This is a genomic window from Parasphingorhabdus sp. (assembly GCF_036964565.1).
Lineage (GTDB): Bacteria > Pseudomonadota > Alphaproteobacteria > Sphingomonadales > Sphingomonadaceae > Parasphingorhabdus.
Window position 1 is genome coordinate 1 of the sequence record NZ_JBALTN010000002.1, and the last position, 56,643, is coordinate 56,643.

Annotated in this window: 55 protein-coding genes, 1 tRNA gene and 1 other RNA gene; 32 read left to right on the top strand and 25 right to left on the bottom strand. The window is 59.4% G+C overall.

Annotated features, from left to right (window positions below; all coding sequences use genetic code 11):
- Positions 1-112: 112 nt before the first annotated feature.
- The 3 genes from V7650_RS02000 to V7650_RS02010 all read right to left on the bottom strand — a co-directional run bounded on the left by V7650_RS02000 (position 113) and on the right by V7650_RS02010 (position 3,771).
- Complete coding sequence (locus V7650_RS02000) at positions 113-1,048, bottom strand: hypothetical protein (protein ID WP_335654571.1); 936 nt, start codon at positions 1,046-1,048, stop codon at positions 113-115.
- Between the two features lie 389 nt (positions 1,049-1,437).
- Complete coding sequence (locus tag V7650_RS02005) at positions 1,438-3,375, bottom strand: hypothetical protein (protein WP_335654572.1); 1,938 nt, start codon at positions 3,373-3,375, stop codon at positions 1,438-1,440.
- Positions 3,376-3,694: 319 nt separating this feature from the next.
- Positions 3,695-3,771: transfer RNA gene (locus V7650_RS02010), tRNA-Pro, on the bottom strand.
- Between the two features lie 202 nt (positions 3,772-3,973).
- On the opposite strand from V7650_RS02010, the gene yajC reads away from it, so the two are divergent.
- From yajC to V7650_RS02030, 4 genes are read left to right on the top strand one after another with little or no spacing between them, the layout of a single operon-like run.
- Positions 3,974-4,306 (top strand): preprotein translocase subunit YajC, encoded by a 333-nt coding sequence (yajC, locus tag V7650_RS02015; protein ID WP_335654573.1) that lies wholly within the window; start codon positions 3,974-3,976, stop codon positions 4,304-4,306.
- Positions 4,307-4,333: 27 nt separating this feature from the next.
- A complete protein-coding gene (secD, locus tag V7650_RS02020; protein ID WP_335654574.1) occupies positions 4,334-5,938 on the top strand; it encodes a protein translocase subunit SecD in 1,605 nt (534 codons plus the stop codon).
- On the top strand, positions 5,935-6,918 hold the full coding sequence (gene secF, locus V7650_RS02025; protein WP_335654575.1) for a protein translocase subunit SecF: 984 nt from the start codon (positions 5,935-5,937) through the stop codon (positions 6,916-6,918). Before secD ends, secF begins: the two co-directional genes overlap by 4 nt.
- A 3-nt stretch (positions 6,919-6,921) precedes the next feature.
- Positions 6,922-7,302, top strand: coding sequence for an Mth938-like domain-containing protein (locus tag V7650_RS02030; RefSeq protein ID WP_335654576.1), 381 nt, complete (start codon positions 6,922-6,924; stop codon positions 7,300-7,302).
- Here the strand turns inward: V7650_RS02030 and V7650_RS02035 are convergent.
- On the bottom strand, positions 7,299-8,477 hold the full coding sequence (locus V7650_RS02035) for a glycosyltransferase (RefSeq protein ID WP_335654577.1): 1,179 nt from the start codon (positions 8,475-8,477) through the stop codon (positions 7,299-7,301). The two genes, V7650_RS02030 and V7650_RS02035, sit on opposite strands and share 4 nt — an antisense overlap.
- Before the next feature lie 24 nt (positions 8,478-8,501).
- Positions 8,502-9,065 (bottom strand): helix-turn-helix domain-containing protein, encoded by a 564-nt coding sequence (locus V7650_RS02040; RefSeq protein ID WP_335654578.1) that lies wholly within the window; start codon positions 9,063-9,065, stop codon positions 8,502-8,504.
- Between the two features lie 86 nt (positions 9,066-9,151).
- On the opposite strand from V7650_RS02040, the gene V7650_RS02045 reads away from it, so the two are divergent.
- Positions 9,152-9,682: a DUF6456 domain-containing protein gene (locus tag V7650_RS02045; RefSeq protein WP_335654579.1), complete on the top strand. Its 531-nt coding sequence runs from the start codon at positions 9,152-9,154 to the stop codon at positions 9,680-9,682.
- Here V7650_RS02045 and V7650_RS02050 read toward each other — a convergent pair whose 3' ends face one another.
- Entirely contained in the window at positions 9,683-11,497 is a 1,815-nt protein-coding gene (locus V7650_RS02050; RefSeq protein ID WP_335654580.1) for an ABC-F family ATP-binding cassette domain-containing protein, read from the bottom strand.
- 128 nt (positions 11,498-11,625) lie between these two features.
- Between V7650_RS02050 and V7650_RS02055 the strand changes: the two genes are divergently transcribed.
- From V7650_RS02055 to V7650_RS02075, 5 genes are all read left to right on the top strand, one after another.
- Positions 11,626-12,483, top strand: coding sequence for an aminotransferase class IV (locus V7650_RS02055; RefSeq protein WP_335654581.1), 858 nt, complete (start codon positions 11,626-11,628; stop codon positions 12,481-12,483).
- A 16-nt stretch (positions 12,484-12,499) separates the two neighbouring features.
- The gene (locus V7650_RS02060; protein WP_335654582.1) at positions 12,500-13,213 is read left to right on the top strand and encodes an SIMPL domain-containing protein; all 714 of its coding nucleotides are present in this window, start codon (positions 12,500-12,502) and stop codon (positions 13,211-13,213) included.
- A 68-nt stretch (positions 13,214-13,281) separates the two neighbouring features.
- On the top strand, positions 13,282-13,590 hold the full coding sequence (locus V7650_RS02065; RefSeq protein ID WP_335654583.1) for a PepSY domain-containing protein: 309 nt from the start codon (positions 13,282-13,284) through the stop codon (positions 13,588-13,590).
- Between the two features lie 121 nt (positions 13,591-13,711).
- Positions 13,712-14,377 carry a response regulator transcription factor gene (locus tag V7650_RS02070; RefSeq protein ID WP_159640791.1) on the top strand — a complete coding sequence of 222 codons (666 nt, stop codon included), beginning with the start codon at positions 13,712-13,714 and terminating at the stop codon, positions 14,375-14,377.
- 95 nt (positions 14,378-14,472) lie between these two features.
- On the top strand, positions 14,473-15,792 hold the full coding sequence (locus tag V7650_RS02075) for a sensor histidine kinase (protein WP_335654584.1): 1,320 nt from the start codon (positions 14,473-14,475) through the stop codon (positions 15,790-15,792).
- Between the two features lie 111 nt (positions 15,793-15,903).
- On the opposite strand, the gene V7650_RS02080 is transcribed toward V7650_RS02075, so the two are convergent.
- Positions 15,904-16,188 (bottom strand): chorismate mutase, encoded by a 285-nt coding sequence (locus tag V7650_RS02080; protein ID WP_335654585.1) that lies wholly within the window; start codon positions 16,186-16,188, stop codon positions 15,904-15,906.
- Positions 16,189-16,304: 116 nt separating this feature from the next.
- Between V7650_RS02080 and V7650_RS02085 the strand changes: the two genes are divergently transcribed.
- Positions 16,305-17,318: a polyprenyl synthetase family protein gene (locus V7650_RS02085; protein ID WP_335654586.1), complete on the top strand. Its 1,014-nt coding sequence runs from the start codon at positions 16,305-16,307 to the stop codon at positions 17,316-17,318.
- 24 nt (positions 17,319-17,342) lie between these two features.
- Positions 17,343-17,621 (top strand): ETC complex I subunit, encoded by a 279-nt coding sequence (locus V7650_RS02090; RefSeq protein WP_335654587.1) that lies wholly within the window; start codon positions 17,343-17,345, stop codon positions 17,619-17,621.
- Positions 17,622-17,651: 30 nt separating this feature from the next.
- Here V7650_RS02090 and V7650_RS02095 read toward each other — a convergent pair whose 3' ends face one another.
- The 4 genes from V7650_RS02095 to V7650_RS02110 all read right to left on the bottom strand — a co-directional run bounded on the left by V7650_RS02095 (position 17,652) and on the right by V7650_RS02110 (position 20,246).
- Positions 17,652-18,143, bottom strand: a complete 492-nt coding sequence (locus V7650_RS02095; protein WP_335654933.1) for an NUDIX hydrolase — start codon at positions 18,141-18,143, stop codon at positions 17,652-17,654.
- A 29-nt stretch (positions 18,144-18,172) separates the two neighbouring features.
- Positions 18,173-18,850: a TPM domain-containing protein gene (locus V7650_RS02100; RefSeq protein ID WP_335654588.1), complete on the bottom strand. Its 678-nt coding sequence runs from the start codon at positions 18,848-18,850 to the stop codon at positions 18,173-18,175.
- Complete coding sequence (locus V7650_RS02105) at positions 18,850-19,584, bottom strand: TPM domain-containing protein (protein WP_335654934.1); 735 nt, start codon at positions 19,582-19,584, stop codon at positions 18,850-18,852. Before V7650_RS02105 ends, V7650_RS02100 begins: the two co-directional genes overlap by 1 nt.
- 71 nt (positions 19,585-19,655) lie before the next feature.
- Positions 19,656-20,246 carry a LemA family protein gene (locus tag V7650_RS02110; RefSeq protein ID WP_335654589.1) on the bottom strand — a complete coding sequence of 197 codons (591 nt, stop codon included), beginning with the start codon at positions 20,244-20,246 and terminating at the stop codon, positions 19,656-19,658.
- 143 nt (positions 20,247-20,389) lie between these two features.
- Here V7650_RS02110 and mscL point away from each other — a divergent pair, with 143 nt between their 5' ends.
- From mscL to ssrA, 4 genes are all read left to right on the top strand, one after another.
- A complete protein-coding gene (mscL, locus tag V7650_RS02115; protein ID WP_335654590.1) occupies positions 20,390-20,815 on the top strand; it encodes a large conductance mechanosensitive channel protein MscL in 426 nt (141 codons plus the stop codon).
- Positions 20,816-21,093: 278 nt separating this feature from the next.
- Entirely contained in the window at positions 21,094-21,324 is a 231-nt protein-coding gene (locus tag V7650_RS02120; protein ID WP_335654591.1) for a hypothetical protein, read from the top strand.
- 154 nt (positions 21,325-21,478) lie between these two features.
- Positions 21,479-21,745 (top strand): hypothetical protein, encoded by a 267-nt coding sequence (locus V7650_RS02125; protein WP_335654592.1) that lies wholly within the window; start codon positions 21,479-21,481, stop codon positions 21,743-21,745.
- Between the two features lie 69 nt (positions 21,746-21,814).
- Positions 21,815-22,167, top strand: a transfer-messenger RNA (tmRNA) gene (gene ssrA / locus V7650_RS02130).
- A gap of 85 nt (positions 22,168-22,252) precedes the next feature.
- Here the strand turns inward: ssrA and V7650_RS02135 are convergent.
- The 5 genes from V7650_RS02135 to V7650_RS02155 all read right to left on the bottom strand — a co-directional run bounded on the left by V7650_RS02135 (position 22,253) and on the right by V7650_RS02155 (position 26,403).
- On the bottom strand, positions 22,253-22,483 hold the full coding sequence (locus V7650_RS02135; RefSeq protein ID WP_335654593.1) for a hypothetical protein: 231 nt from the start codon (positions 22,481-22,483) through the stop codon (positions 22,253-22,255).
- A gap of 97 nt (positions 22,484-22,580) precedes the next feature.
- Positions 22,581-23,837, bottom strand: coding sequence for an N-succinylarginine dihydrolase (locus V7650_RS02140; protein WP_335654594.1), 1,257 nt, complete (start codon positions 23,835-23,837; stop codon positions 22,581-22,583).
- Positions 23,834-24,844 (bottom strand): arginine N-succinyltransferase, encoded by a 1,011-nt coding sequence (locus tag V7650_RS02145; RefSeq protein ID WP_335654595.1) that lies wholly within the window; start codon positions 24,842-24,844, stop codon positions 23,834-23,836. The genes V7650_RS02140 and V7650_RS02145 overlap by 4 nt, the downstream gene beginning before the upstream one ends.
- Entirely contained in the window at positions 24,841-26,049 is a 1,209-nt protein-coding gene (locus V7650_RS02150) for a hydrolase (protein ID WP_335654935.1), read from the bottom strand. Before V7650_RS02150 ends, V7650_RS02145 begins: the two co-directional genes overlap by 4 nt.
- Positions 26,050-26,160: 111 nt before the next feature.
- Positions 26,161-26,403 carry a hypothetical protein gene (locus V7650_RS02155; protein ID WP_335654596.1) on the bottom strand — a complete coding sequence of 81 codons (243 nt, stop codon included), beginning with the start codon at positions 26,401-26,403 and terminating at the stop codon, positions 26,161-26,163.
- A gap of 88 nt (positions 26,404-26,491) precedes the next feature.
- Between V7650_RS02155 and V7650_RS02160 the strand changes: the two genes are divergently transcribed.
- Positions 26,492-28,597, top strand: a complete 2,106-nt coding sequence (locus V7650_RS02160; RefSeq protein WP_335654597.1) for a malate synthase G — start codon at positions 26,492-26,494, stop codon at positions 28,595-28,597.
- Here the strand turns inward: V7650_RS02160 and rsmA are convergent.
- The 4 genes from rsmA to V7650_RS02180 all read right to left on the bottom strand — a co-directional run bounded on the left by rsmA (position 28,594) and on the right by V7650_RS02180 (position 34,109).
- On the bottom strand, positions 28,594-29,430 hold the full coding sequence (gene rsmA, locus V7650_RS02165) for a 16S rRNA (adenine(1518)-N(6)/adenine(1519)-N(6))-dimethyltransferase RsmA (protein WP_335654598.1): 837 nt from the start codon (positions 29,428-29,430) through the stop codon (positions 28,594-28,596). The genes V7650_RS02160 and rsmA overlap by 4 nt on opposite strands.
- Positions 29,427-30,422 (bottom strand): 4-hydroxythreonine-4-phosphate dehydrogenase PdxA, encoded by a 996-nt coding sequence (gene pdxA / locus V7650_RS02170; RefSeq protein WP_335654599.1) that lies wholly within the window; start codon positions 30,420-30,422, stop codon positions 29,427-29,429. The genes rsmA and pdxA overlap by 4 nt, the downstream gene beginning before the upstream one ends.
- 11 nt (positions 30,423-30,433) lie before the next feature.
- Positions 30,434-31,798 (bottom strand): peptidylprolyl isomerase, encoded by a 1,365-nt coding sequence (locus V7650_RS02175; protein ID WP_335654600.1) that lies wholly within the window; start codon positions 31,796-31,798, stop codon positions 30,434-30,436.
- A gap of 97 nt (positions 31,799-31,895) precedes the next feature.
- Positions 31,896-34,109 (bottom strand): LPS-assembly protein LptD, encoded by a 2,214-nt coding sequence (locus tag V7650_RS02180; RefSeq protein WP_335654601.1) that lies wholly within the window; start codon positions 34,107-34,109, stop codon positions 31,896-31,898.
- Between the two features lie 264 nt (positions 34,110-34,373).
- Between V7650_RS02180 and V7650_RS02185 the strand changes: the two genes are divergently transcribed.
- The 5 genes from V7650_RS02185 (at position 34,374) to V7650_RS02205 (ending at position 39,411) form a co-directional block, all read left to right on the top strand.
- Positions 34,374-35,831: a leucyl aminopeptidase gene (locus V7650_RS02185; protein WP_335654602.1), complete on the top strand. Its 1,458-nt coding sequence runs from the start codon at positions 34,374-34,376 to the stop codon at positions 35,829-35,831.
- A 54-nt stretch (positions 35,832-35,885) separates the two neighbouring features.
- Positions 35,886-36,317: a DNA polymerase III subunit chi gene (locus tag V7650_RS02190; RefSeq protein WP_335654603.1), complete on the top strand. Its 432-nt coding sequence runs from the start codon at positions 35,886-35,888 to the stop codon at positions 36,315-36,317.
- 65 nt (positions 36,318-36,382) lie between these two features.
- Positions 36,383-36,895 carry a hypothetical protein gene (locus tag V7650_RS02195; RefSeq protein WP_335654604.1) on the top strand — a complete coding sequence of 171 codons (513 nt, stop codon included), beginning with the start codon at positions 36,383-36,385 and terminating at the stop codon, positions 36,893-36,895.
- Positions 36,896-36,982: 87 nt separating this feature from the next.
- Complete coding sequence (gene ndk / locus V7650_RS02200) at positions 36,983-37,405, top strand: nucleoside-diphosphate kinase (RefSeq protein ID WP_335654605.1); 423 nt, start codon at positions 36,983-36,985, stop codon at positions 37,403-37,405.
- Between the two features lie 167 nt (positions 37,406-37,572).
- Positions 37,573-39,411, top strand: a complete 1,839-nt coding sequence (locus tag V7650_RS02205; protein WP_335654606.1) for a CshA/CshB family fibrillar adhesin-related protein — start codon at positions 37,573-37,575, stop codon at positions 39,409-39,411.
- On the opposite strand, the gene V7650_RS02210 is transcribed toward V7650_RS02205, so the two are convergent.
- Complete coding sequence (locus V7650_RS02210) at positions 39,412-39,909, bottom strand: nuclear transport factor 2 family protein (RefSeq protein WP_335654607.1); 498 nt, start codon at positions 39,907-39,909, stop codon at positions 39,412-39,414.
- Positions 39,910-39,993: 84 nt separating this feature from the next.
- On the opposite strand from V7650_RS02210, the gene V7650_RS02215 reads away from it, so the two are divergent.
- The gene (locus V7650_RS02215) at positions 39,994-40,767 is read left to right on the top strand and encodes an SDR family oxidoreductase (RefSeq protein WP_335654608.1); all 774 of its coding nucleotides are present in this window, start codon (positions 39,994-39,996) and stop codon (positions 40,765-40,767) included.
- Positions 40,768-40,798: 31 nt separating this feature from the next.
- On the opposite strand, the gene V7650_RS02220 is transcribed toward V7650_RS02215, so the two are convergent.
- Complete coding sequence (locus V7650_RS02220) at positions 40,799-41,989, bottom strand: GGDEF domain-containing protein (protein WP_335654609.1); 1,191 nt, start codon at positions 41,987-41,989, stop codon at positions 40,799-40,801.
- Positions 41,990-42,233: 244 nt separating this feature from the next.
- Here V7650_RS02220 and V7650_RS02225 point away from each other — a divergent pair, with 244 nt between their 5' ends.
- The gene (locus V7650_RS02225; RefSeq protein ID WP_335654936.1) at positions 42,234-42,815 is read left to right on the top strand and encodes a LuxR C-terminal-related transcriptional regulator; all 582 of its coding nucleotides are present in this window, start codon (positions 42,234-42,236) and stop codon (positions 42,813-42,815) included.
- Between the two features lie 173 nt (positions 42,816-42,988).
- Here the strand turns inward: V7650_RS02225 and purN are convergent, their stop codons facing one another.
- Both purN and purM read right to left on the bottom strand, forming a co-directional pair.
- On the bottom strand, positions 42,989-43,954 hold the full coding sequence (gene purN / locus V7650_RS02230) for a phosphoribosylglycinamide formyltransferase (RefSeq protein WP_335654610.1): 966 nt from the start codon (positions 43,952-43,954) through the stop codon (positions 42,989-42,991).
- Positions 43,947-45,053: a phosphoribosylformylglycinamidine cyclo-ligase gene (purM, locus tag V7650_RS02235; protein ID WP_335654611.1), complete on the bottom strand. Its 1,107-nt coding sequence runs from the start codon at positions 45,051-45,053 to the stop codon at positions 43,947-43,949. The genes purN and purM overlap by 8 nt, the downstream gene beginning before the upstream one ends.
- Before the next feature lie 62 nt (positions 45,054-45,115).
- On the opposite strand from purM, the gene V7650_RS02240 reads away from it, so the two are divergent.
- From V7650_RS02240 to V7650_RS02255, 4 genes are read left to right on the top strand one after another with little or no spacing between them, the layout of a single operon-like run.
- On the top strand, positions 45,116-46,399 hold the full coding sequence (locus tag V7650_RS02240; protein WP_335654612.1) for a heavy-metal-associated domain-containing protein: 1,284 nt from the start codon (positions 45,116-45,118) through the stop codon (positions 46,397-46,399).
- A 12-nt stretch (positions 46,400-46,411) separates the two neighbouring features.
- Positions 46,412-47,029 carry a chromosomal replication initiator DnaA gene (locus tag V7650_RS02245; RefSeq protein ID WP_335654613.1) on the top strand — a complete coding sequence of 206 codons (618 nt, stop codon included), beginning with the start codon at positions 46,412-46,414 and terminating at the stop codon, positions 47,027-47,029.
- Positions 47,030-47,032: 3 nt separating this feature from the next.
- Positions 47,033-49,222: an RNA degradosome polyphosphate kinase gene (locus V7650_RS02250; RefSeq protein WP_335654614.1), complete on the top strand. Its 2,190-nt coding sequence runs from the start codon at positions 47,033-47,035 to the stop codon at positions 49,220-49,222.
- 5 nt (positions 49,223-49,227) lie between these two features.
- Complete coding sequence (locus V7650_RS02255; RefSeq protein ID WP_335654615.1) at positions 49,228-50,739, top strand: Ppx/GppA family phosphatase; 1,512 nt, start codon at positions 49,228-49,230, stop codon at positions 50,737-50,739.
- Here V7650_RS02255 and rnd read toward each other — a convergent pair whose 3' ends face one another.
- Positions 50,740-51,930 (bottom strand): ribonuclease D, encoded by a 1,191-nt coding sequence (gene rnd, locus V7650_RS02260; protein WP_335654616.1) that lies wholly within the window; start codon positions 51,928-51,930, stop codon positions 50,740-50,742.
- A 71-nt stretch (positions 51,931-52,001) separates the two neighbouring features.
- Here rnd and V7650_RS02265 point away from each other — a divergent pair, with 71 nt between their 5' ends.
- From V7650_RS02265 to aspS, 4 genes are all read left to right on the top strand, one after another.
- On the top strand, positions 52,002-52,334 hold the full coding sequence (locus V7650_RS02265) for a hypothetical protein (protein ID WP_335654617.1): 333 nt from the start codon (positions 52,002-52,004) through the stop codon (positions 52,332-52,334).
- Positions 52,334-53,848, top strand: a complete 1,515-nt coding sequence (locus V7650_RS02270; RefSeq protein ID WP_335654618.1) for an FAD-binding oxidoreductase — start codon at positions 52,334-52,336, stop codon at positions 53,846-53,848. Before V7650_RS02265 ends, V7650_RS02270 begins: the two co-directional genes overlap by 1 nt.
- Before the next feature lie 110 nt (positions 53,849-53,958).
- Positions 53,959-54,543, top strand: a complete 585-nt coding sequence (locus tag V7650_RS02275) for a hypothetical protein (protein ID WP_335654619.1) — start codon at positions 53,959-53,961, stop codon at positions 54,541-54,543.
- Between the two features lie 249 nt (positions 54,544-54,792).
- Positions 54,793-56,577: an aspartate--tRNA ligase gene (gene aspS, locus V7650_RS02280; RefSeq protein ID WP_335654620.1), complete on the top strand. Its 1,785-nt coding sequence runs from the start codon at positions 54,793-54,795 to the stop codon at positions 56,575-56,577.
- Positions 56,578-56,643 lie beyond the last annotated feature (66 nt).

The following is a 56,643-nucleotide window of genomic DNA, read 5'->3' on the forward strand; positions in this document are numbered from 1 at the left end:
AACGAAAAACCATCGAACATCGGCGCTTGCAATACCGCAAGATCGCCGCCTAGTATCAACCAACCAGATGGAACCAAATACTCGCTTATTTTAAACCGCCATATGTCTCAAATTATCTGACGACGGACAATCTGATGCGTTCTACGAGAGGGGATTGTCCACCAACCCGAAAAACTAGGTGCAGCTTCGTTTCTCGTATTGCGCTTTCAGCGTCTAGGCTTTCCACCAATTCGTCAATGCGTCTCCCGACAACCTCGCCGTCGATATGATCATCAAAATCAAGACGATGAAGATCACGAAGTAACCTCATCTCTGCCGCTGATAAATGATCAGAAACAGTGAAAGGAGGGATCGAGAGGTCTGCTAGCCGCTTTGCATCTACCTTAAAAAGATCGGCCGCTAATTTGCCGAATTGAGCCCAATCGTGGAGAAATGAATCCGGTTCGCTTTTCGCATTTTTGGTGCGTTGTCCGCTGCGTCCTCCAACAACGCGCATTGACCATTCAAATCCGGTTAGCAGGAAATCAGGATAGTCCCCACCAGATGTCAGAATTGAATAATTATCCAAATTTCTATGCAAAAGACCTTGCGCGTGAAGGGTCTCCAACCCAAATGCAACACGCTTCAAATTTCTCCACATTCGCGAGCGTGCTGACGCTGTGCGAGGGTTACGCAATCCAATTGTATTTGTACTCGCACGATCTAGTAAAACTTGCAGTGGCCTGCGTTGTCCAGGATCTAAAACAAGATAAAAGCCTTTCTCATCCATTCCGGAGTTTTGGAGCGGAGCTATTGTGTCAACTGCTCCCGGATATCCGCCGAGACGATGAAGCTGGCGGAGTTCATGTTGCCAAATTTGTTGAAGATCGGAGTCTTCTACGCCACGCCTTCGTGGCCAAACTTTGACTAGTACGGGTTCATCATTTTCGCCGAAGGCTTCGAACAAACCTGGCCGACCTTTTTTGCTGTCTGGCTTGAGCAGATAAGAATCCGCTTCGCGGTAATGTGACCGAAAATCGCTCGCTTGCTTCTTCCGCGTTCGGTTCAAAGTAATACCCCTTTTTGAATCGCGCTCAGCCTATAATATTTGATCGCTATTGGCTACGAATTGTTGATCGTATTCTTAGAAAGCTAAAGAAAGGATTCTATGTAAGCTCAAGATAACGTTCTCGGGTAAACACATTTCAGGAGGCCAATAAATTCCGGCATGATTGGGTGGATGAAAGTTCATTGATATGGTCTCAGGACTTTGCAAAATTCTTGAGTGAACTCTAATTACCGACTGTGATCCCGTGGATCGATAGGTACTCTGTCCGTCGGCACGTCAGCTTCCGCCTGAACCAGCGAACAGCTTTGCAGCCAATGACATTAGGCCAAGTCGTTATTTAAAGGTCGTGTTCAATCTGCTTAATACTTTTCGGCACTTGAATGCCGCAGTCAGTCTGAAGTGCCACCTTTTTCCTCAGATCGCAATTTAAGCGGGTGTGTTTCGATAGAGGTAATCAAGGACTGTAATCTTATCACACAAGGCATCAGCTCGTCTAATGATGGATCGTCTTCATATATGCCTTCAAGCGTTGTGGTCCGAGCATGACCGAAAAACGCCTGACGAATGCCAAGCTCAATCTTGGGTTGGCCTTTTCTGAGATAAGAAGTTGCAAATTTCCTGAAAGACCGCGTGTCAATATCCTTATCGTCAATCGTAACTGAGGTGCCAGCAGGGAAATGATGCGCAAGCAATGGCTTGAAGACCAGTTCCAGGAATCGTTTTCGTGCAGGGACGTTGGTTGTATTTAGTTCGGGGAATAGCCAATAGGCACCTTTAGCTCTCAGCTCCTTCACGTAATTTAGGAAGCCGAGCTCAATGAGTTTAGGTGCGATTGGAAGAGATCTTTCACTGTTTCCAGTCTTTATTCCTTGATCAATGCTGGTCCGAACATGAACATATGGGATCGTCGCATCTTCAAAGACATTTTTCAAAGGCATCTGGAAAAATTCGTTTGATCGATTTCCATAAACAATCAAAAGGAGTGGCCCCCAGTAAAAACTGTCATGAATGATGTCTGTTCCAGGTTCGAAGCGTTCCCGTTGACTAAGGCACCCAGTGTAGATTGGGCCGCTGAGCAGCTTGAGGACCTCTTCTTCTTTTGGCACAGGGAGGCGTTTGTTCTTCTTTCTAGGATCCTTTTTATTCAGATTGTTAAAGCTGACATCGGGATAAATGTGGGTATGTTTGCCGCGCCCATCTTCTAATTTTCGGGCAAAGTCGAACAACTGTTTGAGCGTGTTCAGATGGCGATTATGGGTTGTGGGTGAGAAGCCTACCTTAGGTAATTTATCTTCCGTGGCTTTGCGCGCGTCTTTTATCCATTGGGCTGAAAGAGCCTCTCCACGCGAAAATACGGTCTTCATACCGCCGGCGCGGTCTTCCTTATTTTTGCCCCAGATTCTGGGCATCTTCAATAAACGCATCTGGATATCAAGGAGATGGCCTCTCTCTATCTGGCTTAAATGCAGGTCGCCATTTTCTGCGATAAAAATTTCGGCAATTACCTTTGCGTTTCGACAAGCAGAATCCTGCCAGTTTTGTGACCGCCTGTTCTCTTCGACTGCCAAGGTGCATAATTCTGATACACGCAGATCGATTAAACCTGAGTGCGCCGTGCGGGAGTGGGCGGATGCTGGCTGAGCGAATTTTGGCTCACTCTCTTCAACTTGTGCAGAGGCGCGATTTTCAGCGCTAGCCAATTCGGCGTCATCGGCGACTAATTTTTCATCTTTGGGGTTTTCGTCGATGATATCATCTGAAGTTTGTTGCTGCGGGATAGGGCTTTTGTATTTGCGCTTTTCCTCAATTTCCCGATTAGCATCAAGGCATGCTTGGCTATATGCTTGCGCAATCGTCGATAAAACGATTTTGCGATTTGTTGGAGTATCGTCAACTCCAGCGTTTTCTATCATGTGTTCAACCAAGCGCGGCGCGATGGCTGGGCGACCTAAAGGGGCCATCGCGATGGAGTCCTTGCTAATGCCTTGGCTTAGTACGATGCCCGGTAGCATCTGCGATAATGGAACCATTGAGTGAAAATCGATAAGTTCTTTTAAAAGCTTTTTATCTTCCTCATCCCCCTCAGAATGAGCCTGCGGCAAATCTTGCAGACCTGTATCTGCCGGCAAGGCACCCCACACACCCATCATAGAGAACAGCTTGCTGTATGCAGAATTATAGCGTCGATGCAGCTCAAAGTTAAATCGCGGACGGCTCTGAATTGCTGCGATGTGATCACGCTTATATTCGAGAGCCTCTTTATAAACAGCAGCGATCATTTTTGGATCAGGGCTTTTTACCTGAGTTGGGTATTTCACTGCGACCATTTCAAGCTCCATATCTAGGCTAAGTGCCATGCGCCTTGCTACGGATTTATCCGGAGTTTTTAGCGTTATACGGAGCATTATAGGCAATTTTGCTGGATTTCCCAAACTGACGCGCCGGCGCCACCAGTAAGTTTCGCCTCGGCGATAAATACTCACGTCCGATTGGCCGATTCTGGGAACCAAGGTGTTTGCCTGGAAAATGTGCACATCAAAGTGCACAGGTAGGTGCACAATTTGGGATTCTGATTTCTCAACCGCATGTTGGGGCGTCCTCCAAGTCGAGGAAAACTGCGGTTTTTGGTTGGGAATCAATATCCATTGGTCGGGACGAGAGGATTCGAACCTCCGACCCCCACACCCCCAGTGTGATGCGCTACCAGGCTGCGCTACGTCCCGACCGAGGCTGCGCATATATGGAGGTCGGCATGGCTTGGCAAGTCGTTTGCACGCCGATCGCCACCTTTCCCTCCTACGGATTTCGTTGCGCCTGCGCCGCGTGCGTGATAGGCGCGCGCATCATCGGGGTTGACGGCTTTTGGGGCTTGAAACACAGGCCCCCGCACCACACATAAAATTTTGCAATTATCGGGACGAATTCATGACAACTATTTCCATATTATCCGCAGCAGCAGGCTCCGGCGGCGCCGGCGGCTTTCTGATTTCGATCATGCCGCTGGTGCTGATTTTCGCGGTTTTCTACTTCCTGCTCATCCGCCCCCAGCAAAAGAAGATGAAGGAACATCAGGCGAAGGTCGGATCGGTCAAGAAGAATGACGAGGTCGTCACCGGTGGCGGACTGGTCGGCAAGGCGGTCAAGGTCGACGATGACTATGTCGAGATCGAAATCGCCAACGGCGTCCGGGTCAAGGCCATCAAGGCAACCCTGTCGGATGTAATTCCCCGGGGCGGCGCCAAACCTGCGAACGACTGAACGCGGTGATATAGAAAGTTAAATTCAATGCTCGATTTCCCGCGCTGGAAAGTTATTTCCATTTCCCTGCTGCTGGCCTTTGGCGTGCTCATGTCGATCCCCAGCCTGCTTGGCGCGAGCGGCCAGAAATACTGGCCCGGCTTCTTGCCGAACGAAACCATCAATCTCGGCCTCGATCTTCAGGGCGGCAGCCATATTCTGCTGGAAGCGGACCCGGCCGACGTGGCCAGTGCCCGCGTCGAGACGATGGAAGAATCGGTACGCGCGGAAATGCGCCGCGCCAGTCCGCGGATCGGCATCGGCGATATTTCCCGGCGGGACGGCGTGCTCAGTTTCATGGTCCGTGACAGCACCCAGGTGGATGCGGCGCGGGATGCCATTGTTCCGCTGACCAGCGGCGCCGGCCTGACCGGACAGCGCGACTGGGACATCGAGGTCCGCGACGACACCCGCTTCGTCCTGACCCCGACCGCAGCCGGGCTGGAAAACGCCGTCGACAATGCCATGGAAACCGCAACCGACGTGATTCGTCGCCGGATCGACGAAATGGGCACGCGCGAACCGACCATCATCCGCCAGGGTGACAACCGGATCGTGGTGCAGGTGCCGGGGCTCGACGATCCCGAAGCGCTGAAGGCGCTGCTCGGCCAGACCGCGAAACTGGAATTCAAGCTGGTCGATTTTGAAGCCGACCCGAATGTCGTTGCTTCCGGCCGGGCGCCAGTGGGAAGCCAGATTTTCCCCTATCCCGACAATCCTACCGGCTTGCCCAATATCGCGGTCAAGCGACTTGGCGGCATCAGCGGCGACAAGCTGACCGATGCCGGGCAGGGCTTTGACCAGCAAACCAACGAAGCGGTGGTCAATATCACCTTCGATACCGAAGGCGGCTCGAAATTCGCGCGGCTGACCCAGAATAACGTCGGTAGGCCCTTCGCCATCATATTGGACGGGCAGGTGCTGTCCGCCCCCAATATCAACGAGCCGATCCTCGGCGGATCCGCCCAGATATCCGGAAATTTCACCGTTGAAAGCGCCAACCAGCTGGCAATCGCGCTGCGCTCCGGCGCCTTGCCCGTGGACCTCAAGATCGTCGAGGAGCGCACCGTCGGTCCCGATCTCGGCAAGGATTCGATCGACAAGGGCACGATTGCCGCGATCATTGCCACCGTCGCCGTGCTGACCTTCATGGTCGTTACCTACGGCCGCTTCGGCATGTACGCCAATATCGCGCTCGCACTCAATCTGTTCATCATTGTCGGCGTCATGGCGATGTTCAACGCCACGCTGACGCTGCCCGGCATTGCCGGCTTTGTGCTCACGGTCGGTTCGGCCGTGGATGCCAACGTGCTGATCAACGAGAGAATTCGGGAAGAACGAAAACGGGGGCGAAGGGTCGTCCAGGCGATTGAAGTCGGCTACAAGGAAGCCTCGCGGGCGATCATGGACGCCAATGTCACCAACATCATTGCCGGTGTTCTGCTGTTCATGTTCGGCTCCGGGCCGGTCAAGGGATTTGCCGTGGTGCTGATGATCGGTATCGCGTCCTCCGTCTTCACCGCGGTGGTTGTCACCCGCATGTTTGTGGCGCTCTGGGTCCGGCGGGCCCGGCCGCAGGAGTTGCTGATATGAGACTGTTAAAACTCGTCCCCGACGATACCAATATTGGCTTCATCAAATGGCGCAATATCGCCATGGCGTTCAGCATATTGACGATCATTGCATCGATCGGGCTGGTCGCGGCCAAGGGCCTGAACTTCGGCGTTGATTTCATCGGCGGCCAGATGATTCAGGCGACCTTTACCGAGACGAAAACAGCCCCGATCTCCGACTTGCGCGATCGCATCGGTGGTCTCGGCTATGGCGAAGCGACCATCCAGCGCTTTGGCGATGACAATGAAGTGTCGATCCGGATGCGGCTTCCCGCCGACGCGGAATCGCGGCCGGAAGCGGCCAATGAAATGACCGAGAAGATCGTCTCGACGGTCAGGGCGGAATATCCCGATGTCCGCATCGACGGCGTGGAATCGGTTTCCGGCAAGGTGTCCTCGGAACTGTTCGAAACCGGTGCCTATTCGCTGCTGTTCGCGGTGATCGCCATCTCCATCTATATCTGGGTCCGGTTCGAGTGGCAGTTCGGGATTGGTGCGCTGTTCGCGCTGGTCCACGATGTCGCGCTGACCTTCGGTCTGTTTGCCCTGACCCAGATGGAGTTCAACCTCAACATCGTCGCAGCCTTGCTCACGATCATCGGCTATTCGCTCAACGACACCATCGTGGTGTTTGACCGGATTCGCGAGAATCTGAAAAAATATCGCAAGATGGACATCATCGCGCTGCTCGACCTTTCGGTCAACGAGACGCTGGCGCGGACGGTGATGACCAGCTTGACGATGCTGATTGCGCTGGGCGCGCTCATTCTGTGGGGTCCGGACGTTATTTTCGGCTTCTCCGTGGCGATGTTCTTCGGCGTGTTTGTCGGTACCTACAGCTCCATCTATATGGCTGCGCCGATCCTGATCTGGCTCAAGGTCGGACCGGATACATTTGTGCCGGCGGAATCCGCCAATGAAAAGGCGGAGAAGCTCGGTGGGCCCGAGCAGATTGGCTGACCCTTGGTAGAACTGCGCAAGGATGTCGAGTTTACCGGGCCAGTGGTTACCGGGTTCACGCCGCAGGGTTACAAAATTGGTGACCGGCGGTTCGAGCAGGGCCTGCTGATCTCGCCGGAGCAGGCGATGGACTGGCCCGGCGCCCGGCTTGACCAGCTCGATCTCGCCGGGATCTTGTCGAGTCTGAACCTGTCTCCCCCACCGGAATTTCTGCTGCTGGGCAGCGGCCCGTCGATGCAGCAGCCACCATCCTCCTTCCGCCGCGAAGTGGAGGCGGCCGGCATGGGCCTCGAAGTCATGGACAGCCGCGCCGCGGCGCGGACCTGGGGTGTATTGCGGGCCGAGGAACGCTGGATTGTAGGCGCGTTTCTGCCGATCGGCTAGCGCCGCCCGGCGGCATCGCGCAGCACCGCCAGCAGCTGGTCGCCGTTGGTCTGCCAGCTGAATCGGTTCACCGTCGAACGCACGCGATCCTGGTCCGGCGGAGCGGCGAGAATGTCCCGGGCAGCCTCGACGATGGCATCGACCGACTGGGCGACGACCCGGCCGGCCTCTGCGGTGGATACCAGTTCGCGCGCGCCACCGGCTTCGCTGATGATCACCGGCGTGCCGCAGGCGAGCGCCTCGACCCAGGCATTGGCCAGACCTTCCGACCTGGAAACGAGAATGGCGATGTCGGCAGCCGCCGTCAGCTGGGCCAGCTGCTCGTGCGACACGCTGCCCAGAAACCGGATCCGGTCGGCGACGCCCAGCTGCTCGGCCAGCGCCCGGTAGCTCTGCTCCTGCTCTCCCGTGCCGGCCAGCATCAGCTGCGCGTCGGGAAGGCTGGCCATGGCGCGGATCACCAGGTCCTGGTTCTTGCGAGCGATCAGTGCGCCGGTGGTGATGAACAACGGACCCTCGACGCCCAACGCCTGCTTCGCGGCGGCACGGTCGACCGGCACGAACCGGTCCTGGTCCAGCCCGGTATAGTGGATGGTGATCTTGCTTCCATCCATTCCCAAGGCGATCATGTCCTGCTTCAAGGCTTCTGACACCGCCAGCAAGGCGCTGGCCTTGTCTGCCGCTTCCAGCATCTGCTGCCGGCATTTGGCATCGCGGCTCCAGTGATGGATATCCGCGCCGCGCGCCTTGATGGTAAAGGGGATATCGAGCGCCGCCGCGAGTCGCATCGCTGCCGGACCGTCGGGATAGAAGAACTCGGCGTCGATGATGTCGAACCGATGTTCCCGATGCAATCGCTTCACCAGGGCCATCACAGTATTGGCGATGCGTCTGGGATTGGCGCCGCCGCCGACCTTGGGGATCAACCGGAACCGCGGGCGGTACACGTCCATGCCGTGCCATTGCTCGTGTTGTGCGAGGCCATCAAGGGCCTGATAGCGGCGATGTCTGTTGAGCGGCCAGGGCGGTATCCCGACCGGATTGATGACGGTTACGCTGGTCTCCTGCCGGCTGGCAAGCTCGGCCGTCTGCCGCTCGACAAATATGCCGAAATTGGGGGCCGACGCATTCGGAAACAATGTTGAAAGCGTCAGGTTATTGAGCGGCCGGGTCATGGCGGACCTCCTAGCACAGAGGCCCTAAAGCTCCCTTACCAGCCGCACCGCGACGCCAATCCATTCGGGCTCATTGACGATTTGCTGGCGTGCACCGCTGCCAAGCGGCAGGATCTGCAGGCGGTTGTCCTGATGCCCGATCAGGCGGCCGAACAGGAAGCGTCCCGCCGGACGGGGCACCAGAATATCACGATTGAGAGCGGCCGAAAACTGATCCGCTGTGCGCCGCGAAAGCAAGACGTCATCGCCCGCGCGATAATCTCCCACGCTGCTCTTCACGCGCAGCGCCACCATCGCCGGCTCGATCGCGGGTTGATATATATGTTCCACCTTGCTGAGGGCATGTGCGCCCTTGTGATCCAGTATCGCGGCGACCGGGAGCTCTTCCTGGTCTGGCAGGGCGAGCAAAGCCGCGCTGTCGACGCCAAGCGCGTCGGCAATCCGGTTCAGCCAGTCCAGTGACAATGTCCGGGTGCCGGTCTCCAGCCGACCGATGGTCTGGGCGGTGGTGGCGGGCCTGCACCGTCTGGCGACCTCGTCCAGCGTCATTCCCTTGGCCTTGCGAACGTCTCGGATACGGCTGATCATGCTGCTCTCCAAACCTATATGGTTTTATCCTTTCCTACATTATTGAGAAAATGGCAAGAGGATTATCACCTAGAATAGGAGGTTTCATGTCTAAAAAAATAACCGCAACGGCTCAAGCATTTTCAGGCCCGCGGCTGCTCGCCGAGCGGGCCCTGCCCCAGGATGGGGAAGAGCGCGGCAGCGGCCAAAGGAAATACCGGCGCGTGCGAAGCGTCACCGTGAACCTGTCGGAATCGCCGCTGGGATGGCTGCACGCGCATGGTCATCTGTCGGACCGGCAGTTTGATGCCGGCGAATTGCTGCGCGCCGACTGGGAACGGGCCAATCTTGCGCCGCGGACGACGATGCGCTGGGACGGCATTCCGATTGTCCGACAAAAGCGCCGGGTCCCGGCGATGCTCAGCGAACCCGAAGCCCAGGTCGCAGCAAAGCAGCGCTTCGACAGCGCGCTGGATCATCTCGGGAGCGATTTGTCGGATATTGCCTGGCGGATCATCTGCGGTGGGGAGGGGACACCGGTTGCGGAGAAAAATCTGGGGTGGCCGGCACGGTCGGGGAAACTGGTGTTGAAAATAGCGCTCGACCGGCTGGCGATTTTCTACCGCCTCCCTGGCTGATTATATCTTGTTGAGGCGTTCGACTTCTTCGGCCAGTTCCAGCCAGCGCATTTCGGCGACATCCTTTTCGTCGGCCAGCGCGCTGTTCTCCCGCGTCAACGCATCAAAGCGCGCAAAATCGCGGGTGTAAAGATCGGGATCCGCCAGCAGCTGTTCGATCTCGCCGACCCGCTGGTCGATCGCCTCGATCCGCTCCGGCAAGAGATCATAGTCGCGCTGATCCTTGTAGCTCAGTTTTTTGCTGGGACTGCTGGATCGGGAGCCTGCCTGGGCGGCAACCGGGGCCGGCTTGGATGACGATTTCTGATCTGTTTCGACCTGCTTGCGCTTGGCTTCCCATTCGGCGTAGCCGCCTGCGATAATATCGACCTGGCCACTGCCATCCAGTCCCAGCGTCACGGTCACCGTCCGATCCAGAAAGTCGCGATCATGGCTGACCAGCAAGACGGTGCCTTCGTAGTCTGCAATCACTTCCTGCAGCAGATCAAGCGTCTCGAGATCCAGGTCATTGGTCGGTTCGTCGAGCACCAGCAGGTTCGACATGCGCGCGAATTCGCGGGCGAGCAGGAGGCGGGATTGCTCGCCCCCGGACAGGGTCCCGACCTTTGCGTCGATCAGCGTGGGGGCGAACAGGAATTCCTTGAGATAGCCCTGCACATGCTTCTTGGTTCCGCGCACGTCGATCCAGTCGCTGCCATCGGCCAGCACGTCGCGGACTCTCTTGTCGGGTGTCAGCAGGCTGCGTTGCTGGTCGATGAAAACGCCGTTCAGCGTCTTGGCAAGGGCCACGCTTCCGGTATCGGGTTCCAGTTCACCGGTCAGCATTTTGAGCAGCGTTGTCTTGCCGGCCCCGTTGGCTCCGACAATGCCGATGCGGTCGCCGCGCTGGATGCGCAGCGAGAAATTCTGGATGATGACCCGCTTCGACTCTCCTTCGCCGAATGACTTGGAAATGTCCGTTGCAGTAATCACCGATTTGGTTCGGCTGTCGTCCGCTTCCGCCTGCAGCTTGGCCGCGCCCGCCGGACCGATCATCGCTGCCCGCTGGGCGCGCATCTCCCACAGCTTCTCCAGCCGACCCTGGTTCCGCTTGCGGCGCGCCGTCACGCCGCGTTCAAGCCAGTGCGCCTCGAGTTTCAGCCTCGCGTCCAGCCTTTCCGCCGAACGGGCTTCGTCGGCATAGATTTTCTCCATCCACGCATCATAGCCGCCGAAGCCGACCTCCAGTCGCCGAAGGGCGCCGCGGTCCAGCCACAATGTTTGCTTCGTCAACCGGGTCAGAAAGGTTCGGTCGTGAGAGATCGTGATAAACGCGCCCTTGTAGCGTCCCAGCCACTCCTCCAGCCAGTCGATCGCGCCCAGGTCCAGATGGTTGGTCGGCTCGTCGAGCAGCAGCAGGTCCGGCTGCGAGGCCAGCGCCCGGCACAGCGCGGCACGGCGCTTTTCGCCGCCGCTGGCCTTGTCGGCCCGGGTGGAAAGGTCGGTTCCCAGCTGATCGGCAATCGCCTCGACTTCATGCAATGCCGGTCCCGTGTCTCCGGAGACAGCAAAGTCGCGCAATGTTGCGAACGGCGTGAAATCCGGTTCCTGCTCCAGCATCACGATATTGACGCCCGGCTGGATGACCCGCTTGCCCTTGTCCGCCTCGATTTCGTTGGTGATCAGTCGCAACAGCGTGGTCTTGCCGGCACCATTGCGCCCGATCAGCGCCAGCCGGTCACGCGGGCCTACATGCAGATCGAGGTCGCGGAACAGCCATCCTTCACCCTGGTGAAGCGAGAGATTCTCATAGGAAAAAATAGGGGGCTGCGACATGATCCCAGCGCGTTAGGGCCAAGCGGGTTTCGGCTCAAGCCTTCTCTTTTCGATTATGGTCATTGACCTGCGATGGCATATCGGATTGTTAGGCGTGAATGGGACAAGATCGGCGATTGGAACATGACTTGCGCATCGTATATCTCAACGGCGACTATGTCCCCAGGACAGCCGCCAAAATCTCCGTTTTCGACCGCGGCCTGCTGTTTTCCGATGCCGTCTACGAAGTGGTTTCGGTCATCGATGGCCGGCTGATCGACATGGAACGGCACGTCACACGCCTGGAGCGGTCGCTCGGCGAGCTGTCCATCAATGCCTTTGCAGACTGGTCCGGGATTGCGCGAAAGCTGGTGGCAAAAAACGGCCTGCAGGAGGGGCTGGTCTATCTCCAGGTGTCGCGCGGGGTGATGGAGGATCGCGACTATCGCTGGCCTGCACCCGGCACCGCCCCCACCATATTCGCCTTCGCCCAGTCGCGGGACCTGATCGAAAACCCGCTCGCTGGCCGGGGCATGCGGATCATCACCCGTCCGGACCTGCGCTGGCAGCGATGCGATATCAAGACCACGCAGCTGCTCTACGCTTCGCTGATGAAGATGGAGGCCGTGGCCGCGGGCGTCGATGATGTTTGGATGACCGAAGGGGACCTGGTCACCGAAGGTACGTCCCAGAATGCTCATATCATCACTCGCGACGGCGTGCTGATTTCGCATCAGCTCGACCGCGCGATCCTGCCGGGCGTGACCCGGATTGAAGCACTGGCGCAGGCGAAGGCGATGGGACTCGCGGTGGAGGAACGCGCCTTTTCAATCGACGAGGCGAAACAGGCGGCGGAGGCCTTCATTTCGTCATCAACCCTGCTTATCATGCCGGTCGTGGAAATTGACGGCCACCAGATCGGCGATGGAAGACCGGGAAATCTGACCGGCCGGATTCGGCAAGCCTATATAGCTGCTGTTCATGCAGGCCCTTCTATAAGGGGTTAAATCAATGGAGAATATTATGAGAATTTCGATTTTACTCGCTGGCGCAGCCCTTGCTTTGGTACCGATGAATTTGGCCCAGGCCGCCGACGTTCAGATCACCGCCCAAAATCCCGTCATCGAACTCAGCGTGTCGGAACAGGTGGACAGCGCCCCCGACACCGCGATGTTCAGCACCGGCGTGGAAACCAAGGCGAAGACCGCAACCGAGGCTCTGCGCGAGAATTCGGTGCAGGCGCGCGCGGTGATCGACCGGCTCAAGTCGCTGGGCATTGCCGAAAAGGATATCCAGACCACCGGCATCAATCTTCGGGCAGATTATGAATATGATCAACCGACGCGCGAAAACCGGTTTGTAGGCTATGTCGTATCGAACCAGGTCTCGGCGACCGTCCATGACATATCGAAGCTGGGCAAGATTCTCGACGCAGTCGTCAGCAGCGGCGCGACCAATTTGAACGGTCCGACCTTCTCGATCGACGATGACAGCAAGATGAAGGACGTGGCGCGGGAGCGGGCGCTTGCCAATGCCAAGGCCCGCGCGATGAGCTATGCCCGGGCGGAAGGTTATACCGGCGTGCGCGTGCTGTCGATCAACGAGGGCATTGCCAACCAGTCCTATGCCCCCGCGGCGCGCATGAAAAGCGAGATCGCATCCTCCGCTCCGCCGGTCGAGCCGGGCCAGGTCGGAACGGTCGTCTCGCTGAGCATCACCTACGAAATGACGCGCTGAGCTGGCGATCTGTCGCCTGAATGCGCCATTCACCTGATGTTAAAACCGCCAAGGCTAGAAGGGTACCCATGTTGAAAAGTTCCATCTTTTTGCCCCTTCTGGCGCTTGGCCTGGTGACGTCTGTACCGCACGCCTCTGCTGCCGCGGATCGCCGCGGCGAGCAGAACGAGGCGCGCGCGCAGATGATGGCGGGAAAGGTGAAGTCCATCCGGTCTATCGAGGACCGGGTTTTGCCCAGGATGTCCGGCAGCGAATATATCGGGCCGGAATTTGATCCCGGTGCCCAGGTCTACCGGCTGAAATTCATTCGCGACGGGCGGGTGATATTCGTCGATGTGGATGGCCGCACCGGAAATATCTTGCGGCAGAGTCGCTGACCATCCGCCAATATTCTCCGGCACTTCTTTTCCCCAATCCGGCACTTTCTAAACCATTGTGCGTTTTCGCCATGGTGATATAGGCTATGCCCCATGAAAAGCACTAATTCGGAGGACATGCATGCGCGTCTTGATCGTTGAAGACGAACCCACGCTCGGCCAGCAGCTCAAATCGACGCTGGAGGCCAACGGCTATGCCATCGACCTGTCGACAGACGGCGAGGATGGCCATTTCATGGGTTCGACCGAAGACTATGACGCGGTGATCCTCGATCTCGGATTGCCCGAAATCGACGGCCTGACCGTGCTTGATCGCTGGCGCAAGGAAGAGCGTAATTTTCCGGTGCTGGTGCTGACCGCCCGCGACAGCTGGTCCGACAAGGTGGCCGGGCTCGACGCCGGTGCCGACGATTATCTGGCGAAACCGTTCCAGACCGAGGAACTGATCGCCCGGTTGCGCGCCCTGATCCGTCGCGCCTCGGGCAATGCATCGTCCGAACTGACCGCCGGCAATGTGCGTCTCGATACGCGATCCGGCAAGGTGACGCTCGACGGCAGTCCGGTTAAGCTGACCGCCCAGGAATATAAGCTGCTGTCCTACCTGATGCACCACAAGGGCAAGGTCGTCTCGCGCACCGAGCTGATTGAGCATATCTATGACCAGGACTTCGACCGCGATTCGAACACGATCGAGGTCTTCGTGACCCGCATCCGCAAGAAGCTGGGAGCGGACGTCATTTCGACCATCAGGGGGCTTGGCTATAGTCTAGAGGATCCCGAAGCCTGAATGAATCCAGCCAGATAGATATTCCGGTCGATGAAGAGGCAACAACAGACCATTCTCGGCTAGGCACGCAGACCACCGGTTCCCTGGGCCGGAGGATGATCGGAATTGCCGCAGCCTGGATCGTGATCCTGCTGTTCGGCGGCGGCTTTGCGCTGGACCGGGTGTTGAACGATGCGGTGACGCGCAATTTCGACAATCAGCTGGAATATGTGCTGACCGCAATGATTGCTTCGGCCGAAATCGGACCCGATGGCGAGGTATTCCTCAATCGACCGCTCGGCGACCAGCGTTTTCTGGAACCGAACAGCGGCCTGTACTGGCAGATCAGCGGCCAGGGGCACGACGATTTCCCCTCGCGCTCGTTGTGGGACCGCACCCTGGAATCGAACATCACGCACGATGATCGCGCGACCCACATCTACGACAGCAAGCAGTTCGAAGACGAGCCGCTGCGCGTTTTGGAACGCACCATAATCCTGCCGGATTCCAGCACCAAATGGCTGTTCCAGGTGGCGCAGAGCCGCGACGGGCTGGATGGCCAGATCACCAACATCCGGTCGATACTGATCAACAGCTTCCTGATTCTGGCCCTCGGCCTGATCGGCATGGCAGCCCTGCAAACACTCTACGGCCTTTGGCCGCTGCGCAAGATTCGCATCGCCATTGCGGCGATGCGCACCGGCCAGCAGCGGCGCGTCGTGGAGCCCATGCCCAACGAGGTGACACCGATGGTCGACGAGCTCAACGCGCTGCTTGACCATAACGAGAAGCAGGCAGAGGAAGCGCGGCGACACGCCGGCAATCTCGCCCATGCGCTGAAGACCCCGCTTACCGTGATCATGAACAGCGCCACCGCCAAAGCCGATGATCTGGCCAACACGGTAATCCGCGAGGCTGGCGTGATGCGGCGACAGGTCGATCACCATCTGGCCCGCGCGCGTGCCGTCGGCAGGCGCGGCCATGCGCACAGTCGCGCCAAGGTCTGGCAAAGCCTGACAGCGGTTGAACGCGCCGTGGGCCGCCTTTATCCGCACGTCCGGATCGACATCGACGGCGACAAGGACGCCGTCGCCTCGGTCGAGCGCCAGGATCTGGACGAAATGATCGGCAATCTCGTGGAGAATGCGGCCAAATATGGTGGCGGCAGTGTCTTTGTCACGGTCGAAGTCCGGGATGAAGTTGTCGAGCTGTTGATCGAAGACGACGGGCGCGGTATCCCCGAAAAGGACCGGCAGCGGATATTCGACCGCGGTGCGAGGCTCGACAGCGGCAAGCCGGGAACCGGGCTCGGTCTGGCCATCGTCCGGGATGTCGCGGAAATTTACGACGGATCGGTATCGCTTGAAGAAAGCGAGGACCTCGGCGGCTTGCTGGTGCGACTTAGATTGCCCAAGTCTGAAATGTCGCTAACCTAGCGTTCCCGCCGATCGCATCTGAAAGCCCGTCGCTATGCTTGGCAAACTCAATATAGCGGTCGCCTTCTCCGAACGATTTGCTCAGCCCGCCCTGTTCGAGAGGGTAATATTCTAGCCCGCGTCGTGCCGTATCTGTTCGTGGTGGCGGATGACCTCGTCGATGATGAAGCGCAGGAATTTTTCAGAGAATTCCGGATCGAGATTGGCGTCGCTGGCCAGCTGGCGCAACCGGGCGATCTGCTCTTTCTCCCGGGCATTGTCGGCAGGGGGCAGATTGTTCTTCGCCTTATATTCGCCCACGGCCTGGGTCACCTTGAACCGTTCGGCAAGCATGAACACCAGCGCAGCATCGATATTGTTGATGCTTTCGCGGAATTGTTGCAGTGTTTTGTCCATTATTTGTCGCCTGGTTTCGGCCGACCGGAGTTTCCGTCCCGCATGCGCGCAACGCAATCCCCTGTGGCGTTATTTAACTTGCCTTATCCCTAGTGACTTGCCACATCCGGTGCAACATGTCAGCAACGGTCCATCATCTCGGGCGGGACACCACGCCTTCGCTTGAACCCCTCATGTCACTGGTCGCCAGCGACATGAATCACGTCAACAGCGTCATTCTCGACCGGATGCAATCCGAAATCCCCCTGATACCGGAACTTGCCGGACATCTCATCGCCGGTGGCGGCAAGCGCATGCGCCCGATGCTGACCCTCGCGGCGGCAAAGCTGATCGGCTATCCCGGTGATCGCCATTTCAAGCTCGCGGCGGCGGTTGAATTTATCCATACCGCGACCCTGCTGCACGACGATGTTGTCGACGGATCGGACATGCGGCGCGGGAAAACCGCCGCCAACCTCATTTTCGGCAATCCGGCCACCGTGCTCGTCGGCGACTTTCTGTTCAGCCGCTCGTTCGAACTGATGGTCGAGGATGGCTCGCTGAAAGTTTTGAAAATATTGTCCAACGCGTCGGCAGTAATCGCCGAGGGCGAAGTCAATCAGCTCACCGCACAGCGCAAGATCGAGACCAGCGAAGACCGCTACCTCGATATCATCGGTGCCAAGACAGCGGCCCTGTTCGCCGCCGCCAGCCGCATTTCCGCGGTGGTAGCCGAATGCGACGACGAAATCGAACTGGCGCTCGACAGTTATGGCCGCAATCTTGGTATCGCCTTCCAGCTGGTTGACGACGCCATAGACTATAGCTCCGACCGGGAAACCATGGGCAAGGATGCCGGTGACGATTTCCGCGAAGGCAAGGTGACCCTGCCGGTCATTCTCGCCTATTCGCGGGGCAGCGAGGAGGATCGCAAATTCTGGAAGGATGCGATCATCGGGCACAAGTCGGCGGACGAGGACCTCGCGCACGCGACCAGCCTGATTCGTGCGACGGGCGCGATGACCGACACGATGTCCCGGGCCCGCCATTATGGTCAAAGGGCGATTGATGCGCTGGGTATTTTTGCTTCGGGAAAAGCCAAGGACGCGATGACCGAGGCAGTTGAATTTGCCATATCCCGCGCCTATTGAGGCGTTTCAGGACAGGAACAGAAGATGGCCGCACGAATTTATCAGAATCCCAGAAACGCGATGCAGTCGGGCAGGGCGCTGACCCACAAGTGGGTGCTCGAGTTTGAGCCGGCGGAAGCGCGCAAGCCCGACCCGCTGACCGGCTGGGCGGGATCGGGCGACACGCAGCGGCAGGTGACGCTGAACTTTGCCACCTGTGACGCGGCCAGGGCCTATGCTGACAAGCATGGTATCGTCTATGCGGTAATCCCGACGCCGCACAAGACGCTCAAGATTCAGGCGTACGCCGACAATTTTCGCTAGCATTGTTCCGTCGCGGTCCCATGAAAGGGGTCAGCGGGGCTGCAGCAGCAACAGCAGTTTGACGTCGATCCCGGCACCCTCGCGGCGCTTCCGGGCGACAAATTCGTCCAGCTGCGCCAGCGGCACCCGGTGGACAATAATATCCTCGCCATCGACACCGCCGCCTTCACCGATCTTGGTCAGATTTTTTGCCCTGAACAGCGAGAAACTTTCCGAAACCATGCCCGGCGAGGAATAAAATTCGCCGCAATCTTCCATGATTGCGGCCCGATATCCGGTTTCCTCTTCCAGCTCGCGGATCGCCGCGACCGCGCTGTCTTCGTCGCCATTCTCGTCATGATCGCCCACCAGCCCGGCCGGCAGCTCGATGCAGGCCTTGCCGAGCGGTACGCGATATTGCTCGACCAGAAGCACATGACCGTCGTCGATCGCAAGGATGACCGCTGCCTTGATGCCGCGGCTGCGCGATACATATTCCCATTTGCCTTCGCGCTTGGCCGTGATGAACCGGCCTTCCCACATGACCTCGACCTTCTGGTCCTCGCCGGCGCTCAAAGTTCGATCAGCCGGTCGGGCAGTTCGTTGGGATTCTGGTCGGTCTTGGGGAAATGCTGGGCAAGCACCAGACCCATCTGGCGGACCGCTTCGGCCATGCCTTCGCCCGGCTGTCCGGCCCGGACCCGATCAATCAACGCGACCATGGCCTCGCCCCAAATCGCCGGTTCGACCTTGGCGGTGATCGCCTCGTCAGCCACGATTTCCGCGCGATGTTCGCGCATCGACAGATAGAGCAGGATGCCGGTACGGCCGACGGTCCGATGATCGGTCGATACCCGGAACAGGGATACCGCCCGCCGGCGCACCCGTGCTCTCTTGATCGGCGGCGGGGTCAGGACAAACAGCAGCGGCTTCCAGATCAGGATCAGCCGGGTGCCGAAAAATTTCAGCGCGGCGAACACGAACAACGCCCAATAAGGCAGGGCAGTGATGCCGCTCCAGCCGCCGGCCAGCCAGTCGATGCCTTGCAGATAGATTTCCGGAAACAGGCTGACCACCAGCAGCGCCGTGAGCGCCACCAGCCCCGATATCGCCCAGGCGACATCGCCATAGGAGTCGGACTCGCCCGTCACGATGGTGACGATCTCGCCGTCGGTCGACTTTTCCGCCAAAGAGACGGCCGAGGTTACGATCTGGTGATCATCCGGCGTGAACTGGTTGACTTTGCTCATCACCAGCCCCCCGATGCGCCGCCGCCGCCAAAGCTGCCGCCGCCGCCGCCAAAGCCTCCGCCCCCGAATCCGCCACTGCTGCCGCCCCCGAATCCGCCGCCGCCCCAGATGACAACCGGACCGGCGCCACGGCGATAGCGTTTGCCGCCCCGGTTCGAGAACATCGGGATGATCACGAAGAAGATCAGAATGAAGCCCCAGAAAATGATCAGACCGATATTCTCGCCGTCGCTTTTACCGGTCTGCTGTTCCGCATCCTGCGCGATCAGCCGTGCCTCGTCTTCGGGCAGCGTGAGCTGCGAGGAAATGCGATCCACGCCGGCGATGACGCCGCCCGCCATATTGCCGTCGCGAAACTGCGGCAGGATATCATTCTGGATGACCATGCTGGACAGGGCATCGGTCATGATGCCCTCGAGACCATAGCCCACTTCTACGCGCACCTTGCGCTCGTTTGGCGCAACCAGCAGGATCAGGCCATTGTCCTTCTCGGCCTCGCCTTCGCCATCCTGACCGATGCCCCAGGTCCGGCCCAGTTGGTAGCCATAGTCCGCGATATCATAGCCTTCGAGGCTGTTGACCGTTGCCACGACAAGCTGCCGGTTGGACTGGGTTTCGAGCGCTTCCAGCTTGGCGGTAAGCTCCGCCTCCTGCGCCGGATCCAGCAGATCGGCCTGATCGACCACCCGGCCCGTCAGTTCGGGAAAGCTTTGTGCGGAAACCGGCCCAGCCATCGCCACAAAGGCGATAGCCAGGCCGGCAAATATGGCTTTAATCGGCAGAACGGATCGCAGCGAGAGCACTTCTAGAATTGCACGTCGGGTGCTTCGTCCGCGCCTTCCGTCGTCGCCTGGAACGGTGTCATGGGCTCGGCTCCGTGAATGATCTTCGCGCCGATGATGTCGGGGAAGGTACGGATCGTCGTGTTATACTGCCGGACCGCTTCGTTATAATCGCGGCGGGCCACGTTGATCCGGTTTTCCGTGCCTTCCAGCTGGCTCTGCAGCGCTAGGAAGTTCTGGTTCGACTTGAGGTCGGGATAGGCTTCCACGGTCGCCAGCAAGCGTCCCAGGCCCTGCGACAGCGCACCCTGGGCTGCGGCAAATTCCTGGACCTTGGCGGCGTCTTCGAGATCATCGGCGCTGACCTGGACAGAACTCGCCTTGGCACGCGCCTCGACCACGGCGGTCAGCGTGTCCTGCTCCTGGGTGGCAAAGCCCTTCACGGTTTCGACAAGATTGGGGATCAGATCGGCGCGGCGCTGATAGCTGCTTTCGACATCGGCCCATTTCGCCTTGGCATTTTCTTCTGCCGTCGGCACGCTGTTGATCCCGCACGCGCTCAGCGAAAGCGCCACGGCCGGTACCACCAGAAATTTGATCCATTTGTTCAGCATGTTCGAATACCCTCCATCCAGACGGCAATGCGCCGCTCCATTTGTAAAAAATAGGCGCGCGGGGGCGCTTTTGCAACGGCTGCGCTCGACAATATGATAATTTTCATACATTTACCGCGCTTTGCAAGCGGGAAGAGATATTTATGATAGAAGAGTTCAAGACATTCATCCTCAAGGGCAATGTCCTTGACCTAGCCGTCGCCGTGATCATCGGCGCCGCCTTTGCCACGATCACCACGTCACTGACCGAAGACGTGATCATGCCCGTGGTCAGCGCGATTGTCGGTGCGCCCGATTTTTCCTCCCTGTTCATTCTCCTGGGGTCGCCGCCGGCCGATTATGCCGGCTCGATGACCGACTATGCGGCGCTGAAGGAAGCCGGCGTACCGATGCTCGGTTGGGGCCAGTTCCTGACCGTGGTGATAAATTTCGTCATTCTCGCCTTCATCATCTTCATGATCGTTCGCGCGGCCAACAAGGTGATCGCGAAGAAGGAAGTCGAAGCCGCGGATCCAGGACCCAGCGAGATTGATCTGCTGACCGAAATAAGGGACAGCCTCAGAAAATAGCGGCTGGAACCGGCCTGTGTCATCCTCGCTGGCGGCCACCCGCGCAGCGCGGGCAAAATGCCGTCAAATGCGGGACGACACGGGGCCGCTTATTTTACATGGGAGACTTGGAAAAACGCCGCAAAAAACGCGCGATAATGCAAAAATAATCGCATGATTATAATGGGTTGCATTGGGGCTGCATTTTTTCAGATACAGCCGTAATTTTCACTACTATAGGCCCCGCTCAGCTGGAATGATTCCCAGCTGAATTGAACTTCCATAGGGGACTGATTATTATGCGTAAGATCGCTGTTTTCGCTGCAACCGCAGCTGTACTCGCTTTGACTGCTTGCAATGCTCCAGCTGAAGATGCTGCTGTAACTGAAGAAGTTGCGACCGAAGAAGTTGCACCTGCTGAAGACGCAATGGCTGCTGAAGAAGTTGCTCCGGTAGCTGAAGAAGCAACCGCTGAAGCTGCTCCTGCAGACGAAGCTGCTGCACCTGCAGAAGAAGCTGTTACCGAGTAAGCTCGCAATATCTGGATATCCCTTTGGGGAACTAGAGGAGGGTCAACCGCAAAACGGTTGGCCCTTTTTTTTACTGTTGTGGAACCATTGCCGAAGGGTGTAGTTGTGTCGCTGAGGGGCTTCTTTTGCTCCTTCAAATAAATGAGGGATTAACATGCGTAAACTGATGATTTTGACCGCTTCTACTGCAGCTCTGGCGCTCAGCGCCTGCGCGCAGGAAGACACCAGCGGCGCTGAAACCGAAACCGAAGTCCAGGCTCAGGAAGCCGAAATGGAAGCGGACCGGCTCGACGAAGCCGCTGATGCCGCTCCCACCGAAGCTGGCGAAGAAATGATGGAAGAAAAGGCGGACGCCATGGAAGACAAGGCGGACGTCCTGGAAGAGAAAGCTGACGAAGAAGAAGGCGCTCTCGCCCAGTAATCACGAATTCCCTTTGGGGAACTAGAGGAGGGTCAACCGGGTAACCGGTTGGCCCTTTTTCTTGTCTGTGCACTGTTCATTCAGAATTAAACCCCTATATAGGTCCTGCCGGTTTCGACCGGATATGGCGATAAATTGCGATGTGCAATAGACGCAGCGGACCCGGGGGCAGTACCCGGCGGCTCCACCATTTCAGGCGATTTGCAGCTTTGCAGGACGCCTTTGTTGATGGGGCCGAACTAGGATCGACGGGTGTTCAAAAACGTTATTTTTGCCCGGCCTGAGTATGCCGTGATTGCTCAAAACCTATAAGTGCAAACGATAATGAAGCACTCGCTATCGCTGCCTAACCCATTGACCTCACGGTCTTAAGTTAGAAAGCTACGCGCGGTTGAACCCACCGGGCAACAGAAGGGAATTCAGCGGTTTGGAAGGCACCGGGCAACAGAAGCCTTCCACTTTCCCCGAATCCGGTGACCGCTCAGCGCAATTGGCTGGCCGGCACCGCTAATAGTCAGAATTGTAGACGCGGCTGAGTTCGATCGCTTCGATCATCTTGGCGCCGGCCATGAAAACCGCGCCCGTTGCCGCCAGAAACAGCATTTTCCCACCCCATCCCGGATATTGAGCCAGATAGACCTGGCCCCGTGCGACCGCGCCGGTGGCCAATGCATAGGTGATGAGAAAGGCCTCGAACTTGGTCTTGATTACAAAGAGACGTCGGATCTTGTTCCACATGCTCTTTCAATAGCAAGCGCCGTGCCAAGCGCAGGAAACCGGGATTCTGTGAAAATCAAAATGGTAAACTGTAAGTTAACCCGACAGCGGCGACCGCTCAGTTGTCCAGCTCGGCCAGCCGGCAGCTTTCCAGCAGCCGGGTTCGTGCCTGCCGGATGGAACCGATCAGCGCCGGATCGGACAGTTGGCCCGGATTGATGGCTTCGGGCCAATGGTCGCTGACGATGTCAGCGATCATGTCCAGTTTCTCGGCGCTGGCCAGAAACCGTTCGTCCACGGTCGCGGGATCAGCCACAACCCGCAGGCGCAGGCAGGCAGGTCCGCCTCCATTGGCCATGGATTGCCTGACATCGACCGGGCAAAGACGGCGAATGGGACCATTGCCGGCAACCAGGTCCTGAAGATAGCTCCACACCGGCTGGTTGTCACGGGCTTCGGTGGGCAGGATCAGCGCCATGCCGCTTCCATCGGGGAGTGTCACCAGCTGCGCGTTGAACAGATAGGAAGCAATGGCGTCCGCCAGGCTGACCCGGTCTGCAGGCACTTCGATAATCTCGGTCTCCGGCAGCCGGTCACGCAAATCCTGATAAAATGCAGCCGAATCTTCAAATGCCTGCTCGTGGGCAAACAGCACATTCTCGTTCGCCACAGCCACCACGTCGTTGTGAAAGGCCCCAGCAGCAATCGCCTGTTCGGACTGCTGGACAAACAGCACTGATTGGGCTTCGTTGAGCCGCGCAACCGCTTTCGAGGCCTCGACATGCTGGCGCGCGGGGAAGCGGCCGCCTGAGACGCCATATACGAATATTTCGACGCCTGCGTCATCATGGCGCGCACACAGCCGCATGTGATTGGCGGCCCCTTCGTCGCCAAATGGTTGTGGCACGGGCGCGTGCACAGCGAAATGGACCGGATCGGCAAAGGCAATCCCGAGCTGCTGCAACGTTCCTGTCCATTCGTGGCTCCGGTGCGGCATGGTTTGCAGATTGGCAACGGTCAGATGGCATCGCGAATCCTGCGTATCCGGGGCAGGTGAAACGGTTGCGGCATTGGCCGCCCACATTGAAGAGGCGGACAGGGCGGCGGCGCGCAGGTGCGCCTCGGTCTCGCCGACAGTCGTTCCGAGATTTTTCAGCCATGCATCATTGGGCCGGTCCAGTGGCATGAAAAATCCCTGGGCGAGGCCAAGGTCCAGATTATGCCGCATCTTCTCGATGCCCTGCAGCGCCGCTTCGCGGGGATATGCTGTTTCGCCGGCATGGGAAGATGACGCCATATTGCCGAAGCTCAGGCCCGCATAATTGTGGCTCGGTCCGATGATCCCGTCGAAGTTTATTTCCACCAGCCTGCTCATCGCGGGATATGCCAGATCGTGTCCCCGACGCCGAGCCCCAAGGTCTCTGCGGCCTGCCGATCGATCGCGACACCCCCGTCATTTTCGGTGATCATCGCATAGCCCGCCCGGAATTTTTCCAGCGATCCGCTGGATATGATCGACTTGATATCGCCCTCCTCGATGGCCGTGATCGCTGCCAATTTCGAATTGCGGACGCTGGTGACATCGTTGGTTTTCGCGACCATCGTCGGGCCGCCGTCAAAAATATCGACATAGCCGTCATAGGAGAAATTTTCATTTTCCAGCATGCGCATCGCCGCTCGGCCGCTGGTATGCGGCACGCCGATCACGGTGCGCGCGGAATCGCTCAGCATCGCTGTATATATGGGATGTTTCGGCATCAGGTCGGCGATGAACTGGTTGCCGTGAATCGCGTTGAAATAGTCGGCTTCCTGAAAGCTCATGCCAAAGAACCGGCCGGCAAGTCCGTCCCAGAAGGGCGAACCGCCCGCCTCGTCGATCACGCCGCGCAATTCGGCAAAAATCTTGTCGCCGAAGCGGGAGCGGTGCTCCTTGACGAAAAGATAGCGGCTGCGGGCCAGCAACATGCCCAGCCCCCCGGCGCGCTCCCCCGGATGCAGGAAAAGCCCGCCCACTTCGCTTGCTCCCTCGAGGTCGGTGACAAGGCTCAGCATCTGGGCGCTGAACGTGCGTTCCAGCTCCTTGCTGGTCTGCGAGAGGGTGCTCAGCCGATAGGAATAGAAGGGCCAGGTCTGGCCGACCTTGGTGAACAGCTGGGATGTACCCCGCACTGCTCCGGTTTCGACATTTTCCAGCACCATGATGAACAGGTCATCGCCCTGTTGCTCCGCCGTGCTCTGATACGCGCTTTCGGACCGCTCCAGCTTGGCAGTCAGCGAGTCCCGATCGGCAGGCAGATTGGTAAAGCCGCCTCCGGTCAGTTTCGCCATTTCGTAGAGATGCTGCAAGTCATCGACCTGCGCTGCGCGTATCCGGAAACTCATAATCCTCCCTTTTCGGCGATCCGCATGATGGTCAGCGCCGACAATTGCGTCCGCTCGACCAGGCTTTCCGTGATCAGAAATTCATCGGAGCTGTGGATTGCTCCGCCCCGGACGCCCATAGTATCGACCACCGGTATGCCGCAAGCCGCGATATTATTGCCGTCACAGACGCCGCCAGTCCCCCGCCAGCTGATATCCAGGCCCAGGTCCGCTCCGCATTGCTTGACGAGGCCGAACAGCTTCCGAGCTTGCGGGTCAATCGGCTTGGGCGGCCGCCCGAACCTACCGTGACAATGGACGCCCAGATCATGGGCTTTGGCGATGGCTGCAACCAGACGGTCCAGGGCCTGTTGCGCCTCGTCCTGATCAGCAAGCGATTTTGGCCGGAAATTGACGCGCAGGATCGCGTGATCGGGAACCGCATTGTTCGGGCCGCCGCCGTCGATCTTCGCCGGATTGACGCTCAGCCCGTCCCGGTGCAGCGCCTTGAGTTGCAGGGCCATGTCGGCCGCTGCAATCAGCGCATTGCGACCCTCGTCCGGATTGCGCCCGGCATGGGCGCTCTTGCCGGTGAAGATGATCGAGAAATTGCCGCTGCCGCCGCGTTCTCCTGCCAGCGTACCGTCGGGCAGGGCTGGTTCGTAGGTGAGGGCCGCGGCCTTGCCCTTGGCCAGTCGCTGGATCAGCGAGGCGGACGAACCGGAGCCCACTTCCTCGTCGCTGTTGATCATCACGTCATAGCCGATCCGGCTGGCCAGCGGGCTTTGCTCAAGCAATTGCAGAGCGCCGAGCATGACCGAAATCCCGCCCTTCATGTCGGCCAGGCCCGGGCCGTTCAGCACGCCGCTGTCCAGCTCGCTGATCTGCTGGAAGGCATGGTCCGCCGGAAAGACCGTATCCATATGGCCGGTCAGCAGGATCCGGACCGGTGCCTCCGGTCGGACCGAGACGGTTAGATGCTGGCCGCGCTGAACGCGATCAACGGAACCATCCGCGCGGACCGCTTCGACCGGATCGGGATCGACCAGCCTGGCGTCGCCTGGCAATACCGAAAAGGCGTCGGCGAGCAGTCCTGCAACGGATTGCAGGCCGTCGAGATTGGTGGTGCCGCTATTGATCTCTGCCCATCCAATCGTGCGGGGCAGGAGAGGCAGGGCGCTGGCCTGCTCCAGTGTCTGTTGTTCGGGAAGGGAATCTGCTTTCATCTGCAACCGATAGCATTTGTCCTGCCCGCTTGCCACCCGCAGTGTCGCCACAAAAAGTCTGTCCTACATCGGCGCGGATTGATAGGCTTGCGATGCGTATCGCCTGCAGGGTCAGGCGGCCTTTGTTTCAGGAGCACCGGATATGACCAAGAGCAATTGTTGGACAAAGACTACGGATTGCCGGAAACTGCCCTGCTTGCCAGCAATATTGGCCAACCATTTGTTTATCAAAGATTTTAGGGCAGAATCTACAGTGGAAAGAAAGATTCCTATAACCTTGTAAAGTTTGTAAAGTTCGTCGCCGGTAGTTTCCTTTTGGCCCCTCCCATTTACAGCGCGAACAAGAGCCGCCATAGACGGCAGCGATTCCTCCCCGGAAAATTTTGAACTCTTGCAGAGCAATCTGTAAGCCCGGATTGATAGATTGAAACGAGGAAGAAAAATGTCCGAATATGTCAGCCAGAACGATATCCAGATCGCCCAGGAACTGTTTGATTTCGTCAACGATCGCGCCTTGCCCGGAACCGGCGTGGACGGCACGAAGTTCTGGCAGGATTTTTCCGCATTGCTCGCAAGATTTGCGCCCCGCAATGCCGAACTGCTGGCCAAGCGGGATCAACTGCAGGCACGGATCGACGCCTGGCATGTCGACCACAAGGGACAGGCTGTTGATCAGGCTGAATATCAGGGGTTTTTGAAGGAAATCGGCTATCTGGTCGACGAACCGGCTCCCTTCGCCATCACGACCGAAAATGTGGACCCGGAAATCGCGACCATGGCGGGACCGCAACTGGTGGTGCCGTCGCTCAACGACCGCTTCGTCCTGAACGCAGCCAATGCGCGGTGGGGCAGTCTGTATGACGCATTCTACGGAACAGACGCCCTGGATGCGCCGCCAGCAAAACCGGGCGGCTATGACCCGCACCGCGGCGCCGCGGTGATCACGGCGGCAAAGGCCTTCTTGGACGAAGCCTTCCCGCTCGCAACGGGTAAATGGGCCGACTATGCTGGCGGCGAACTGACACTTGCCGATCCCGGGCAACTGGTCGGCCGCAATGGCGATTCCTTTCTGCTGCGCCACAACGGGTTGCACGCCGAAGTGGTGATCGATGCAAACAGTCCGATCGGCAAGGACGATCCCGCACATATTGCCGACGTTGTGCTGGAATCGGCCTTGACCACGATCATTGATATGGAAGATTCGGTCGCCGCCGTCGACGCCGAGGACAAGGCCTTGGCATATAGCAACTGGCTGGGTCTGATGCGGGGAGATCTCGACGCATCCTTTGCAAAGGGCGGAAAGACCGTCGAACGCAAGGCCAACCCGGACCGGGACTATGTCGATCTCGACGGCAAGGCTTTCACGCTACAAGGCCGCAGCTTGATGTTCGTCCGCAATGTCGGCCACCTGATGACCAATCCGGCGGTGCTGCTGGCCGATGGCTCGGAAGCGCCGGAAGGCCTGCTCGACGGCGTCTTTACCAGCCTGATCGCAATGCACGATATCAAGGGTTTGGGCGATCTGCGCAACAGCCGCGCCGGTTCGATCTATATCGTGAAACCGAAGATGCACGGCCCCGAAGAATGCGCCTTCACCAATGATCTGTTCGATGCGGTGGAAGACATGCTGGGTCTCGACCGCAACACGATCAAGGTCGGCGTGATGGACGAGGAGCGCCGAACCTCGGCCAATCTCGCCGCCTGTATTCATGCGGTGAAAGACCGGGTGGTGTTCATCAACACCGGCTTCCTCGACCGCACCGGCGATGAAATCCACACCTCGATGCAGGCCGGTGCGATGCTCGCCAAGGGTGACATCAAGAAGAGCGACTGGATCACCGCCTACGAACAGCGCAACGTCGCCATCGGCCTTGCCTGCGGCATGTCCGGCAAGGCGCAGATCGGCAAGGGCATGTGGGCCGCCCCGGACATGATGGCCGACATGATGGAACAGAAGATCGGCCACCCGATGACCGGTGCCAATACCGCCTGGGTACCCAGCCCCACCGCGGCGACGCTGCACGCGATCCACTATCACCGGGTCAATGTCTTCGACCGGCAGAAGGAAGTCGCGGGCGAGGGCATCGCCCCGCTCGAAAAGCTGCTGACCATCCCGCTTGCCGACGGCCACAACTGGTCGGACGAGGAAATCGAGCACGAACTGGACAATAACGCGCAAGGCATTTTGGGCTATGTGGTGCGCTGGATCGACCAGGGCATCGGCTGCTCCAAGGTCCCCGACATCAACGATGTCGGCCTGATGGAAGACCGTGCGACCTTGCGCATCTCGTCGCAGCATATGGCCAACTGGATGCTGCACGGCGTCTGTTCGGCCGAGCAGGTCGACGCCGCGCTGTTGCGGATGGCGGCCAAGGTCGATGGTCAGAACGAAGGCGATCCGCTGTACCGGCCAATGGCATCCAATCCCGATGACAGCTTGGCGTTTCAGGCGGCCCGCGATCTGGTGTTCAAGGGCGTCGAGCAGCCGAGCGGCTATACCGAACCGCTGCTTCATGCCTACCGGCGGAAGCTGAAGGCGGCCGGCTAGGCGGCTGGCGTCAGCAGGCGGGCGATGGCGACAAATTCGTCGACGCTCACCGTTTCCGGCCGCCGGGCGCTGTCGATGCCAAGAGCTTCCAATGCTTCCAACGCACCGGCCACGCCCTTCAGGCTCTGCCGGAGCATCTTGCGGCGCTGCCCGAAGGCCGCTTGGGTAAGATCGGCCAGAACCCTGGGATGGACGCCTTCCGGCTGGGCCTTGGGAGTCAGATGCACGATCGCCGACATCACCTTCGGTGGTGGCGTAAAGGCCGACCGATGCACGGTCATCGCCAGCCTCGCGTTGCAGCGCCACTGCGCCAAGATCGTCAGCCGCCCGTAGGCCTCGCTGGCCTCGCGCGCGACGATCCGGTCGGCGACCTCGCGCTGGAACATCAGGGTCAGCGACTGCCATTGCGGCGGCCACTGCGGTTCGGACAGCCACTTGATTAATAGCGCCGAACCAACATTATAGGGCAGGTTGGATACGATATGAAAGGGAGCGTCAAACAGGCTGGCCAGGTCGACCCTCATCGCGTCATCGTCGATCACCTCGAGCTGGTCCGAAAAATGCTCGCCCAGCTCTGCCAGCGCCGGCAGACAGCGGCGATCCCGTTCCACCGCCGTTACCCGCGCGCCGGCCTGGAGCAGAGCCCGGGTCAGGCCGCCCGGTCCTGGTCCCACTTCGAAGACCGTCTGCCCATTGAGATCACCGGGAACCGCGGCAATCCGGTCGAGCAGCTGCATGTCGAACAGGAAATTCTGGCCGAGCGCCTTGTTGGCCGACAGTCCGTGTTTCTTGATCACCTCCCGCAGCGGGGGCAGGGCTGCGCGCTCTTTCAACGGTGGTGATTCTGGCGATTGGTGACGGCCGTGGCAGCCATCTGGATCGCGGCAATCATCGAACGCGGATCGGCGATATCCTGGCCGGCAATGTTGAAGGCGGTGCCATGGTCGGGAGACGTGCGGACAATCGGCAGTCCCAGCGTGATGTTTACGCCATCAAAGAAGTGCAGGGTCTTCAGAGGAATCAGGGCCTGATCATGATAGGGGCAAAGCGCGACGTCATATTTGCTCCGCGCTTCCTCGTGGAACATGGTGTCGGCCGGAAGTGGATCGGTGATGTCCATTCCCTGATCGCGCAGCTTGTCTATTGCCGGACGCATGATCAGCTGTTCTTCGTCGCCGAGGTTTCCGTTCTCACCGGCGTGCGGGTTGAGTCCGCAAATCGCGATACGCGGGTTTGCAATACCAAAATTCCTGATCATCGCTTTCTTCGCAGCCCGGGCGCAGGACAGGATAAGTCCTTCGGTAAAATGCTCGGGCACGTCCCTGAAGGCAATATGGGTTGTCATCGGGATGACCCGCAGGCTCGGACCGGCCAGCATCATCAATGCATTTTCTCTCGCGATGCCGCAGCGTTCGGACACGAATTCCGTCTGGCCGGGATAGCGAAAACCGATTTTGTAGAGCTGCGCCTTGGAAACGGGTGCGGTGATCACAGCGCCGGCGTCTCCCGACCGGGCCAGGCCGCACGCTATCTCCAACGCATGGAGAGCGCACTGCGCCCCGTCAAGCGTGGCGTCGCCCGGCACCGCGGCCGCCGCTTCATGAATATGCAGTACCGGCAATGCGTCGCTGAAGCATGCATCGGCGTCGATCGGCTGGTCGATTTTTCGCACGGGAATGCCCGATAGATTCTGGAAATCGGCGAAATTCCCGACCGCGAAAAACGGCTGCAGCCCCGACGCTTCGCGCTTTTGCCAGCTCTTGCCGATGATTTCCGGACCGACGCCGGCGGGATCGCCGCAAGAAATGGCAAAGGGCTTGGTCACCCGCTCGACCCTTAGTTATATTCGATGATGGCGTCGCGTCTAAGATCGCGCAAATAGATTTGCGCCCGTTTGTTGACCCGGTCATTTTCAAGTCGAGACATGATCGCATCGAAGGACGGCGCGGCAGCGCTTTGCGGATCATCCCGCCCGCAAAGGATCAGCACACGCACACCATCTTGCACGGTTCCGAAAGGCAGGCTTGCTTGGCCGATTTGCAGCTCTGCAATTGCGCCCTGCAATGCGGCAGGAAGGTCCCGAAGTTTGACCTGATCGTTATCGACGACGCTCGCCCCAAGCCGGGCAGCCACTTCATTGGCAGCGCCACAGCCTTTGATCGCCTGCGTCTCGGCAGAAAATTTCGCGGCCTGTGCGGATGCTTGCGCTTCGGTGATTCCCTCCGGAAAACTGATCGCCAGCTGCTTGAGACTGAGCAACGCGTTGCGGGGATCGGCGGTTAGAACCTGACGGGAATCGATCAGATAAAGAATGGAAAACCCGCCCGGCACCTCGACAGGGCCAACAACCTGCCCGACCTGCATTTGCTCGGCAGCATCGGCGAGGCTTTGCGGCAACTGGGCAGGACGAACCCAGCCAAGGTCGCCGCCGGTCGCAGCAGTCGAAGCTTCAGAGAACTGTCGGGCATATGCGACAAACGATCCGCCCGAGCGAATCTGCTCCAGTATTTTCCGCATATTCTCGGCAACTTGCGGCGCAGTTTCGGGGGATGCTGCCATATAGATTTCGCCAATGCGATATTCATTGGTGCCTTTGGAAGCATTCAGGCGTTCGATAATCGCGTTGACCTCTTCGTCACCGACATTGATGAACGGCTGGATGTTGCGGCGGAGCAACCGGCTCCAGGCAAGCTCTCCCTTGATCTGGCGTTTCAGCGTATCCGTGGAAGAACCCTGCGTGCGCAAATATTGATCGAAGGCGTTCAGGTCCTGTTTGAAGTTCTGCTGGGCTACCTGTTGAAAAGTGGCTTCAACCTCTTCATCTGCAATCATGATTTCATTCGCTTCGGCTTCCTGGATCTGAAGCGTTTCGTCGATCAGGTTCCGCAACACCTGCAGGCGCAAGCGCTGTCTCTCCTCGTCGGAGACTTCGCCACCGTTTGCGGCAACTATCAGGGCCAGGCGATGGCTGACGTCGGTGCCGGTAATGATATCGCCATTGACGATTGCGGTGGCGCGGCGAATATTTGGGTCATTCTTGCCGAAGATGGTCAACTCGTCGGGAATATCCAATCCGGTTTGCGGCAATGACGTATCCGCGACCGTCTGGCTGACAGAGGGCGATGCACCCGCCACGGCCAGCCCGGTGAGCAACACCGCCTTGGTTTTGAAACTCCGGATTTTCATACGCAAAAGATTCATTTTTGTTTCTTTTCAACTGCAAAGAGTAAATTTCATGCTGCCAATAGCAAATATGTGCTGAACCCCATATGAGCGGACCAGCCCCTTTCAAGGTCCTTTACACGCCCAGATTGCGCAAGGCCAGCCGGAACAGGAAAGTACTGCCGCGCCGCGCGTCGCCTGTGTTTTCATAGTCGTAACGCCAGGTGACACCCATCGAAAGACAGCCGTCATCATAGGCGACACCGAGGCGGTGCCTGACCGGATCATATCCGTCGGCCACGGATATGGGATCTTCGCTCCGATCGGTCAGGTCGATGATGGCCGAACCAAAGACGGACCAGTAATTGTCGATTTGAAAGCGACCGCCAACCCGAACTTCTTCGCGATCCCTCAGGTCTTCCAGCCCCTGTCCGATGTTCCGGTTCAACCGCAGATAGCCAATCTGCGCATAAGTTCCGCTTGTCCCGACGGTAGCGTCAATTTCATTACGGCGGACGGCCAGATTGTCCTTGTCGAGCCGATAGCGATGCGTGAATTTCACGATATCCTTGAAACGGACATTGGTGCGTCCCACGATATCCGAGAACCGGTCCGAGAGACCCGTGCCTTCCGGGACGATATTATTGTTGTTCTCGAGCCGGTAGCTTTGGCCGACTATCACGTTGACCTGCAGGTTGGGCCGATTGATCTCCCATTCCAGTCCATAGGTCGCCCGGACATTGTCCTCGTAACGGTCATAGCCAGGGAAGCGGTTGAGGGCGAACAGGTTGCTGTCCTCGAGATCCACTGCGCGGGAATCTTCGTTCGGCACCGACAGATTGGCCAGGCCGGGAGTGGCAACGATCTGAAAGCGCGGAGTGATGGTCTGGGTGCCACCAAAAGCTTCGCCGATCAGCGGCCATTTCAGGTCAATCGCCGCCGTCGCGATGGCGCGAGTTTCCCAGCCGCTCTGACCCCGATAAATGGCGGTTTCGTTGAGGGCATTGTCATCGCTGTGATATACATCGCCGCGTACCAGACCGGTCAGGGTTATCTCCTGGCCCCATCGGGTGAGCTTTCTCATGTCCCAGCGCCCAGAGGCGAAGGCGCGCTGGGTATCCTGACCTTCGCTGCGTCCGATTGCCAGGCTGTTGGCCTGAACTTCCAGCCGTCCCCCGAGCACGGGTTCGTCGAACCGCTTGCGATAGTCCAGCACGGGCAAGGCCACCGGTACGCGGTTTTGCGGATCGTTCACTCGCAGGGTCTGAAACGCCCATCCGGCCAGCGAAAAATAGCTGCTGTTGCTGATGCGCTCGACATTGATGGTGGAGCGAAGGCTGTCATCATCGCTGATGTCATAGCGCCTCAGAAAGGTCCGATCCGACACGATACGGGCGGACTGGGAGACCGTCCACTTGTCGTTCAGCCGAAAACGGCCGCTGGTTTCGAAATAGCCCCGAAAGTCCTTTTCCGAATTTAGTGGAAGCTGCGATATACCGGTGGGAATTCGTGAACCATAGGTCGCATAGCCAGTAAGCTGAAACGCGCCTTTCTCGTCCAGATTGCGAAAGGCACCGCTAACCAGTGGCGCGACATCGGTGAACACTTGCGTGGTGATCGTGGCATCCTGATTGGGGGCGATGCTGATATAATAGGGTACCGTCACGCCAACGCCGTTGACCGTGTCGAACTTGACATCGGGAACGAGAATGCCGCTTCGGTTCTCGTCACTGATCGGATGGGAGAGGCCCGGCAGAGGAATGACAGGCAGGCCAAAAATCTCAATGCGGGCGCCCTGATATTTTACCCGTTTCTTGACGGGATCGTACATCACCTTGACGGCCTTTATCTGCCAGCTCGGATTTCTCGGGCATCCCTCTTCGGTGGTCACTGCACAGGCCGTGTAGGCCGCATTATAGAGCGCAAGAGAGCCGTCGGCAAATCGCTCGCTCCGACGTGCCGCCAACCGGCTGCCGTCTTCCAGCACCAACAACAGATTGTCGACTGCTCCGTCGCGCAAGCTATCCGTCAGGACAATACGGTCCCCATAGGCGACATCGCCATCGGGGCTCGTCGACCGGATATTTCCGTCTGCCACGACCGCCCCGGTCTTCCGGTTCCAGACGACCTGGTCGGCGCGCAGATTATAGCCATCGCGATTGAGAACCACATTGCCCTTGGCAGTGACCACATCATTTTCAAAGTCATAGTCGATAGTATCGGCTGCAAACTCGATTTCGTCGTCCTGCTGATCGGGGGCCACCGCAGCGCCTTCCTGTGTCTGGCCAATAGCATGCTCGGGCCCAAGGGCGACGAGCGACAGGGTCAATAGGGCGAGGGAAGATTTCATCGACTGGCTCAACCTGTATTAACCCCATACCTGGACAGCATCGAATGTTTCACTGCCCGTCTTTCGATCGCCTATTGCACCAGTTGGCGTGGTCTGCAAATTTTCTTTGACAGATTCTGATGAACAGACGCTTGACCAAAAAACCAAGACGGTGCAGCAACGCCGCACAATTTGAAAATGTCGGTCGCTTCAGGATGGAGTCGGATCGATGAGTGAAGCCACTGGCTTTCACTGCTCAGCACATAAAATAAGGACAGTTTTCCCATGAATTTCACTTTTGCCGACGAACGGCCTGCAGACGCTGATGCGATCATCTTCGCCGTCACCAAAAACGGACTGGACGGACTGGAGCTCAATCTGGAACAGGCAAAAACAGTGAAGGCAGGCGCACAAGCGGCCCGGTTCGAAGGGAAGCTCGGCGAAGTCTTTGAAATTTTCGTCAATCAGGGGGATGCTGTTCTCCGTATCGTCCTGACCGGATTGGGCGAGGGCAAGGCAAGCGATGCGGAATCTGCGGGCGGATCGGCCATCGCCAAGATTCTCGCATCGGGCTCCAAACATGCCGTGGTGGAAGCCTCTGGTCTTGATCACGAGCATCTGGCAAAATTCCTGTTCGGCGCAAAGCTGCGCAGCTGGCGGCACGACAAATATCGAACGACCATGCCCGACAAGCAAAAGGTCACGCTGGAACAAATCACGGTCCTCGATCAGCAGCTCGGAGACGCCAAGGTGTGGCAGGACCTGTCGGCGGTGGCCGACGGGGTTGCCCTGACACGCGAGCTTGTCGCCGAGCCGGCAAACGCAATCTACCCCGAAAGCTTTGTCGCCCGCTGCGAGGAACTGAAGGACCTTGGTGTGGAATTCACCGTGCTGGGCTGGGACGAAATGGAGGAACTCGGCATGGGTGCGCTGCTTGGTGTGTCGCAGGGGTCCGAGCGGCCGCCCCGTTTGCTGGCCATGCGCTGGGACGGTACCAATGGCGCACAGAAGACACCGCTGGCTCTGGTCGGCAAGGGCGTCACCTTTGACACGGGCGGAATTTCCCTGAAGCCCGGTGCCGGCATGGAAGAAATGAAATGGGATATGGGCGGTGCTGGCGCCGTCGCGGGAACCATGAAGGCGCTCGCCGGCCGCAAGGCCAAGGCCCATGTCGTCGGTGTCTGCGGGCTCGTCGAGAACATGCCGGATGGCAAGGCTCAGCGTCCGGGCGATGTCGTGACCAGCATGAACGGGCAGACGATCGAAGTGATCAACACCGACGCCGAGGGACGTCTGGTCTTGTGCGATGCGATGCACTGGACGCAGGAAACCTTCAAGCCGGACGTGCTGATTGATCTGGCGACACTGACGGGTGCGATGATCATCGCGCTGGGCAATGAACATGCCGGCTGTTTCAGCAATGATGATGAACTCGCCGAAGATCTGATCGATGCTGGCAAGGACGCTGGTGACCCGCTCTGGCGGCTTCCGGTCGGCCCCGCGTACGACAAGCTGATCAATTCGCCGATCGCCGACATGAAAAATGTGGGCCCACGCGGTGCCGGGTCGATCACGGCGGCGCAGTTTCTCAAGCGCTTCGTTCAGGATGGCGTGAAATGGGCGCATCTTGATATTGCCGGCATGGTCTGGGCGGACAAGCCCGGGCCGGTTTGGGACAAGGGGGCCACGGGATATGGCGTTCGCCTGCTCAACCAGTATGTTGCCGACCAACTCGAGGATTGATCGTGCGGGTGCCTCGGCCACAAGGCTGGAACGGGTTGGCCCGGAAGGGATCCGGTGCAGGTTGATTTCTACCACCTGACCCGCGATCCGGTGGAAAAACTGGTGCCGCTGCTGGCGAGCAAGTCTCTGGATGTCGGAAAGCGGGTTCTGCTGGTGGCCGAGGAGGGCCAGGCGCTCAGCGACGCACTTTGGTCGGCCGAACCGCCGACCAGCTTCCTGGCGCACGACCGGGCCGAATCGGCGGCCGCGACCGCCCAGCCGATCCTGATTTCCGACACGTGCGAAGCGGCGAACGGCGCGTCCTATATCATTCTCGCGGACGGCCGGTGGCGGGACGAAGCGATGGCCTTCGAGCGTGCCTTTCTGCTGTTTACGGCCGCGCAGATCGATCACGCGCGCAGCGTCTGGCGCCAGCTGACGGCCAGCGACGTCGCCACGCCCCGCTACTGGAAGCAGGATGGCGGCCGTTGGGTTGAAGGTCCATGATTGCCAAGGTTCCGGATTTTCGCTAGATACCGCTCCCGGTCGCGCGACTTATCCGGAGCTCCTGCATGTCCAAACATCTGATCCTGACCGCGACTTTTGCCATCACCCTGGCCGCCTGTGGCGGTAACGACAGCGAAACGGCCTCCGGCACATTCGACGACGGCGATGGCAACGCCGGCAGCTATTCGGTCCGCGGCAACGACGAGAACAGCGAGACCGTGATCCAGTCGGACAAGGGCGAAGTGAGGATCGCAACCGGCGACAGGGCGCTTGGCGACCTGCCGATGGGCATCACGCTGTACCCCGGGGCGGCGGTGCAGAGCAGCATGACGGGCACCGGCGACGGCCAGTCCGGCGCTATGCTTGTGTTCCAGACCGGGGACAGCGTCGAGGACGTGATCGCATTTTATCGCAAGCAGCTGAAATCAAAAGGCATAGATGTCACAAGCGAAGTCAGGTCGGGGGACATGCAGATGATCGGCGGCGAACGCGCGAATGGCGAGGGCGTCCATATTTCCGCCAATGCATCCCCCGATGGCGGGACGATCGCGACCGTGATGGCTGGCGGCAAGAACTAGCGCGAAAATCGAAAACTTGCCATGTTGCAGTGCAGCGGCTAAGGGCGGCGCAAAGTTTGACCATCCCGAAATTTATGGAGCAATATCATGGCCGTGACACGGACATTTTCGATCATTAAACCCGACGCCACTCGCCGCAACATCACCGGTGCCGTGACCAAGATGCTGGAAGAGGCCGGACTGCGCGTTGTCGCATCCAAGCGCATCCACATGACCCAGGCCCAGGCCGAAGGCTTTTACGCCGTGCACAAGGAACGGCCGTTTTTCGGCGAACTGGTCGATTTCATGATCAGTGGCCCCTGCGTCGTCCAGGTCCTGGAAGGCGAAGATGCCATGCAACGCAACCGCGATATCATGGGCGCGACCAATCCGGCGGACGCGGCTCCCGGCACGATCCGCAAGGAACTGGCCGAAAGCCTGGAAGCGAATACGGTGCACGGCAGCGACAGCGAAGAAAATGCGGCAATCGAAATCGCCTATTTCTTCAGCGGTGACGAAATCGTCGGATAGGCGAACAACCCGCTAACAAGCGGGTTTTTCACGGAAAATTAAGTATGGTGCGGCTAAGGCGGTTGATGACCGTGTTCCGCAACATGTTGTTGCGTCCGGTTTTTTTCTGATGTGGGAACAGACCAGTGCAGCGCATTACCAGATTCTTGCTTGCGGCTTTCGCAATCTTGGCAGCGTCGGTTGCGGCCGGCGGCAGCGCGGCCGAGGCTGCGACTTGTTCGCGGGCGGGTGCGCAGGGTGCCGCGCCCGCAGCCTGGCAAACCTACTGCTGGCTGGACCTGACCAGCTATAATGACGCAACCGCCCGGACGGCCGCCGGCCAGAATTTTTCCTTCACCCTCTCCGACGGTTCGACGCTGACCTTCAACCTGAAGGCGGCGAGCAGCACGGCAACAGCCGCCACCGCCACCACCGCGCCCAGCTGGACCGGCGCAGCGGTCGGCAATTCCTCGTTTCTCAATATTCCGGGCCGCCCGATCCTCTACATGAACACCAACGGCTCGCTTGTTACGTTTACCTTTTCCAATATTGCCATCATTCCTCCGCCGGGTGTGGCTTCGATCACGAATTTCGCCTTTGTCGCCGCCGATGCCGAATCGACCGACAACAGCGAATATCTGGAGTTCACGACCAATGGTTCGCCGTGGCAGATACTCGATGCGGTGCCGCCCACCAGCGGCAGCCAGTTCCCCGTCCTGACCGGAATCAACACCACCACCCTGCGCGAATCAGGGGGTGGCCAGACCGGTTCGATGGGCAGCTATATTGCGGCCAGCAACAAGCCGAGCACCGTTACCGCCCGGATGCAGGGCAGCGGCTTGCAGGGGGTCATGTTCGCCGTCCGCTTTGCGTCGATCACGCTGAACAAGACGATCACCGGCGCCCGTGTGAACGCGGCCGACCAGTTCCGCTTCGAGATCACCTCGACATCGTCGGGGACAGCGCTCGCCTCGGGTACGACCACGGGTACCGGCAACGGCCCGTTTACCGCGGCCGTGATCTCCACCGCCTCTGGTATCCCGCTCACGCTGAAGGAAAGCATGGCGACCGGCAGCGTGAGCGCTTTCAGCCGCTATCGTCCGTCCCTGACCTGTCTCAACAGCACGCCCGGTTCTGCGACGGTGCTCCCGAACAATCTCCAGACCAGCAGCTATGATTTCGGGTCGCTCGACTTTGGCGATGTCATCCGCTGCACGTTCAACAACGCGCCCTTTCCCCATGTTGCAGTCAACAAGCAGCTGGGAACAGGAGGCCGGATATTTGCCACCGACCAGTTCCAGGTGCGCATCCGTCAGGGCACCACGGTTGTGGCCAACGCGACAAGCTCGGGAACCGGGACCACGATCACCGGTGGCGCCGTGCCGCTGACCCAGCTGACCGCTGGCACCGCCTACCGGCTGGATGAAGCGGCTGCCGGAACGACCGATCTGGCGCGTTATGTGAAAAGCCTGAGCTGCAGCAATGCCTATACCGGTTCGCCGACGGTGCTGCCGGCGGCGATCGATGTCATTTTCACCCCGGCGATCGGCGATGTCATCAGCTGCACGATCCGCAACACCCGCGGACCGGTCACGGCGGTTCTGAAGGTCGACAAGGACTCTGTCGTGGTCTCGGATCCGGTCAACGGCACCACCCGGCCGAAGCGGGTGCCAGGTGCCGTGGTCCGCTACACGATCCGAGTGACCAACAGCGGCGATGCGCCGGTGGACGCCAGCACGATCATCATCACCGACGTTCTGCCGGCGGACCTGATCTATAATGCAGCGTCCCCGGTCCAATTTGCCAACGGCACTACGCCCAGCGGCCTCAACAGTTTCAATGCCAGCACCATGGTCCGGTTCTCCAGCCAGGCGTCGGGCGGGGCACCCTATAGCTATACGCCGAGTACGGGCGGTTATGACGCCAATGTCCGGGGTATCCGGATCAACCCCACCGGCACGATGGCCGCCGCAACCGGGACCACCCAGCCGAGTTTCTCGGTCAGCTTTCTGACCCGGATCGACTGACTAGGCGGCTGCCGCGTGATGGCCCTCCGTTACCGCCGAGCTTGATGCTTCTTCGCAGCGTTCCCAGTCATGAAAGGCTTCGCGGCGGACGATGATCCAGCGTCCATCCCGGCGTTCCAGTCGATCACAATAGCGCCCGGCGACGATCCAGTCAGTGGCCTTGCCGTGGGTCTGGCACGGAGAAAATTCCGGGTGGCCCGCCTCGATATAGTGATAGGCGACAAAATTGGCCTCGGTGGTGGCGCTGCTGCCGTCGTCCGAGAGCGCGATATGGACGTTGGAAATCGAATGGTGGGTCCCCGGGATGAATTCCAGGACCTGGCTGGCGAAACCGATGAACTCGTCGGGCGGGCCTTCATATTCGGCATGCTTGTGGACATGGTCGTCGGCGAAACAGGAGCGCACCAGCGACCAGTCCCGGCGGTCGATGCCCTTGCAATAGCGATGCAGGACGTCGCGGATTTCCTCGCGCGCGGACAATTGTTCCAACGTGTACATTTCTGCTCTCTCCTCTTTTTATCAGTCGTTATTGTCCCGCACCGGGCCTAGCTTCGGGCGCACGATTTCAGGAGGAGATAAAGCATGGGCAGACTGCAGGGCAAAGTGGCAATAATAACAGGCGCGGCGAAGGGTTTGGGGGAGGCTGACGCGCGCATGTTCGCGCGCGAGGGCGCAACGGTGATCCTGACGGACATGGACGCGGAAAACGGCGAGCGCGTAGCGGGAGAGATCGGCAGCGCGGCGGAATTCCACATTCAGGATGTCCGCGACGAGCAGGGCTGGGAAGACCTGATCGCCGATGTCGTGTCGCGCCATGGCAAGCTCGACATTCTGGTGAACAATGCCGGTGTGGTCGAACCGGGGACAATCGAGACGCAGACCGCCGAGGAATATCGCTTCGTCATGGCGGTCAGCGCTGACGGCGCCTTTTACGGCTGCAAATATGCCGTTCCCGCCATGAAAGAATCGGGCGGTGGCGCAATTGTCAACATGTGCTCGATCGCCTCGATCGTCGGCGAGCCGATTGTCGTCGCCTATGCGATGGCCAAGGGAGCGATCGAGAGCCTGACGCGCAGCGTCGCGGTTCACTGTGCCAACAACAAATACAACATCCGCTGCAACAGCGTCCATCCGGCGGGTATCCTGACGCCGATGGTAATTGACATCGGTCCCAAGGTCACCGGTCGGGACGACCTCCGCCCGGCGAGCGAGAGCCCAGGTCCCAGTGCGCTGGGCGAACCGGATGATATTGCCAATACCGTGCTGTTTCTTGCCTCGGATGAAAGCAAGTTCATCAACGGTGCGGCGATCCGGGTGGACAATGCAAAGTCGGTGATGGAGGGCGTGGTCGGCTGACAGGCGTGCGTGGCGAGAGGAGCAGTCGCGCTCAGGCGGCGAGATTGCCCTTTGCCAGGTCCTCGCGGTTGCAGAATTTTGCGCGCGCCTTGCCGCTTGTCTTGGCCCGGTAGAGCGCGGCATCCGCGCAGGCGAGCAACCGTTCGAGCTCGAAGCCTTGATCAGGGACCGTTGCGATGCCGACGCTTGCTGTGACCCCGGTTATGCTGTCATTGGCGCCGAACGGCTGGCTCAGATGGCGAATGACCCGGCGAGCGAACATCTTGGCTTCGTCTTCGTGGAACAGGCCGGTTTGCAGTATGACAAATTCGTCGCCGCCGAGTCGGGCAACTGTGTCTTCGGTGCGGACCATGGCATCAAGCCGGCGGGCGGCCTGTTGCAGCAGCTCGTCGCCGACCGGGTGCCCGTGGCGATCATTGACCGCCTTGAACCCGTCGAGGTCGAGTACGTGGAGAGCAAGCATCTGGCCGCTGCGGTTCGCCGCAGCCAGCGAGGTCTGAAAGCGTTCGCGCAACAGAAGGCGGTTGGCAAGACCGGTCAGCGCATCATACTTGGCGAGCTGCGCCATGTCATGCTTGGCCGTGTGGTGAGTGACCGCCGTACGATAGAGGTGAGCGACCGTCTGCAGGCTGAGCGCCGTTATCATGGTGACGAGCATCGCCTCGACGAGAAACATTTCCATGTGCAGCGGGTCGGCATGCGGATCGAAGGCATGAACGGCGAGGGCAATGATGGTGGGGACGGCGGCCAGCAGCAGACTTATGACGCAGACCTGAGGTCGGACAGAGGTGCGGGCAACGACGCCTGCGCCAAAGCTGAAGACAAGGCTGACGGTAATCAGCTGCAACAGCGGATCGTGGACAGCGAGAACCATCACGTTCAGCACGGCGAGCAGCCCGGCCGAGGCATAATTGCCGAGCGCATAGAGCCGCTCCCATCGCCGCAGTCCGTCCATGTCGTCGAGCGGTGCAGCCTGGCCGTAAGCCCGAACCGCCGACAGACGTAGGCTTATCGCAACTGCACCAAGGAAGGCGACAACATAAAAGCCGGGTTGGCCAAGCTGGATCGCAGACAGAATGCACACGCCCACAAAAACCGCTCCAAGTCCGAAGATCGGCAGCCACATGCTGTACAGCATGTCGATAAACTCACGGTAGACCGGCAGGGGGATGGCGAACGATTCTTGGAAATTCCTGGAATGGGAACGCCGTACTTCTGACATTTTCAAATCGATTTGTCTCACTATCCAACAGTAAGGGGGAAGTGTTAATATAATCTTTTTGCCGCAATTGCGCCGCGTTTGGCCCCTGCGAAGCGCACGGCCATGCGGAAATGGCAGCTGCGCGCGCTACCGCTTGCCTTGCGCGGCAAAAATCGGCTAGCTTGCCGACATGGATCGCGAACAGACCCCGCCAGACGCGGAACAGGCGGAAATCTCAGGATCGGACTTGCCGAAGGCGTCGGTCATGGCGCTGATCGAGAAAAGCCCGATTGCCTCTGTTGTGAGCAATCCGCGATTGCCCGACAATCCCATCGTCGCGGTCAATGATGCGTTCGAGGACCTGACTGGCTATGATCGCGATTTCATCATCGGACGAAATTGCCGATTTTTGGCCGGTGCGGCGACCGAGCCATGGCTCACCGAAGAAATCCGGCGCGGCGTCCGGCAGCGCACTTCGGTGCTGGTCGAGATATTGAACTACAAGAAGGACGGAACCCCTTTCCAGAATGCCGTGCTGGTCGCGCCGCTGTTCGACGCGGAAGGCGAGCTGGAATATTTTCTGGGCTCGCAGGTGGAACTGGGCGGTGATGCGCCAAGCCTTGCAAAGCCGCGCCGGATGCGGGCTGTGGCAATCGTCAAGGAATTGTCGAAACGCCAGCGCGAGGTGTTGCAGTTCATTGCCCGGGGGCTGCTCAACAAGCAGATCGCCCATGAGCTGGGACTCAGCGAGCGAACCGTGAAGATGCACCGGTCGATCCTGATGAAGCGGCTAAATGTCCCAAGCGCCGCAGACATGGTCAGGCTGGCGGTGGAAGCGGGAATGTAGCAGCGGCGCGGATACGGTCCAAGGACCGTATCGATTCGGCGGACGGTCCGGGCTATCTGTTCAGGAGCATCGCGGGTTGGACGTTCAAATCCCGATCAGGGCAACAGATTTTTTGGACAGCATTTCTCCCTCCTCCGTGCTGGCCAAGGACCTTCGGCCCGCGGTGTTTTTTTCTAAAACTGATCCGCAATCTCGATCATCCGGGTTAGGCGCCGGGGCGCCACCATCCGCCAGCTTTTGCCCAGCCAATCCGCGACATGGTCCCAGTCCGTACGTCCGGTATCAAGGCGTATGGCGATCCAGCCCGACTTGCCGTAGAATTTCGGCGCATAATATAAGTCTGGGTCGGCATCGATCAGGGCCGTCTGTTCATCGAGCCCGGTGGTCTTGACGAGCAGCGCCATGCTCGCCTCGCCATGATGGCTCTGGGCGAAATAGGCGAAATATTTGCCGGTCGTCTCGCTGCCCACACGCCAGCCCGGGGCTCCGAAGCTGGCTCGCTCGTGCGTTTCATCCAGCGCCAGGGCCCGCTGGCGGACTTGCGCCAATATCCAGTCCGGATCGGCTTCGCGCGTGACATATTGCGCCAGAGCGCGGGGATAAAGCTGATGTTCGGCAATCAGGATCCGTCCGGCGAGGCTGTCGGCATCGTCATCAGGCAGAATCGCCACTTCCGTCTGGGCCAGAACCGGTCCGTCATCGAGTTCCGGCGTGACCAGATGGACGCTGCATCCCGCCATCTTGTCTCCGGCATCGATCGCGCGCTGGTAGGTATCCACACCCTTGTACAGGGGCAGCAAACTGGGGTGAATGTTGAGCATGCAATCGGTCCAGTGGTCCACGAAGCTGTCGCTTAAGATCCGCATATAGCCGGCCAGGACGACATATTCGGCGCCCGCGCCGACCAGGGCATCGTGCATGATCGCGTCGTGCGCCTCCCGCGTCAGGCCCTTGTGCGGGTGGGCGAAGGTGGCGATGCCTTCGGCCTCGGCCAGGCTAAGGCCGGCAGCTTGCGGATCATTGGAGGCGACCAGCACGATTTCGAACGGACAGTCTCGTGCCTTGGCAGCGTAGACCAGCGCGGCCATGTTGGAGCCGCGACCGGAAATCATGATCCCAATCTTGGCCTTCTCAGCCATTGTGCGTGGCGGACCAGTCGGCGGTGGCAGACCATGTGCCGCGATCGCCTGATACGGTGCAGCCCTTGCCGCCGGCCTGAACCGAACCGATCCGGTGGACCGATTCCCCGGCGGCTTGCAGGTCGGCCGTAATCGTCTCGACCTCGTCAGGCGATACCGCGAGCACCATGCCGATCCCGCAATTGAAGGTGCGCGCCATTTCTTCGGGTTCGATATTGCCCTGCGCCTGCAGGAAGGCCATCAGCCGCGGCTGGTCCCAGCTGCCTGCATCGACATGCGCGTGCAGGCCGTCGGGCAGAACGCGTGGGATATTCTCGAGCAACCCGCCACCCGTGATGTGGGCGAGCGCCTTGATTCTGCCGGTCTGCATCAGCGGCAGCAGCGACTTCACATAAATGCGTGTCGGCGCGATCAGCGCCTCGATCAGCAGCACATCGGGGTCGAACAGGGCAGGGCGGTTCATCTTCCAGCCCTTGTCCTCCGCCAGGCGGCGGACCAGTGAGAAGCCGTTGGAATGGACACCGGAGGATTCGAGGCCTAGCAATACATCGCCGGCTTCGATCGTCGCCCCGGTCACTACCTTGTCGCGCTCGACGGCGCCGACGCAGAAACCCGCTAGATCATAGTCGCCTTCGGCATACATGCCCGGCATTTCTGCGGTTTCGCCGCCGATCAGGGCGCATCCGGACATCTTGCAGCCTTCGGCGATGCCCGCCACCACCCGCTCGGCGACGCCGTTTTCCAGCTTGCCGGTCGCAAAATAATCGAGGAAGAAAAGCGGCTCGGCTCCCTGTACGATCAGATCGTTGACGCACATCGCGACCAGATCGATGCCGACGCTGTCATGCCGGTCAAAATCGATCGCCAGCTTCAGTTTCGTGCCGACGCCGTCGTTGGCAGCAACCAGCAGGGGATCCGTGTAGCCAGCTGCCTTCAGGTCAAAAAATCCTCCGAAACCGCCCAGTTCGGCGTTGGCACCGGCGCGGGCGGTGGCCTTGGCCAGTGGCGCGATCGCCTTGATCAGGGCATTGCCCGCAGCAATGGAAACACCGGCTTTCGCATAGGTGTAGTTATCCGGCTCATTTTGCTTTTCACTCATAACTTGTGCGATTAGACAAGTCGCGGCTGGATTTCCACGCCATAATCGTCAAAAGGGCGCAAATGAGTTTTTTGACTGACTTCAGGATCAGAATCGCTGCCATCATTACCCTCGTGACCATGCTCGCGGGATCGGTCGTCTATGCGCAGCTGGAAGGCACCGAACGCGGCGTCGCGCCGCTTGCCAGCACCGGCGATTTCGAGGTGATGGGCGTCAAGGTCGACATTCACGGCGATAATGCCTTTGATGCCCGAAAAAAGGGCTGGGAAGAAGCACAGCGCCTCGCATGGAAGATGCTCTACAAGCGTACACACGGGGGGGAAAGTTCAAGTCTGCCGGATGGGACGCTGAATACCATCGTCTCGGCGATCATCGTCGAGCAGGAGCAGATCGGGCCGAAACGCTATATCGCCACCCTCGGCGTGATGTTTGACCGGGCCCGGGCGGGATCGATTCTGGGCGTAGGCGGTCAGCGGCTCCGGTCACCGCCATTGCTGGTGCTGCCGGTCATGTGGAGCGCTGGTTCTCCACAGGTTTTCGAGAACCGCACCGAGTGGCAAAAGGCATGGGCGCGCTTCAGTTCCGGCGATAGTGCGATCGATTATGTCCGTCCCTACGGATCCGACAGCGAGTCCCTGGTGCTGACTGCAGGGCAGGCAAACCGTCCCAGCCGACGCTGGTGGCGCAATATCCTCGATCAGTTCGGCGCAGCGGATGTGATCATTCCGATCGTGCGTCTGACCTATGCCTATCCCGGCGGTCCGGTCACGGCGCGGTTCACTGCGCGATACGGCCCCGACAACCGCTATATCGACAGCTTCGCGTTGAAAGTGGGGCGCAGCGAGGATATTCCCAAGATGCTGGACCAGGGCATCGCCCGGCTCGACAACATCTATGCCGGGGCGCTGTCGCGCGGGGTTCTCACCACGGACAAGTCGCTGATCATCGACGATCCATTCAATATCGACGAGCTGAATCTGGAGGATTTCGATCTCGGCGGTGACGCGGCGGAAGAGATGCCAGCCGGAGAGGGTGCGCTGCCCGCCGGAGCGAATGGCGGATCCGAATCGTCTGGCGAGGCACCGGCACCGACAACGGCTGCAACGACCATTTCGCTGCAATTTGATACGCCCGATGTCGGTGCCGTCGGTCGCGGCGAATCGGCTGTCCGGGGCATCCCGGGAGTCAGCGCCGCGTCGACATCCAGTCTGGCACTGGGTGGCGTGTCTGTCATGAGCGTGACCTACAGGGGTGATATCGCTTCCCTGGCCCAGGCTCTGCGGGCCCAGGGCTGGCAGGTCCAGCAGGGAGCGGGCGCGCTGCGCATCAGTCGGCCGGGACAGTGAAGAAACAAGGCCGTGAGTCAGATAGCCCTTCCTCTGGAACAGAAAATACCCCCGGGACAGGGCGGCTATCTGGTGACGCCTGCCAATGAGGATATCCACTGCCAACTGCAAAACTGGCGCGACTGGGCGCACCATACGCTGATCCTCACCGGCCCGGCCGCATCGGGCAAGAGCACGATGGCAGCGAGTTTTGCCGCCGAAAGCGGCGGGCTGGTCGTAGATGACGCGCGCGCACACGAAGATGCGGAGATTTTCCATCTCTGGAACCGGGCGAACATGGAAGAGCGGCCGCTGCTGCTGGTCTCGGAACAGCCGGTGCCAGAATGGGGCGTGACACTGCCGGACCTGAAATCGCGCCTCGCCGCATCGCTGCATCTTGATATCGGCGCCCCTGATCAGGCAATGATCGAAGGTCTCTTGCAGAAATATTTTGCGCTACGAGGGCTGACAATCTCGGATGATGCGCTGCGTTATCTGGAAAAGCGCATGGTCCGGTCCTATGACATGGTCCGGCAGCTGGCGCAGAAAATGGATTCGCTGGCGATCGCGTCGCGAAAGCCGATCAATCTCGGGATTGCGAAGGCAGCGCTCGATCATTTTGACGATGGTGATGAAAAGGTGGAAATATAAGCGATGGAAAATCCTGCTCCCCCGTCACCGGATGCGGACAATTTGACCGAAGATGGTTTGGCTGGCCCGTTCCCGGAAGATGGCAGCAAGCGCTATTTCAATCGGGAGATCAGCTGGCTGGGTTTCAACGAGCGGGTGATCGAGGAGGCGGAAAACAGCGCCCATCCGCTGCTCGAGCGGCTGCGGTTCCTGTCCATTTCCGGTAGCAATCTGGATGAATTCTTCATGGTCCGTTTTGCCGGCCTGGTCGGCCAGTACCGGCAGAAGATCGAGGAGCGATCGGCCGATGGCCTGACCGCCACGCAGCAACTCGAAGCGATCGCCTGCCGAACCGATTCCCTGCTGGAGCATCAGCAGCGGGTCTGGTCAAAGCTGGCGGCACAGCTGGCCGGAGAGGATATTTCCGTTTCCGCCGCCAGTGCCCTCTCCAAGGATTCGAAGGTCTGGCTTCGGCAGCATTTCATTGACCAGATATTTCCGGTGCTCACGCCGCAGGCGCTGGATCCGGCCCATCCGTTTCCGTTTATCCCCAACAAAGGGCTGAGCCTGGTTTTTGACCTGATCCGCGAGTCGGACCATCAGGGCATCCGGGAACTGGTGATGATCCCCTCGGGGCTTCCGCGTTTCATCCGCCTGCCGGGCGAATCGGCGATCTATGTCGCGGTCGAGACGGTGATCCAGCAATTTTCCGATATTCTTTTCCCCGGCTATGTAGTCAAGAGCAGCGGCCTTTTCCGGATCATCCGTGACAGCGATATCGAGGTGGAGGAAGAGGCCGAGGACCTTGTCCGCTATTTCCGAAGCGCCATCAAGCGCCGGCGCCGGGGCGACGTGATCCGGCTGGAAATGGGGCCTGACCTGGCGGAGCCGGTGGTCGCCATGCTGCGCGAAAATCTGCTTGATGACGGCGCGACCGAAAGCCGGATCGACGGGCTGGTCGGCGTCAGCGACCTCGACATCCTTGTTGACGAGGATCGCCCGGACCTGAAGTTCACTCCGTACAGCCCCCGTTTCCCCGAGCGCATCCGCGACCATGGCGGGGACTGTTTCGCCGCGATCCGCGACAAGGACATACTTGTCCACCATCCGTACGAATCGTTCGAGGTCGTCATCGAATTCCTGCGTCAGGCAGCCGCCGACCCCGAGGTCGTGGCGATCAAGCAGACGCTCTACCGCGCGGGCAAGCAATCCGCCGTGATCCGGGCGCTGATCGACGCGGCCGAAGCGGGCAAGTCGGTCACCGCCATTGTCGAACTCAAGGCGCGGTTCGACGAGGAACAGAATCTCTACTGGGCGAGTGCGCTCGAGCGCGCCGGGGTCCAGGTGGTCTACGGCTTCATCGAATGGAAGACGCACGCCAAGATATCGATGGTCGTGCGCAAGGAGCAGGAAGGCTATCGCACCTACTGCCATTTTGGCACCGGCAACTATCATCCGATCACCGCCAAGATATACACCGATCTCAGCTTCTTCACGGCCGATCCGCGAGCGGCGCGGGATGCGGCGCAGCTGTTCAACTATATCACCGGCTATGTCGAGCCGAAGGCGCTGGAACTGATCTCGATGTCCCCGCGCGACATGCGCAGCGACCTGATGGGGCTGATCGACCAGGAAATTGCCAGTGTCCGCGACGGCCGGCCGGGGATGATCTGGGCCAAGATGAACTCTCTGGTCGATCCGGCGCTGATCGAGAAGCTCTACCAGGCAAGCAACGCGGGAGTGGAGATCGATCTGGTCGTCAGGGGAATCTGCTGCCTGCGACCCGACGTACCGGGCATGTCGGATCATATCCGGGTAAAGTCGGTGGTCGGCCGCTTTCTCGAACACAGCCGGATCTGGGCCTTCGGTAATGGCCGGGAGCTGCCCAACGACGGTGCGAAAGTCTATATCTCGTCGGCCGACTGGATGCCGCGCAACCTCGACCGTCGGGTCGAGTATATGATGCCGATAACCAATGCCACGGTCCATGACCAGATTCTGGACCAGGTTATGGTCGCCAACTTGATCGACGACGAGCAGAGCTGGGAACTCAACGCCGACGGCAGCTACACCCGCGTGGTTCCTTCCGACAAGCCGTTCAACCTGCACCGCTATTTCATGACCAACCCGTCGCTGTCCGGACGCGGCAAGGCGCTCAAGAAGAGCAACGCCGTGCCCCGGCTCAGCCTGCGCCGCCGCAAGAAAAAGGCGTGAGGCGGGTGCTGGCACAAAAAGAGTCGCGGACCCCTTTCGTTCAGGCCCGCAACAAGCACGGCAGCCAGCGGACGGCGATCGTCGATATTGGTTCCAACTCGATCCGTCTGGTTGTCTATCAGGGGCCGGTCAGGGTGCCGGCGATCCTGTTCAATGAAAAAGTGATGGCGGGTCTCGGCAGGGAATTGTCGAGCACCGGCGCGATCGGCAAGGAATCGATGGATCTGGCGATCCGCGGCCTGCAGCGTTTCCACCGGCTGTGCCAGGAAATGGAGGTCGACAACATAAAGAGCTTCGCTACGGCGGCGGTGCGCGATGCCAGCAACGGCAAGGATTTGCTGAAAGCGGCGAACGCGATCGGCTATGACGTGCAGGTGTTGCAGGGAGAGGAAGAGGCGCAACTGGCGGCACTGGGTGTCATTTCGGGGATCCCGGAAGCCCGCGGCATCGTTGGCGATCTCGGCGGTGGCAGTCTCGAGCTGGCGCTGGTCGAGGCTGGGGCAGTGCTGGAACGCTACTCCTTTCCGCTCGGGGTGCTGCGCGTTGCCGATCTGCGAAGCAAGGGACAGGACAAGCTGAAACGCCAGGTCCGCAAGATGCTGAAGAAAACCGGGTGGGAGAAGCAGGCGCAGGGATTGCCCTTCTATCTGGTCGGAGGATCCTGGCGGTCGCTGGCCCGGCTCGACATGTTCGACAGCAATTACCCGCTGCCGGTGATCCACAATTATGAAATGGAACCCCGGCGCGCGCAGCGGCTGGTCAGCCGCCTGGCGCAGCTGAACCGCGACAAGCTGAAAAACGTGCCCGGCCTGTCCGCGTCGCGCATTCCGACACTGAAGGATGCCGCGTGGTTGCTGTCGATGCTGGTCCGCTATCTGAACAGCAGCAAGATGGTGGTGTCGGCCTACGGCGTGCGCGAAGGGCTGCTGTTCCAGAATATCAGCAAGCAGGAAGCGGCGAGAGATCCGCTGCTCCTGGGTACCGAGGACGCGGGGACGGCGCAGTCGCGCTTCCCGGCAAACAGCAAGCTGCTTGGCAAATGGATCGCGGAGATTTTTTCCGACGATCCTGTAGATTGGCACCGCATCCGCCAGGCGGCCTGCAACCTGGGCGACGTCGCCTGGCGGGCCAACCCCAATTTCCGCGCCGAGCGGGGACTGGAAATCGGACTGCACGGCAATTGGGTCGGCATCAGCGGGCCGGAACGGGAGATGCTGGGGCAGGCGCTCTACACGAGTTTCGGCGGCGGTACCCGGGTCTTTCCCGGCGGCGGCAGGCTGGCCGACGAGGCAGCGACCGAGCGCGCGATTAGCTGGGGGCTGGCGATGCGACTGGCGCAGCGGCTCAGTGGCGGCACCCGCAATCCGCTGGAGCAGACCCATATCCGCAAGTCTGGCAAAAAGCTTGAGCTGACGATCAGCAAGGACCTCGTCCATCTCTATGGCGATGCCGTTGCCAAGCGGCACGGGCATCTGGCAAGCATGCTCGGGCTGGAGCCGGTGATGACGGCGGAATAGCTATTCCGGCTCGCTGATCTCGCCCTGTTGCTGATGGGTCATTTCGAGCTTGCCGTCCTTGACCGTGAAGCTGACCCGGCCTTCGACCAGATCGAGGGCATCCCGGCCGAATTCCTCGTAGCGCCAGCCCTCGAGTAGTGGCACGCCGTCGCGGTCGCCGGCGACGATACGGTCGAGGTCATCCGCCCGGGCGAGCAGCCGCGACGCGACATTCATCTCCGCCGAACGGATCTTGAGCAGGAGTTTGAGCAAATCGGTGACCAGCGCATTGGACTTGCCGTTTTTCGGACGTCGCCCTGACTTGTCCGGCAGCTCATTGCGGGACAGCGGCTCGGCCTGTTCGATGATGTCCATCAGTCGCGCGCCAATATCGTTGTTTTTCCATCCCGCCGACAGTCCGCGAACCTGGCCGAGCTTGGACTGATCCTTGGGCGGGTGGCCGGCTATGTCTGCCAGTGTCTCGTCGCGCATGATCCGTCCGCGCGGCAGGTCCTTCGACTGCGCCTCGCGCTCGCGCCAGGCCGCCAGCGCCTTCAGCCTGCCCAGCATCTCCAGATTGCGGCCCTGAGCCTTGACGCGCAGCCACGCCTTTTCCGGGTCGTTGACGTAATTTTCCGGGTCGGCAAGCTTTTCCATCTCCGCATTGATCCACACGCCGCGACCGGTCTCGCGCAGCTTGTCCAGCATCATCGGGAAAATCTTGGCAAGATGGGTGACGTCGGCGATCGCATATTCCAGCTGCCGCGCGTTCAGCGGGCGGCGTGACCAGTCGGTAAAGCGGGCGCCCTTGTCCAGCGTGATCCCGAGCCAGCTGTCGACCAGATTGGCATAGCCGATCTGTTCGCTCTGGCCGATTGCCATGGCGGCGATCTGGGTGTCGAAGATCGGATGCGGCGTCTTGCCGGTCAGATTGTGGATGATTTCCACGTCTTGGCCACCGGCGTGGAATATCTTGAGCACATTCTCGTTGTCGACCAGCAGGTCGAGAAGCGGGCCAAGATCGACACCCTTGGCCAGCGGATCGATCGCCGCCGCTTCCTTGCCGTCGGAAATCTGGATCAGGCAGAGAATCGGCCAGTAGGTATTCTCGCGCATGAACTCGGTATCGACGGTAATGAAATCCGCTGTCGCAAAGCGATCGCAAATATCGGCGATGTCCTGATTGTCCGTCAGCAAATTATGGATGTGCATTTTTGTCCTATACAGTGGGCGGCTGATCCCGCAAACATTTCCTCGAAACAGGGTATAATCGGGGGAAGATCATGGCATTTTGGTCACTCATTCTGATCGTCTTGCTGGCCTTGCTCTTGCTGGGGCAGGTGATGACATTGCATGGCGACGCCTGTCTGGCAATTGCTGATCCGCGGCCGATTGGCGGCAGGACCATCGAGATCACGATATTGGCCTGGGGCTTTGCCTCGCGGCGGGGCCAGGCGCTGCAGATTGACGACTGCGAGCGGCTTGGCATCAACGACATGCGCTTCTTCATGACCGGCAAGGCAGTGCTTCTCTGCCTGGTGACCTTCGGTTTCGTCCGGAAAGTCAGCATCGCCTATCGTTGCTATGCCGGCGATGCCGATGTGGGAGACGCCTGATGGCGCGGGTCGTCCATCTGGGTCATCAGGTCTGGACCAACTATCACCAGACTGCCGCCTGCAATGTCAAGGACCGGATCGAGCTGGCCAATGGCGAGCAGATCAATGGCCGGGCCCATCTGAAAGCTGTGGCCGAAACCGTGCTCGATTTGCTGCGGGAGGCGAAACATTATCAGATTCCGGTGCGGCCGATCGGGGCGGGCTGGTCACCGGCGCCGATCAATATGGCCGAGGATGGCTGGCTGGTGGAAACTTTGCGGCTCAACCGCACCTTCAAAATCGGGGCGAGCAATCTACATGAGGATTGCGATGTCCCGGCAGAAGCGCTGCTGCTGGTGCAGGCGGGAGCGACGGTCGATGAAGTCTATGAAAGCGCCGAGGAACTCGGCCGGTCGCTGCGCACCGGCGGCGCCAGCAATGGCCAGAGCTTTGCCGGAGCCTGCGCGACCGGCACCCACGGCAGCGTTTGGCAGGCTGGCGGCATCCAGGATCATGTCCGCGCCGTGCAGCTGGTGACCCCGGAGCGGATATTGTGGATTGAGCCGAAGCAGGGCGTGCTGTCCGATGATTATATTGCGCAGACCGGTTCGGAGGTGATCCGTAGCGACCGGATATTTGCCGCCGCCCAGCTGCATGTCGGCGCGATGGGCTTCGTCACGGCGATGCTGATCGAGACCGATCCGATCTATATGGTGCAGAATATCCAGAAGGCTGCGAAGATAAGGCGTGAGCATATCGACTGGCTGTGCCGCGGTGAATTCCGGAAATTTTCTAATGCATTTGGATTGCATGAAGAGCCATATTTTCAGCAGCTTATCATGAATCCCTTTGACCCATTCGACAAAAAAAGCCTGCTGCGCTTCCTCTACAAACGTCCCTATGATGCCAGCATCCCGCCGCCACCGCCGGGCGATATGGGCGCCGGCTATGACGCCCTGACCCTGCTCGGCAAGGCGATGGCGGAAAGCGATTTTTTCAAGGCGGAAATATTGCAGCTGGCAATGGAGCAGGCCTATCCAAAAAACCGCGACGTCGATGATCCTCCGGCGATTGCTACCTGGGGCCATACGACCGAGGAACATTCACCGATCGCCAGCCTGTTCAACGGATCTGTGACAATGGATCGCAGCAAGCTTAGCGAAGCCTTTGATTTGATTGTCGACGGCTTCCGGCGGGGCGGAGGCGGAACGGTGGTGACCCTGCGCTTCGTCAGGAAGGCCAAGGGGCTGCTGGCTCCGGCGCATTGGGCGGACAATGTCGTGATCGACTTTGACGGGCCTAACGTAGAATCCAGCCACAGCGGCTATAAAAAAGTCGTCGAAGCGCTGGACGACGCCGGCATCGCCTTCACCCGCCACTGGGGCAAGACCAACAATCTCGACGAGCGCCGGGTGAAGCGCGATTACGGGCAAGATTTCGCCAACTGGAAATGGGCGCAGGCTCAAGTGATGCCGGATCCGGCGGATCGGCAGGTGTTTGCCAATGATGAACTGGTGAAACTGGGGTTGATTTAGGTTGTCTGATAAAAAGTAGGCTGAGGCTGCCCTTCTGCAATCGCCCCAATCGCGGTCGTTCGATGCATCGATCAAACTTCCTGATAGCGGACATGGAGCCATGTTGATAAGTGGCTAGGATGTTTTCCGCTGGCTATCTTCTGAAACATGTTGTGCCGCCGCCCGGATGGCTCCGTGGAGGTTCGAACCACATCGACGATATTTGCAGCGTTTCGGACTGTGTTAACGACAACGTAGTTGATGTGCAGGAAGCGTGGCAACACAACAGCTTTGGGGTTGCCAACAGTCCAGACGTGCTTCGGTCGCTCGCGGAAAAAACTGGTGCCGACACGAGTGGGGCCAGGCTGTTCTACTATACAACCTATGAACACGAACTTGAGTCAGATGGTTGGAAGTTTGACGCAACCTCTTGGCGTCCGAGATCGCCTGCCCGTTCAGCAGGTGTAGAAGATGCTGTCGAACCTCCAGCAGACAATGATGCCCTTTCGCTGATTGGATATGACGTCGTTGTATTCGGAGACTATCTCGAACACTCGCCGCTGTCCTGCAACTCGGTAGCCGACCGACTGCAAGTTAACGAGCATTGCCTGATCCCTAGTCTTGACGGGGCGGTCGAGGCCGTCAACGCTGGCTCGTTTGGAGGTGGCTGTGAGGAAGGCATATACACTATCTTTGCAGTGTATCTGGTGAACTGATTTGTCGAATGGCAGGTGTGCCACTCTCTTTGCGCAGAATCTGCATTTGAGCAAACCACCCAATCTCTGCCGTTCACCAAAGCCAAAGCCAGAGTCCGATTCCGCAATACCCCTGACATTCAAAACTCTGCATCCTGTGCGGCGCGCAGCCCCTTCCACCAATCTCAAGCCTTGACAAATGGCCCGCAGACCTGTGTTACGCCTCCAATCTTTCCAACTGGGAAAGTAGCCAATTTCCAAAGGTCCATCATGCACGCATATCGCACCCATAATTGTTCCGCGCTTCGCTCCTCCGACGTTGGCGAGACCGTCCGGCTGTCCGGCTGGATCCACCGCAAGCGCGACCATGGCAATCTGCTGTTTGTCGATCTGCGCGACCATTTCGGCCTGACCCAGATCGTCAGCGAAACCGGCAGCGAGGCGTTCAAGATGCTGGACGGGGCGCGCGTGGAATCGGTGGTTACGGTCACCGGCAAGGTGGTTGCCCGCGATGCGGAAACGGTCAACAAGAACCTCCCGACCGGCGAAGTCGAACTGGTTGCCGATACCGTCGACATGCAGGGTCCGGCCGAAGAACTGCCGATGCCGGTGTTCGGCGAGCAGGAATATCCCGAGGATATCCGCCTGCGCTACCGCTTCCTTGATCTGCGCCGCGAGTCGGTCCACGCCAACATGATGCTGCGCTCGAAGGTCATCGCCAGCCTGCGCAAGCGGATGACCGATCAGGGCTTTACCGAGTTCCAGACGCCGATCCTGACCGCGTCTTCGCCGGAAGGCGCCCGCGACTATCTGGTGCCGAGCCGCGTCCATCCCGGCAAATTCTACGCGCTGCCGCAGGCCCCGCAGATGTTCAAGCAGATGCTGATGGTCGCCGGTTTCGACCGCTATTTCCAGATCGCCCCCTGTTTCCGCGACGAGGATGCCCGCGCCGACCGGTCGCCGGGCGAATTTTACCAGCTCGATTTCGAAATGAGCTTTGTCACCCAGGAAGATGTGTTCCAGACGCTGGAACCGGTTCTTGCCGGCGTGTTTGAAGAGTTTGCTGATGGCCGTTCGGTAACGCCGGCGGGTGAATTTCCGCGCATTCCCTACAAGGAATCGATGCTGAAATATGGCAATGACAAGCCGGATCTGCGCAACCCGATCATCATCCAGGACGTCAGCGAGCATTTCAAGGGCTCCGGTTTCGGCCTGTTCGACAAAATTACCTCGACCGGTGGCACTGTACGCGCCTTTGTTGCACCGGAAGCTGGCAAGAACAGCCGCAAATTTTTTGACGCCATGAACGACTGGGCGCGCGGCGAAGGGTTCGCCGGGCTTGGCTATATCAACATGAAGGAAGGCGCGGCTGGCGGGCCGATTGCCAAGAATCACGGCGAAGAGGGCACGGCCAAGCTGCTCGCCGATCTCGGCTGCGGTCCTGACGACGGCGTGTTCTTTGCGGCTGGCAAGGAAGCAGAGGCGGCCCGGCTGGCCGGCGTCGCGCGGACCCGGACCGCCGAACAGCTTGACCTGATCGACAAGAATGCCTTCAAATTCTGCTGGATCGTCGATTATCCGATGTTCGAATATGACGACGAACTGAAGAAAATGGACTTCTCGCACAATCCCTTCTCGATGCCGCAGGGCGAGCTGGAAGCGCTGGAAAACCAGGACCCGCTCGACATTCTCGCCTGGCAATATGATATTGTCTGCAATGGCATCGAGCTGTCTTCCGGCGCGATCCGGAACCACCGGCCCGACATCATGTACAAGGCGTTCGAGATTGCCGGTTACACCAAGGAGCAGGTCGACACCGAATTTTCCGGCATGATCAACGCGCTCAAATATGGCGCGCCGCCGCATGGCGGTTCGGCGCCGGGCGTCGACCGGATCGTGATGATGCTCGCCAACGAGCCGAATATTCGCGAGGTCGTGCTGTTCCCGATGAACCAGAAGGCCGAAGACCTGATGATGAACGCGCCAAGCCCGGTGGCGATGAAACAGCTGCGCGAACTGCATATCCGCGTGGTCGAGCCGCCGAAGGAAGGGTAAGCTCAAATCCGTTAGTGGTGAGCCTGTCGAACCAAGCTTATCGACGAGAGGCACCCTTCGACAGGC

Bases quoted from the DNA above. Each gene is read 5' to 3' on its own strand.
- V7650_RS02005 (WP_335654572.1), bottom strand. From the start codon at position 3,375: ATGGTCGCAGTGAAATACCCAACTCAGGTAAAAAGCCCTGATCCAAAA.
- yajC (WP_335654573.1), top strand. From the start codon at position 3,974: ATGACAACTATTTCCATATTATCCGCAGCAGCAGGCTCCGGCGGCGCC.
- secD (WP_335654574.1), top strand. From the start codon at position 4,334: ATGCTCGATTTCCCGCGCTGGAAAGTTATTTCCATTTCCCTGCTGCTG.
- secF (WP_335654575.1), top strand. From the start codon at position 5,935: ATGAGACTGTTAAAACTCGTCCCCGACGATACCAATATTGGCTTCATC.
- V7650_RS02035 (WP_335654577.1), bottom strand. From the start codon at position 8,477: ATGACCCGGCCGCTCAATAACCTGACGCTTTCAACATTGTTTCCGAAT.
- V7650_RS02040 (WP_335654578.1), bottom strand. From the start codon at position 9,065: ATGATCAGCCGTATCCGAGACGTTCGCAAGGCCAAGGGAATGACGCTG.
- V7650_RS02045 (WP_335654579.1), top strand. From the start codon at position 9,152: ATGTCTAAAAAAATAACCGCAACGGCTCAAGCATTTTCAGGCCCGCGG.
- V7650_RS02050 (WP_335654580.1), bottom strand. From the start codon at position 11,497: ATGTCGCAGCCCCCTATTTTTTCCTATGAGAATCTCTCGCTTCACCAG.
- V7650_RS02060 (WP_335654582.1), top strand. From the start codon at position 12,500: ATGAGAATTTCGATTTTACTCGCTGGCGCAGCCCTTGCTTTGGTACCG.
- V7650_RS02065 (WP_335654583.1), top strand. From the start codon at position 13,282: ATGTTGAAAAGTTCCATCTTTTTGCCCCTTCTGGCGCTTGGCCTGGTG.
- V7650_RS02070 (WP_159640791.1), top strand. From the start codon at position 13,712: ATGCGCGTCTTGATCGTTGAAGACGAACCCACGCTCGGCCAGCAGCTC.
- V7650_RS02075 (WP_335654584.1), top strand. From the start codon at position 14,473: ATGATCGGAATTGCCGCAGCCTGGATCGTGATCCTGCTGTTCGGCGGC.
- V7650_RS02080 (WP_335654585.1), bottom strand. From the start codon at position 16,188: ATGGACAAAACACTGCAACAATTCCGCGAAAGCATCAACAATATCGAT.
- V7650_RS02085 (WP_335654586.1), top strand. From the start codon at position 16,305: ATGTCAGCAACGGTCCATCATCTCGGGCGGGACACCACGCCTTCGCTT.
- V7650_RS02090 (WP_335654587.1), top strand. From the start codon at position 17,343: ATGGCCGCACGAATTTATCAGAATCCCAGAAACGCGATGCAGTCGGGC.
- V7650_RS02095 (WP_335654933.1), bottom strand. From the start codon at position 18,143: ATGTGGGAAGGCCGGTTCATCACGGCCAAGCGCGAAGGCAAATGGGAA.
- V7650_RS02100 (WP_335654588.1), bottom strand. From the start codon at position 18,850: ATGAGCAAAGTCAACCAGTTCACGCCGGATGATCACCAGATCGTAACC.
- V7650_RS02105 (WP_335654934.1), bottom strand. From the start codon at position 19,584: ATGGCTGGGCCGGTTTCCGCACAAAGCTTTCCCGAACTGACGGGCCGG.
- V7650_RS02110 (WP_335654589.1), bottom strand. From the start codon at position 20,246: ATGCTGAACAAATGGATCAAATTTCTGGTGGTACCGGCCGTGGCGCTT.
- mscL (WP_335654590.1), top strand. From the start codon at position 20,390: ATGATAGAAGAGTTCAAGACATTCATCCTCAAGGGCAATGTCCTTGAC.
- V7650_RS02120 (WP_335654591.1), top strand. From the start codon at position 21,094: ATGCGTAAGATCGCTGTTTTCGCTGCAACCGCAGCTGTACTCGCTTTG.
- V7650_RS02125 (WP_335654592.1), top strand. From the start codon at position 21,479: ATGCGTAAACTGATGATTTTGACCGCTTCTACTGCAGCTCTGGCGCTC.
- V7650_RS02135 (WP_335654593.1), bottom strand. From the start codon at position 22,483: ATGTGGAACAAGATCCGACGTCTCTTTGTAATCAAGACCAAGTTCGAG.
- V7650_RS02140 (WP_335654594.1), bottom strand. From the start codon at position 23,837: ATGAGCAGGCTGGTGGAAATAAACTTCGACGGGATCATCGGACCGAGC.
- V7650_RS02145 (WP_335654595.1), bottom strand. From the start codon at position 24,844: ATGAGTTTCCGGATACGCGCAGCGCAGGTCGATGACTTGCAGCATCTC.
- V7650_RS02150 (WP_335654935.1), bottom strand. From the start codon at position 26,049: ATGAAAGCAGATTCCCTTCCCGAACAACAGACACTGGAGCAGGCCAGC.
- V7650_RS02155 (WP_335654596.1), bottom strand. From the start codon at position 26,403: ATGGCGGCTCTTGTTCGCGCTGTAAATGGGAGGGGCCAAAAGGAAACT.
- V7650_RS02160 (WP_335654597.1), top strand. From the start codon at position 26,492: ATGTCCGAATATGTCAGCCAGAACGATATCCAGATCGCCCAGGAACTG.
- V7650_RS02175 (WP_335654600.1), bottom strand. From the start codon at position 31,798: ATGAATCTTTTGCGTATGAAAATCCGGAGTTTCAAAACCAAGGCGGTG.
- V7650_RS02180 (WP_335654601.1), bottom strand. From the start codon at position 34,109: ATGAAATCTTCCCTCGCCCTATTGACCCTGTCGCTCGTCGCCCTTGGG.
- V7650_RS02185 (WP_335654602.1), top strand. From the start codon at position 34,374: ATGAATTTCACTTTTGCCGACGAACGGCCTGCAGACGCTGATGCGATC.
- V7650_RS02195 (WP_335654604.1), top strand. From the start codon at position 36,383: ATGTCCAAACATCTGATCCTGACCGCGACTTTTGCCATCACCCTGGCC.
- ndk (WP_335654605.1), top strand. From the start codon at position 36,983: ATGGCCGTGACACGGACATTTTCGATCATTAAACCCGACGCCACTCGC.
- V7650_RS02210 (WP_335654607.1), bottom strand. From the start codon at position 39,909: ATGTACACGTTGGAACAATTGTCCGCGCGCGAGGAAATCCGCGACGTC.
- V7650_RS02215 (WP_335654608.1), top strand. From the start codon at position 39,994: ATGGGCAGACTGCAGGGCAAAGTGGCAATAATAACAGGCGCGGCGAAG.
- V7650_RS02220 (WP_335654609.1), bottom strand. From the start codon at position 41,989: ATGTCAGAAGTACGGCGTTCCCATTCCAGGAATTTCCAAGAATCGTTC.
- V7650_RS02225 (WP_335654936.1), top strand. From the start codon at position 42,234: ATGGCGCTGATCGAGAAAAGCCCGATTGCCTCTGTTGTGAGCAATCCG.
- purN (WP_335654610.1), bottom strand. From the start codon at position 43,954: ATGGCTGAGAAGGCCAAGATTGGGATCATGATTTCCGGTCGCGGCTCC.
- purM (WP_335654611.1), bottom strand. From the start codon at position 45,053: ATGAGTGAAAAGCAAAATGAGCCGGATAACTACACCTATGCGAAAGCC.
- V7650_RS02240 (WP_335654612.1), top strand. From the start codon at position 45,116: ATGAGTTTTTTGACTGACTTCAGGATCAGAATCGCTGCCATCATTACC.
- V7650_RS02250 (WP_335654614.1), top strand. From the start codon at position 47,033: ATGGAAAATCCTGCTCCCCCGTCACCGGATGCGGACAATTTGACCGAA.
- rnd (WP_335654616.1), bottom strand. From the start codon at position 51,930: ATGCACATCCATAATTTGCTGACGGACAATCAGGACATCGCCGATATT.
- V7650_RS02265 (WP_335654617.1), top strand. From the start codon at position 52,002: ATGGCATTTTGGTCACTCATTCTGATCGTCTTGCTGGCCTTGCTCTTG.
- V7650_RS02270 (WP_335654618.1), top strand. From the start codon at position 52,334: ATGGCGCGGGTCGTCCATCTGGGTCATCAGGTCTGGACCAACTATCAC.
- aspS (WP_335654620.1), top strand. From the start codon at position 54,793: ATGCACGCATATCGCACCCATAATTGTTCCGCGCTTCGCTCCTCCGAC.